Raw genomic sequence first — 57,671 nt, forward strand, 5'->3', positions numbered from 1 at the left:
CTTTAAGAAGTGGGGGGGGGGGGGGGGGGGGGGCGCGGGGGGGGGGGGGGGGGGGGGGTGGGCACGCGGGCAGGGGGGGGGGGCGGGGGGGGGGAGCGGCGCCGCGCCGGGCCGCGGGGGGGGGGCGGCGCCGCCCCCGGCCCCCCCCCCCCCGACAGATGTTCCGGATGTGTGGACCAACAGCTGACGTGCGGGTTCCGTCCTGAAGACCGGGCGACGCAGGCCGAGGGCCGGCTTGACGGCCCAGCGCAACCACGCGTCAAAAACTTTTTGCCATCAGCGAGCCGCGGAGCTCAGGCACCACGCCGCCGCAATTGGACACTCGAAAACCTTGGACAACCAAGGTGATGCAGACCAGCCACTCGTACCGGCTCAGGCGAACACCGCGCTCATCCCGCAAGACACGAGTCACATGAACGCTCCGGCAATCGCGAGGGAATCTCGCCTCGCTGGTCGCTACCCTTCCAAACATCACGGGTGTCATTCAAACGGACGAGGACAGGCACCTGGTGTCCCCCTAGCGTGCACTCGGGCGGCATGCGCTCAGAGGTGATGAAACCGGGCCATGGCAGCATGAGAGCCAATCGGCCATGTGCGCTTGGGAGAGGCAGATGAACCCGCACCTGGTCTGCGTAGGAGGCGAGGATCACGCCTTGAGAGTTCCCTTCCTCATCGCGCTGCGAGAGAAAGGCTTTCGCGTTACGGCGGTCTCGAGCGGTTCTCCCGTACCGTTTTTACGGCATGACATTTCGCATCACAGGTTCTCCTTCGACCGCTTTGCAAGCGGAGGCGGGGAATGGCGCACCCTCGGAACGATGCGCCGCTTGATGCAGGAGCTTCAGCCTGACATCATCCAGAGCTTCGACACCAAGCCAAATCTGTTAACGCCCCTTTCGGTACGGGGAACTGTTCCGGTCATTCGCACCATCAACGGACTGGGGTGGACGTTCTCATCGCTGGAGCCTCGAGCCCTGGCGTTGCGTCCGGTCTATTGCGCACTACAATGGCTTGCGTCTTCCTGGACGGCTGCGACCGTATTCCAAAATAGCGACGACCAACTGTTCTTCGAGCGCTTTCGGCTGATCGGTCGCGGAAGTTCGCGACTGATACGCAGTTCCGGAATCGATGTCGACGCGTTCGCAACGGTGCGCCATCTCGGGTCCTCAGCAACGAAGATGCGAAAGGACCTCGGCCTTCAGTCCGCCGAAGTGGTGATCTTCGTCGGCCGTTTGACGCGCCAGAAAGGCGTGGCGACCCTTCTCAATGCGATCCCTCGCATCCTGTCCGCAAGGCCCGCGGCACGGTTTGTGCTCGTCGGCCCACGAGAATCCGAAGGCTCATTCGCAATCGACAAGTCGGAGCTTGATCGGCATGCACCTCATGTGCTGGCCTTGGGTCCACGACGCGATGTCGCCGATCTCCTTGGCATGGCCGATGTATTCGCCTTTCCCACTCAGTATCGCGAGGGGGTTCCGCGTGTATTGCTCGAGGCGGGGCTGGCGGGACTGCCCATCGTGGCCTCAAGGATGCCAGGCTGCAGCGACGTCGTCGAAGACGGATGGAACGGCTACCTGGTTGCGCCGCATGATGCCGAAGCCCTCGCCTCGCGAACAATAGACTTGCTGTCCGACCGCGCGGCGGCCAAGGCGATGGGCGCCCGTTCTGTTGAACTTGTCCGGAGGCGATTTGCCCTGCCGCTGGTGGTCGACCAGTACTGCGACCTTTACGACAACACACTCCGCGCGGGGCACATGCGACCGCTCCCTGCCGTTGGGCTTGGAGGCGGCCTCGCAAATCACCGAGGCGGGGCACATCAATGATCCGGGACGCCTTGCTCGCCCTGGGGGTTGCTATGTCCTATGCGACGCAACTAGGCGTTCCGGGACTGCCGCTCGGCTATGGCGAATTGTTCATCGCGATCTGGATCGTGCTGGCGATTGGACGAATACTCGCTGGCGGTCGTCTCCAGCTCACACCCGCTTTTGTCCAACTGGCGAGCTTCTGGCTGCTCCTGTCGCTCGCTTTGGGGATCGGCACGATCGTCGGTTACCTGACCACCGTTCTTTATCTGACCGGGTTTGTACATGACGTTATGGCATATATGTTGCTGGCAAGCTTTACGTGCCTGGCCGCGGCGGAGCCGGACGCCGATCGGCATCTGCGCCGCAGCGCATGGTGCGTGGTCGCGTTTGCCAATGGGGCCTTTGTGATACAGCTTGGCTTGGCTTATGGTGCGATCCACCAATCCGGCGTCGATCCCTGGTATTGGGACCGGTTCCGTGGCTGGTCAGAGAACCCGAACCAACTTGCGCTCTATTGCGCGCTCTTTGGCCCGCTGGCTTTGCATCTTGCCACGACCACGCGCAACCCATGGGCTCGTTTGCTAGCATTCTCATGCCTGCTCCTGACGTTCTATGTCGGCCGACTGACGAAGAGCGACACCTATCTCTATACCAGCATCCTGAGCTGCCTCATCTTCATCGGGTTGCGGCTTCGTGCATGGATAGCAACGAGCGGCCGCGCCAGCATGCCCCGCCTGGCGGCAATTATGCTGTTGGCAGGCTCCTTCCCTCTAGCGCTTGCAATGACGCCGTACGCGCTCACCGAAGAGACCAGCGTCGCCAATTTTGCGAAGAGCCTTACCAAAGACGAAGGCGGGGAAGCGACCGTCGAAACGTTCGAACTCCGGCTTTATCTGTGGCAGGAGGCTGTGGAAAAAGGATTGAAATCCGGGTCCCTGGGACTGGGCCCTGGCCCCCACCTCGAGCGGCCTCCCGTGGCCGACCGTCAATTTTTACAGCGACCTTTCGAGGCGCATAACACCGTTCTCGACCTTTACCTGCAGGGCGGATTGCTTGCCGTGATGGCGTTGGTCTGGATCGTGGGCGCCGCCATGTCCTCCGCCTGGCGAGCGGGATTCGACGCCCTGCTGGTGCTCGGGGGATCGACGATAATCTTCAGCATGCCTCACCTGATCATCCGCCACCCGATCGTGTGGTTTTCGCTGGCTTTCTGCCTCGTTGCCGGAAATCCGACCGCACTTCGGCGACAGCTTGCTGAACCGAGGGTGGCCTAATGTGTGGGATCGCGGGAATTCTATTGGCTTCGGACGCTCTGGACATAAAGCCGCTTGGAGCGATCGGGCGGATGACTGCATCGCTGCGTCACCGGGGGCCGGATGGCGAGGGGCTCTGGATCGACCGCGAAGCTGGAATCGCACTGGGCCACAGGCGGTTGGCAATTGTCGACCTGTCAGCCGCCGGGCACCAGCCGATGCATTCCGCCAGCGGTCGGTACGTGATCACCTTCAACGGTGAGATATACAATTTTCGCGATTTGCGTAGCGAACTCGAGTGTGCGGGCCAAACCTTTCAAGGTGCTAGCGACACCGAAGTGATGCTCTGCGCAATCGAGCATTGGGGGCTTGAGGCCGCCCTCAATCGCTTTGCCGGTATGTTCGTCTTCGCATTGTGGGATCTCAAGACAAGAACCCTGCATCTGGCCCGCGACAGAATGGGCAAAAAGCCCCTCTATGTCGCATCGACCCGAGATGCGCTGGTTTTCGCCTCTGAGCTGAAGGCGATCAATTGCTTTCCGGGCTTTTCTCCCGACCTTGATCTTGATGCCGCCGCGGCAATGCTTTCGACGGGATGGGTGCCGGACCATCGCTGCATCTGGCGAAGCGTGTTCAAACTGCCGCCTGGTTCTGTCCTTTCCGTCACGGCGGCGAATTTTGCCGAAGACCGCAGCGCGGACCGTCTTTCCCGATGCGTTCACCGCTGGTGGTCGCTGGCTACCGTCGCTGCCGATGGGCGACGGAATCCCGCCATCGGCACCGACGAAGACCTCATTGACGAACTGGACAACCGGCTTCGGCTGGCTGTGCGGGAACGCATGATCGCCGACGTCCCTTTGGGCGGCTTCCTGTCGGGGGGCATCGACAGCTCAGCCGTGATCGCCTTGATGCAGGCCCAATCCTGCAAGCCGGTTCGCAGCTTCACGATCTCGTTCGCAGAGGGCGGCTTTGATGAAGCTCCATACGCAGCGGCCGTTGCCCGTCATCTGGGTACCGACCACTCCGAACTTCACCTCTCGCCAAGCGCCGCACGTGACGTCATTCCCGAGTTGCCCCAAGCCTGGGATGAACCCTTCGCCGATGAATCGCAAATACCGACCTTGCTTGTTGCCAGGCTCGCTCGTCAGCACGTCACCGTAGCGCTGTCGGGCGACGGCGGTGACGAATGCTTCGCAGGATACGGGCGCCACTTTATGGCGGAGCGGCTGAAACGGCACCTACGCCTGCCCCGACAACTGCGCCGAACCTTGGCGGCAGGAGCAGGTTTTTTCGCACGCGCCGGACGTGACGATGTCGTTGGCAAACTGCCGCTCTCTGCGAGCGCGAGGCATTTTATCCGGAGCGACCGAATGGAACGCCTCGCCCGGCTGCTCACGGCGTCGAATGAAGACGAATTGTTTCAGCGGCTGGCGCGGCCACAGGCTGAAAACCTGGGATATCAGCGGCCGACCGAACCAGCCTACGGCTACGGCGATCCGCCGCTTGACGATCTGCTCTCCCGTCTTCTCTACGATGACATGGCGGGCTACTTGCCTGGCGACATCTTGGTGAAGCTGGACCGTGCCACCATGGCCAACAGCCTTGAGGGTCGGTGTCCTCTCCTTGACCACCGCGTTGTCGAATTCTCCTGGCGGCTGCCATCCAACATGAAAGTTCGTGATGGCGCCGGCAAATGGATCCTTCGCCAATTGCTACGCCGCTATCTCCCGCAGCACCTGATCGAGCGTCCGAAACAAGGCTTCGATGTCCCTATTGCTGCATGGCTGCGGGGTCCGCTGCGCAACTGGGCCACCGATCTTCTCGCCGACATGCGAACCGAAAGCAGTGACGTATTGGACACCGCGAAGATCGACGCCTGCTGGCGCGATCACATTGATGGCCAGAACCGCTCCCGCGAATTGTGGTCCGCGTTGATGTTCCAGGCCTGGCGGAGCAAGGCCAATCGGCAAGCACAGCAAACCGGCCCAACTCATGAACTCGACCTGGCAGGAGTGTAAGATGGTAGGTTCCGCAATCAGCCCGATCCAGCTGCCACGGGTCAATCAACTGCCAGCACCGGTTCTCGAAGGCAGAGTGCACGTGCGGTCATTGCGTGAATATGTCGAGCCGCCCACCGCGTCGCGCCAACTCTTCGTGATTTTGGCAAGGAGAAAATGGTCTATTATTGCTTTCGCTGTGTTGGGCGGCTTGTTGGCGGGGTTGCTGGGAAGCCTTCGACCAGTTCTCTACGAGTCAACAACCCAGCTTATCGTCGACGCCCCCTCGCGCGGTTCACTGCCCGTCGGCGCCCCGTCTTCGCAGGACCTCGTTGATTCAAGCATAGATGACCACATCACGATGCTATCGTCGCAAGATCACCTGCGCCGCGTCATGGCGGCACTACGCAAGACAGGTGCGGCGGAAACCGGACAGGACAATTCCGCTAGCAGGAATTCCCGGCTTGAACCGTCTGCCACCCCTCCCCCAAGGACACGCTCACTTGCCGGCGGTCTACTGGACCGGCTGTGGCCAGGGGCGGACCAGGCAGCCAACGGTCCACAAGCCGAGGATGCCTCCGAGTTGAGAGCTTTGCGGCGAGGCATGCGGGTCGGGCAGGAGCTGCGATCGAGAGTGATCTCCGTCGCTTTCGCCGATGACAGCCCCGCCCGGGCGGCGCTCGTGGCCAACACATTCGCTCAAGTTTATGTCGACACCCTAACGAAGAAAAGGCAGGCATCCGACCAGCAAGAGCTCGATGCAATCACCGCCAGTCTGCCCGGGCTGCAAAATGATCTGCAGGCAGCGGCTGACCGCCTTGAGAAATATCGGCTGAGCCACGGAGCCATCGACCAAGGCTCGGCGGACAATGCAGCCAGGGAACGGGCCGACCTCAGCCAGCAATTGTCGATGTCAAAGGCGGATCTCGCCGCCGTGGAATCTCGGCTACGGTACGTCCAGCAGCTTCGAGAGCAAGGGGCCACTCTCATCACCCTGGCCGAAGCTATTGGCGCGCCTGAACTTGCCGACCTTGCGGCTCGACAGGCTCTCGCGCCGGCAGACCAGGAACTCAGAGCCACGACGCAAAGCAAGATCGAACAAGGCGTCGACAAGATTGCTGCCGATGCAAACATTTTCCGTGCACAGATCGCCGCTCTCGAAAGCCGAAAGAACATCCTGGATGCGGTCATGGCCGACACCGCCAGCCGGCTTTCCGGCTTGCGGGCTCTCGAGCCGCAGGTCAGCCTGCTGACCCAGCGATATAACGAACTCCTTGGTCGACAACAGGATTTGACGCGGCGTATCGGAGTTCCCTCGGCTGGAATTTCGATCCTGTCCGCGGCTTGGCCGCCGACTATCCCGCAGACATTGCCAGCCATCTTCCTTGTTCCCCCCGGGATGATCCTATTCGCTATCCTTGGGGCGATGTACGTCACGATGCGCAATCATTTTGACCGGACTTTCCGTGGCGAGGCCGAGGCGGAAGCGGTGCTCAAGGTTCCATGTATGGGGCAGATCCCCGAAGCATGCGGAATGCATGCCAAACAACTGCGAAACCTCGTGCTGGGGGAGCGCAGGTCCGCATATAGCCGCGCCGTGACGTCGTTGCTGATCGCGGCGGCACCAAATGCGCTAAGGGCTCGTTCGTCGTACACGGCGCTTGTCACCTCCAGCGTGCCGCAGGATGGCGGGACCGAGCTCGCGTGGAGCCTGGCGCTCGCCGGCACGCGACTGGGCGGTCGAGTCCTGTTGGTCGATCTTGAACGCAAGGGCGTTCAGCTCACGCTCGAGTTCCTGCACCAGTTCAGCGAGCGCAAGAACCGCCATTCCTTCGCTGACTATGTTTGCAATCGCTGCGACCTGGAAGGTGCCGTTGCCAGGCTGCATGAAATCGGGATCGACGTGATGACCGCCGCTCCGTCGGACGACCTGCTGGCGCTGCTATCATGCGAGGACGGAGGCAAAGTGATGGCGGATCTGCACGCGACCTATCGCATCGTGATCATAAACCTGCCGTCGGCGCTGGGGCGGCCGGAAGCCAAATTTCTGCCAGGATGGGCGGACGTGGTTCTTTTCGCCATCCGATGGAGGAAAACGCCACGCACCCTCGCTCGCGGGGTGCTGGAACTCCTTCAGGGCAACGGTTCTCTTGCGATACCTGTCGGCAGTGTCCTCACGCGCGTGAATCTGAAGAAACATGCCGGATATCGGCTCGAGGACAGCGCTGACCTCTTGCGCGAGCAAATAGCATGACGGCCACAGGCTCGTCCTTGGGCTACGAACGATCCGGGGGCGGTTCATCCAGGGAGCGGCCAGGACGATTCACGGTGCAGCCTGTCAGCAGAGCGCGTCATTCAGGTGAATGATGGCAAGGTCCGGTGTGCATCGTAGGCTCCGGCAATCCCCGATATTTGCCTCCCTCGGAAGCGCGAACCGATGGCACCAAGCGACCTTCTGAGACCCAAGACGGTTCCTGCGGCCGGCACAGCCATCATCGTTGTTCGGCCGAGCCCGATCGGCTCGATCATTCGTGCGGCAAGCGGAGTGTCGGCAATGGCGATTGTCGGCCAGCTCACCCTTCTTGCTGCAATCCCGGTTTTGGCGCGGCTCTATTCGCCGGCCGATTTCGGCGTCTTTACGATTTACCTGTCGATCGTGAATATACTCGCCGGGGTCGCGGCATTGCGCTTCGAGGCTTCGCTCTATGGGGTCAAGGGGAGCGCGCAGGCCTATGTGACGGTCAAGCTTATTCTCTTGGCTGTGTTCGTGACGACCGTCCTGGCCTTTTCGGCCGGACAGATGCTGTCGAACCTTGCTCCCGATCGCCTCGGCTCGCTCGCCTGGCTCATTCCGATTGGAATGGGAGGCGCAGGTCTGGTCGAAGCCATGAACTGCTGGAGTCTGCGTGCCGGGCTTTTGCGCGATTTTGCTCTCGGGCGCCTGATCCTGCCGGCGAGCATGGCTGCACTGCAATTGGCTTTCGGCATCGCCAACCTCGGCGGCGAAGCCATGATCCATGCGCATATTCTGAGCCAGTTCGTCTTCATCGGGCTGATCGGCTGTCGGGTGATGAGTTGGGAGGATTTGCGTGGCATCGCCTGGGCACCTTGGCGTGCGGTGCTGGAAAAGGCTCGGCGGGAATACAAATTTCCTCTGTTCGATATTCCCGCAACGCTCGCGAGCATAGCAATCAACAATCTTCCAGCAGTCCTTGTCGGCGGGCTGTTCGGCACCGCATTTGCCGGATATTTGGGCGTGGCCGCGCGGCTGGTCACCGGTCCGGTGACGCTGATCGCCACACCGCTCAGCAATGTTTTTGTCGCCGAAGCAAACCGGAACAGCAATCGTGGACACCTGCTTGGTGTGGCGCGCGGGCTTCTCCTGCTGGCCGCCGCCTTTACCGCGGTGCCGATCTTGCTGCTCGGCCTCGCCGCGCCTTATGTGGTCGTTCCGCTTCTGGGCGAGCCTTGGATGCCCACTGCGGAAATCATGACCGCACTGGCGCTGATGGGCGCGGCACAGGCGTTGTCGACTCCGCTCAGCGACGTTCCCGCTCTGTTACGGCGGCAAGGAACAAGACTGGTCATCGACCTCGCACGGGCGGTTCTCGTGTTTGGCCCGCTGCTCGCCGGCGCCCAGGCGGGCTGGCAGCCAGTCACCGTCATCTATTTCATGGCCGCCGGCGGCGCGTCGGGTTTCGCTCTGAAAATGGCAGCATCACTGTACCTGTTGACCCACGACCCTCAACCAGCAGGCGCTGCAACGTGCGTCCAACATGAATGTCTCGAGGAAAAAACACCATGAATTCGTCGTCGATTGACAACCTTCAAGCGGCAGTTGCGGTCACCCAGCATGACCGGGCCGATGTCTCATGGTCACGCCCTTTTATCTCGGTCGGGATACCAACCTTTCGTCGACCGGATACGATCCGCAGGGCGATCGACAGCGTCTTGGGCCAGGATTACTCCGATTGGGAGTTGGTCGTGAGCGACGACGAGGGACCGGAGGGCGAGACCTGGGCTATCGTGACCGACTACGCACGGAGCGAACCTCGCATCCGCATTATCGAAAACAGTCGAGGTCGCGGTCAGGTGGAGAACACCAACAACGCTATGCTGGCTTGCTCCGGACGATGGATCAAGTTGCTGCATGACGATGACTGGCTTGCGCCAGGTGCACTCAGGACATTCGCCGAAGTTGCCAAACAGTACCCCTCAGTCGCCTTCATGACGTCAGCGGCAAACATAATCGAGGACAAGCGAGTGCGATTTCGCCAAGTCCCCAAGGAGCAGGAACCGATCTCGCTTTATTCCAGCCAGCAGTGCCTGATGGACCTCTATCTGGTGCGTGCGACACGCTGCCTGGGGATTATTCCATCCACATTGTTGATCAACAGCGACGTCATTCGTGCCGGCTGCTTGATGCGCACGCACAAAGAGATTCCGGCCGGAGTGGATCAACTGTTCTTCGTCGATCTAGCCAGCCATGGGGACATGGTGGCGATAAGCGATCCGCTTACCTTTTACGATGCAACGAACCATCCAAGCATTACAACGTCAAAGAGTTTCCGCGAGGTCGACGAAGTGACCCTCGCCGTCAAACAGCTTAACTGGAATCTCATCAAGGACCGTAACCATCTCCCGCCTCCCGAGACATTGCTGCGGGCATTGCGGGTTGCTCGTATTCCCATGAGGTTCCACCAGCAGTCCTGGTTGACCACGTTCCTGGACGGGATTCAGATCTTCCGGCCTTCCGTCATGAAGGTGGCGGGCTGGCACGTGCTTAACCACGTGTTTGCAATCCGCCCAAGATTGGGCCGGGTGCGCACACGACGGCGGTAGGGTGAGTCTGGCGGACAAGCACGCCGGCAACAGATTGCGCGCGCACAAGCCTGTTGCGCGCGCGCATGGTACGGCCGTTACCTCACGGCAGGACGCATATGCGCCCAAGAAGAGCTACCAGTTCCGCCTGGCGCCGAGTTTCGGTCTTGGCGAACAGCGACGCCAGTTGTGACCTTATCGTGGTCCGGCTCAAGCGCCGCTTGCGGGCTATCTCCAAAGGGGCATCGCCCTGCGCCAAGCGCAGCGCGAGTTGCGTTTCGGCACTCGTCAGACCAAACATTCTTTGCAGCGTCTGGGGATTTGGCCCGGACCTGTTTTCACGATCCAGCAGCGCCACGATACTCGTCGCGTCAGGCGTTGCTATGCCCTTCTCGTTCAAAACCAAGGGCCTGTCGCCCATGCCGCGGATCACCACCCATGAAAGCGTGCCGGGAAGAAAATTCCCCGGCACGTTTGCGATCAGCCGCCTCAGAGCAACCGACACCTTGCCGGCCGTATCAGCTGCCTCGCCCTCGCGCTCCAAGGTGTTTTGAGCGGCTGAATTCCACTCCATGACCTTCCTGTCGCTGTTCAGGATCAGATAGCCACACCCGATGCGATCAAGCATTCCCACAACAGATGCAAGGCTGCTCTGCTTTGGCTCGACGGCCACGCCGTCGAACCTTTGTGGTGCTTGGTGCCAGGCGGAACCATGGCCACCCTGCGTTCTCAAGGCCGAGACGGGCTTTCCCCCGAAACCTCCATATTGGCGACCAAGAACTCCATCATCTTGCCTACCAACCAGTGCCATTTTCTTACCTCCCGCAAAACGGCAACGCCTCCCTGTCAAAAGGAGGTGCCTTCAACATGTCAGTCAGGTCGCTTGGAGAATTGCGGTCCGATCCGCCCCCGACATCGGACAAAATGCGCGCTACAATCCCAGGGAACAATCCTGCGGTCGGACTAGTCTGTACGCTTTTCGGTCTAATCTCGACGGACTAGTCAGAAGGTTATAGTTTGGCACATGCGTTTGCTTTCGCTCAATTTGCATCCGAACAGCTCAAGCAAGTTGCTGACCCACCTTGCCTCGATGTCGCTCCTGATCGCGACACTTGCGGTCGAGACGGCGCTGCCCGCCTCCATGGCATACGACATCGGCTTTTTTGAATTTGTTCCCACCATTATTGCCATCTCATATCTCGAAGATCGCCTGATTGCCCTTGCGGCAACGTTTGTGATGGTGGCCGTCGGCTTGTTGGCGCGGGATATCCTGAGCAACCCAATTAACGTCGAGGTTTGGATTAGGGCCATTCTGCTGCTGGTTGCAGGGGCGATGATCGCCCTGACTTTCCACCGGCAGAGGCAGGACTACCGCACCCTTTTGCAGGTTGCAGAGGCTAGACTCGTGGCCTTGGAGGCAACCGAAAACAGTTATCGCTGGGCATTCGAACGTGCCGCTATCGGCTTTGCCAACATGAGCGAGAACGGAGAGTTGCAACGGTCCAACAAACGTCTCTGTGAGATGACAGGGTATGTCGAGGAAGAGCTTTCGAGTCTACCGCTCAGGGCACTCGTCCACCCTGACGACAACCACACTTTGGCGGAAGCGTTGACTCGCCTCAAGGACACGACTTCTTTCGGCTCGGAGATCCGTCTCCTGAAAAAGGACGGCACGGTTTTGTGGACAAGATTGGCGCTGTCTTTGGCCGTGCCAGCCGATGCTCTCCCTCAAAGCATCTTTGTAATGGTGGACGATATATCTGGAGAGCGAACCGCCCGCGAGGCACTCCGGGCTCAGAAGGAATGGTTGGACCTGGCGCTGTCGTCCAGCCGGTTGGGAACGTGGCGTATAGATTTCGAGAGCGGATCCGTGAATGGCTCAGCCGCGTTCTGGGAAATGATGGGACTGGCACCCGCGCCGAGCCGTCCATTGCAGGAATTGGCCGCTGTCGTTCACCCGGCCGACTTGCCTAATCTGACGGCCCCGGGAGAGCTTGCATCAGGCGCCGACTATGATGCGGAGATCCGCATCAGGCGAGCTGGCGGGCATATCCGCTGGATCGCTCTTCGGGGCCGGGACGAATTGCGCGACGGTCGTGCACAGCGAATAGGAGTCGCCGCGGATCTCACCGATCGACGCATAACCATTCTGCTGCGGGCTGCGGCGAAGAAGCGAGAGCGGGCCATGCTTGAACAGCGCCATAGGCTCAACAATCTGTTTCCGGTGATCACGGCGCTTGTGAATATGGTCGGTGCCCCCGACAACGATATCGCCCGTTACAAGCAGACACTGATCGAAAAAATCGGCGCACTCCAGGCGACGCATCTGCTTCTTTCACGCGATGGCAGCCTGTCGGCTTCCCTCCGTGACCTCATTGCTCAGGAATTGCAGCCCTATATGGGGACGCACAACATTTCGATCAGTGGACCCGAAGTAAAAATGGCAGAGGGTTCGGCTGAGAGCTTCGCAATGATCGTTCACGAACTTACGACCAATTCCGTGAAGCATGGGGCTCTCGGCACTCCGGCAGGCCGGATCGAGGTCGTGTGGCAATTCGCAGCCCAAGAGCCCGGCGCCGACATAGTGTTTGAATGGTCGGAATCGGGAGAGCGCCGGGTCTCCACCTCGGCTCGGCGTGGCTTTGGGTCGTTGATTATTGGAGCTGACGGTGAACCTATCGTGGGCCACTCTTCCAAGCTTGAGATGCTGGATCACGGACTGAAATATTCGGTCCGGCTGCCGCCAAAAGCAATCGGCGCTAGTTGACGTCTCTGGCGGCCCATGTCTTCAGCAGAACCGCGGCCTCTGTCCGATTTCGTGCCCCAAGTTCGCGCAGGACGGCGGCGGCATGAATCTTCGTCGTCGCTTCTGCAATTTCAAGAGAGCGGGCAATCTCTTTGTTCGAGTAACCTTCGGCCATCAACCTGAGGACTTCCTTCTGTCTGGACGTAAGCCTGCCCAGATTGTTGACGCTGGTGGTCCTGTGGGGCATTTGCGTGGGAGCCACGGATGGAAGGCGTACCGACTCCTTGGGCCTTTGTGAAAGAAGTGCCGGAACGTAAATACGGCCGGCCAGGATTTCGTTCACCGCCAGGACCACCTCCTCGTCCGTTTGGGACTTTACGATATAGCCATGAAGCCCAATCGAAAGGGCAGTCAGAATCTCGGCGCGTGAATCGGTCCCCGAAACAATTGCAAACCGTGTGTCGGGATGAGCCGGTAAGACGTCGCGAAGATCATCCTGACCCGACAGTCCCGGCATGTTCAGGTCGAGGATGGCGAGATCGACGGGCGCCCGATCTTCAAGCAGGCTTATGACGGTCTCAAAACACGCCGCTTCGAATATTTCCAAGTCTGGCATGCCGGCCATCAATGCCAGTCGCAGCCCACGACGATACAAGCCGTGATCGTCGGCGATGATAATACGATACATGAACCACCCACTTTTTGGCAGCCCCGCATGTGTCCCTAGCTGCCGAAACCTCCGTCTGGATGGACCGTACGGTGACCCAACACAGATCAGCCGCCCGCTGATCCCCCGTATGTCGACGCTCGCCGCCGCCCATCCGCATATTTCAACTTTCTAATATAGCTTACACTCGCACGCATTTCAGGGCCAGATATTGAAGTGTTTTTTTCGTACGAACGGTGGCGATGCCTTTGCGAAAAGGTCGTTACCGACGCCGAAAATCTGCACAGGTAATTGCCATTCAAGCGGCTACAGCTCCCAGCCCTGATTGATCACCCTGCCGCGCCCATGCCCTTCCGGCTGGAATATTGAAATCAAAACGCCGGGAACGTGCCATTCAAATGCACGACGACGCCTTCTCGGGCGCCACTTACCATCGCTGCACTCCGGAGAGGTGACACCAACACTGGCGTACCTTCCGGCCGGGTGGGCTGGCCCCATCACACCGCGACAGTCGTATCAATAGGAGGACGAGATGAAAGCGGTCATTCAGTGCGGTGGAATGGGAACACGCCTTCGGCCTTTCACATCCATCTTGCCCAAGCCTCTCATGCCGATCGGTGCTCGACCGGTTCTTGAATTGCTTTTGAAGTGGCTGCGACGGAACGGCATTCAGGAAGTCTACGTCACAACCGGCTATCTGGGGCACTTGATCCGCACCGTATGCGGAGACGGATCACAGTGGAATCTAAGGATACGCTATACCCAGGAGTTGGAACCTCTCGGCACTATTGGCCCGCTCTCCCTGATCAGGGAGGAACTGGACGAGCCGTTCATTGTTCTCAATGGGGACGTACTTACCGATCTCAGTCTCAGCCGGTTTGTGGCGTCACACCGCACTCATACGGATCCAGTCACCATAGCCACAGCTTCCCGCATCATCAAGATGGACTTCGGCGTCATCGACGAGGTCGGGAACACTGTTAAAGTATTCCGCGAGAAACCGACACTGACTCATCTGGTAAGTATGGGAATATATTGCATGAATCCAGACGTTTTTCGTTTTATACCTGACGGCATCGCCTTTGGATTCGACGACCTCATGCTGCAGATGATGCAAAACGGCACGAATGTGCACGTCTACAAACATGACGGGCTTTGGCTGGATATCGGACGCGTTGAAGATTTTCAAAACGCACAAACCATCGCCTGGGAAGAGCAGTCCGCATCGATCGAGGTCTCGGCAGCGGCCGCTTGAGGGCTGAACGCCCTGCCGCGCCAACATGAGGAGGTCGTAATGCTCTTGGTCAGCGCTCCTATTCTTGGCTTTCCGGAAAAGGCAGCCCTGGCCAAAGTTGTCGACAGTGGGTGGCTGACGATGGGGGACCAGGTAAGAGCCTTTGAAGAGGCCTTCGCAGCCGTGCACGATGCGGTCGATTGCGTCGCCGTCAGCTCTTGCACCGCCGCCCTGCATCTCATTCTCCATGCACTTGGGATCGGCCCCGGAGACGAAGTGCTGGTTCCCTCGCTGACCTTCGTGGCGACCGCGAATGCAGTGCTCTACGTAGGAGCAACACCGGTATTCGTCGACATAGAGTCGGCCGAAGTGCCACTGATGTCCCTAAGCGACGCGGAGGCCAAGTGCACCGGACGCACCAAGGCTGTCATTCTCGTCCACTTTGCCGGCTATCTCGCCGACCGGGAAGAATGGCAGAGATTTGCCCGTGTGCGAGGACTGCATATCGTCGAGGATGCCGCGCATGCTCCCGGCCTTAAGGAGGTGGGGACTTACGGTGCGGCTGCGGCCTTCAGCTTCTACGGCAACAAGAACATGACCACCGCGGAAGGTGGGGCCGTTATTGCCCGGGATGCACAGCTCCGTGAAACGATCCGCCAGGCTCGCGGACATGGAATGACCAGTGGCACACATCAGCGGTTGAACAGCCGCACGCCGCAATACGACGTGACGATGCTCGGTTTCAATTATCGCATGGACGAATTGCGCGCCGCTATTGGCTTGGTCCAACTGCAGAATCTGCAGGAATGGAATGAAATCCGGCGCATATTGGTCGTCCTCTATCGGCGTCTGATCGCAGATTATTGCTCGGCTGTGACAGTCCCGTTCGGCAAACCGCGGACCTCGGCCTACCACATCATGCCTGTCCTCCTGCCGCATGACGTCGACCGGCAAACGGTGATCGACCATCTGCGAACGAAGGGGATACAGACTACAATCCACTACACGCCCGTGCACCAGATGACACTTTATCGCCAAATGTTCACAGAAATCCATCTGCCGAAGACCGAGGACTTCGCGCAGCGGGAATTGACGATTCCACTACACCCGCAAATTACGGCAAGTGCGATCGAGTCGGTGGTTGTTGCATTAGCCACCGCGATTGAAAGCAGCGGGCGTGCGGGAGCCGCGGCATGAACGCACTCGACGTGACGATGCATCGGCCCGCCGTAGCTGGCACCAGCCACGGAATTGCCAGACGCGCGATGGACATCATCCTCGCTGCAGCAGCGGGAATTGTACTCGCTCCACTGATGCTCCTGATTGCCGTTGCACTCTTTGTCGAAGGTGGTTGGCCGGTGTTTTTCGTACAGACGCGCCTGGGCGCCGGCGCAAAACCGTTTCGCATGTACAAGTTCCGCAAATTCAGGACAACAGCCGATCCTTTCGGCCTTGCGCTGACCATGAACGATGACAGCCGCATGACGCGGGTAGGCCGTTTTCTCGCGGCAACGAAACTTGATGAACTGCCCCAACTGTGGAACGTTTTCACGGGGGACATGGCAATTGTCGGGCCGCGGCCGGAAAGCCTTGCCTTCGCCGATTGTTTCCGCGGCGGCAATGAAGCTGTCCTACAGTGGAAGCCTGGCCTGCTCGGCCCAACCCAGGTTCTCTTCCGTCACGAAGCCTGTTTTTACCCGCCGTCCCTTGATCCGCTCCTGTTTTATCGAGAGGTCCTGTTCCCGGCCAAGGCAACGATCGACCTCGCCTACTATCCGCGGCGCACGATTGTATCGGACCTCGTCTGGATAATGCGGGGCTTTAGGGCGGTTTTCGGTGTGTCCCTGCCTCCCGCGGCAAGTGGGTAGAGTTGGCAAGCGAGGAGTTTGGCATGAATGGATTGTTGTTCGTTCGCCAGTTTGACGGCTCACACGATCGAAGGAGTGCACGGTCGTGAGCTATCGCGGCAGGAAGGTCCTGGTCACCGGTGCGGACGGATTTATCGGATCCCACCTCACGGAAGCGCTGGTGCACGAAGGTGCCGATGTCACGGCACTGGCCCTCTACAACTCGTTCGACAGCCATGGCTGGCTGGATGATTTGCCCGACCACGTTCGAAGCCAGTTGCAATGCATTCGTGGCGACGTTCGTGACAGCGCGTTCATCAACCGGATCGTGCGCGGCCAGGCGGTGGTGTTTCATCTGGCTGCGCTGATTGCGATTCCCTATTCCTACGCTGCTGCCCAATCCTATGTGGAGACCAATGTGCTGGGCACCGTGAATGTCCTCGAAGCGGCACGCCACTGGGAAACCGAGCGCATTGTGCATACGTCCACGAGCGAGGTTTATGGCACCGCTCTGACCATGCCGATCCACGAATCCCACCCGTTGCAGGGACAGTCCCCCTACTCCGCATCCAAGATTGGCGCGGACATGATGGCGGCGTCTTATGCCAGGTCCTTCGATGTGCCGGTGGTCATCCTGCGACCGTTCAATACATACGGGCCGCGCCAGAGCGAGCGGGCCATCGTGCCGACCATCATAAGGCAGGCTCTGGACGAGAACTGTCCGGCGATCATGGTCGGCGACACCAGCCCTATCCGCGACCTTACCTTTGTGGAAGACACTGCGGCGGCATTTGTGGCGGCAGGGGCCGCCAAGCTTGAATTTGGCCATGCCTACAATGCCGGCAGCCAGCGCGCCGTCAGTGTCTCGGACGTTTTGGAGTTGGTGCTCGAGTTGAGTGGCACCAGGAAACCGGTCCGTCGCGACGAAAGCCGGATGCGGCCGCAGAACTCCGAGGTTCGCGCGTTGCTCGCCGATTCCTCGAACCTTGAAAGTAAAGTCGGATGGCGGGCGCATACAAGCCTGCGTGACGGTCTGGAAAGAACCATCGAGTGGTGGCGTTCGCGCCTCAGCGAGGGCCGCGTCCGTCGCGAAATGAGCTATATGACATGACCTTTCCGCGGCTCATACCGGCTGTGCTGCTGATGGCCGCTCTGCTGGCGCTACACACAGCCGGAAACCGGCCGAGCGGTGCGGCAGGCACGGAGCCGGCAATGGATCTGCCCGCTTACCTGAAACCTGCAACCGATCCGGCGACAGGGATCAGCTTCACTCGGATCACCAAGCCCGGAGCTCTTGGCGGCGGAATTGTCTGCGGCAAAATATATTGCAGTCATCGGTACTCGAGCGCGCAAGCGTGGAATGCCGATCAGAGCCTCCTCGTCCTCATGAACGGCTGCAACGGCATGTGCTTCCTCGACGGGAAAAACTACGTTCCTTTGTTCCATCGCAACAAGCCGGGTGAGTGCGAATGGCACCCTCGGAACGCGGACCTGATGATTTGTGTCGATGATCAGAATATCTCGACCTGGGCGCCCCGCAGCAATCGTGAGGACATAGTTTTTGCCGCTGCGAAATATCGGGATCTTAAATTCGGCCCGTCCAAGGGAAATCCAAGTCGTGACGGCAGCCGCATTGCCGTACGCGCGACCCGCGATGATGGTGCTGCCGTCGTCTTCGCATATGACCTCGACCGGCGTCTGAAATACCCGGACATCGGTCTCGCCCAGGTTGCTGGAACGACCAGTTCCTGCACCATTTCTCCGCTTGGAGAAAACATCCTGTGTTTTCAAAACCTGGCCGACGGCACCGAGCAGCGAGCCATTTTCGCAATCGACGGCACCTTGCGCCAGACGTGGAAGGACCATCATCGGCCCGGCCATGGCGATATGACTCTCGACGCGGATGGTAGCGAAATTTACGTCGGAATCAGCAAATCCAGCCCCGACAAATATCAGGTGATCAAGCGTCGGCTGTCAGATGGAAAGGTCATGTCGCTCATGAAGTTCGGCGAGGCCGAGCATGCATCGCTGCGTGCTTTGGACAGGCCCGAATGGGCATTTATGAGTTACGGGGGCAATCCCGAGGAGGTTCGAAGCCAGCCGGACTGGGCTCCATACTCGCGCGAGGTGATCGCGCTGCGTGTCGACGGCAGTCGAGAGGTCCGACGGATCGTGCAGACGCGAAACGCTCCGTTCGACTATTGGAGCGAGACACACGCCTCCCCGTCCCCCGATGGGTCGCAAGTGATCTGGTCGAGCAATTGGGGGGTGCCGGGCGGGCCGGTCTACGAATTCGTCGCCCATCTCGATTGGCCGCAGCAGCCGGATCTGAAACAAGGGGAGATTGCCATCAATGGCCTTCATTAGCCGAATTTCCTTTGCAGCGCTTGCCGGGTGCCTGGCCTTGAGCAGCGCAACCGCGGCCGAAGCGCCGGTGGCTTACAAGCTCTCCCCCGGCGACACGGTGGAGATAGGAATTGCCTCCATAGCGGAACGAACGCAACGCGCGGTTGTCCAGATGGATGGCTCGATCGCGCTGCCCGAGTTCGGGATGATCCCGGTTGGCGGGTTGACGCCGGCCGAATTGCAGACGCGCATGGAAGCGGTGCTGCCAACCAAGATCGTCCACCAGCGTCTGCCTGATGGACGGGAGCAAATGATCGTCATCAAGCCGAGCGACGTCACGGCCGTGATCGCGGAGTACCGCCCGATCTACGTGACTGGCGATGTGCTGACGCCAGGGCAGCAGGCTTACCGGCCACTCATGACAGTCCGGCAGGCGATTGCGGTCGCCGGCGGTTTCAGCCTTCTGCGGTCGCGGGCAAGCCAAAGCGGACCTGATCCCGTTGATCTGCGACGCGACTACGAGTCGATCTGGGGGGATTACATCAGGGACTACTTTCATGGCGCCCGCATCCGCGCCGAACTTCAGAACCAGGCAGAATTTGACATGCAGCCGCCGCAGGGCTCGCCCCTGTCGAATGTATTGATATCGGCGGTCGCGCAGGCGGAAGCGGAGGGTCTCAGAATTTCGCTGAACAATTTTCAACAGGAGCAAAGCTATCTCGACAAGACAGCCAAGGATGCCGAGGCTGAGGTCGAGGTTCTGATCAAGCGCGAGCAGACGGAAGCGGCAGCGGTGAAACAGGATGAGGACGATCTGGCGCGGGTCACCAAATCGTTCGAATCGGGCAACCTGACCAACAGCAGGCTCGCCGACGTCAGACGTGCAGTGCTGATGTCGTCGAGCCGGGCGCTCGAGACCTCGGTCGAACTCATGAGAACGCGGCGCCAGCAGGAAGACTTCGTCAGGCAGCAGGAACGCAATGAAAATCAACGAAGGATCGGCCTTCTGAACGAGTTGAGGGACACCGACCTTCGCCTCGCCGAGACCACTGCAAGGCTCCACGCAGCCAGCCAGAAGCTTCAGCCATCAGGGGCGTCCGCTCTTCCGCTGCCGGTCGCCGGCGAAACCTTCCAGGCGCGGATCACAATAACCGGTGGAGCCGGCGACGCGTCGAGAGGTCGACCGGTCGACCAGGACACTGAGGTCGCGCCTGGAGACACGATCGAGGTGAGGTTCAGCAGCGACCTGCAGAGTGCGGCGATCCAGTAGCTACGCGGACGTGAACCGAGCCGGGAACGATGAGGCTGATGCCTCGCCTCACGGCATGAAGACCGGGCGTCGAGAAATCGGGCATGGGAAAATCAAGAAAGCGGGGTTGTCGTGATTGGTGAAATAGATGTCGCCAGCGCCTACATCACCGGCCGCATCGGCTTCATGGGGCTGAAGTTGGTTGTCGCGCCCGGCGTGCTCGTCCCTCGCCCGGAGACGGAATTGCTCGGCAGCACCGCCCTCAATGTGCTTCGTGAACTTAATCGGCCGGTCCCGCGTGTCGTGGACATGTGCTGCGGAGCGGGCAATCTCGCCTGCGCCATTGGATACAAGGTCCCCACCGCGCGCGTCTGGGCGAGCGATCTCACTGACAGCTGTGTCGAAACCACCTGCCGGAATGTCGCCCATCTTGGCCTGGCCGGGCGCATTTCGGTGCTGCAGGGCGACCTGTTCAATTCCTTCTCGGGTCTGGAGCTCGAAGGCACGATCGATCTGGTCGTTTGCAACCCGCCTTACATCTCCGAGAAGCGGCTCGAAAACGACCGCGCGCACCTGATGGAACTTGAACCACGTGAGGCATTCGCTGCCGGGCCTTACGGCCTGAGCATTCACATGCGGGTGATCAAGGAGGCGCGGCGCTATCTGCGGCAAGGTGGCATGCTGCTTTTCGAGGTCGGGCTTGGCCAGGACCGGCAGGTCATGAGTTTGGTTGAGCGTTCCAAAGCCTACGAGAGCATTCGCACGGTTGCAAACAAAGCCGGTGAAGCCAGGGTGGTTTGTGCACGGGCCAAAGCGCCAGCGTGAGCCGCGCCATGGGTTTGCGCGCTCGGTTGGGAAGACGCCCTTAAACCGTAGCCCGGCGATCAGTTTTCCTTGCTGAGGACGTAACGTGCAATTCCCTGGATGGAATCGAAATTCTCAGGCAGAAGTTCGCTGTCCTCGACAGTGATGCCGAATGTCTCCTCGACGAAGCCGATAACTTCAAGCACTCCAGTCGAGTCTATGATGCCCTGGTCGAGCAACGACGTTTCAACCTCCAGCGCACGCGGGTCGGCCACGTAGAAGTTTGACGCCAGAAAGGCGCGTATCTGATCGCTGTAGGTGTCAATTCTGTTGTTCGTGCTCAGCATTGAATTGGCCTCCGATCCAAATGATTTCCAGGTGTCGCTTTATGAAAGCGCTATTTTCTTGAGCTTGCCCGTGTCCGTCATCGGTAGACTGGACACAATCTGGATGGACTTCGGAATCATGAAGTTTTCCAGCCGCTTCTGACATTCCATCCGCAGCTGCTTTTCGCCCATGATCGTTCCTTGCTCCATGACGACAAACGCTTTCACTGCTTGCCCTAGCAGGTCGTCGGGAACTCCAACGACCGCGGCTTCCCGTACTCCCGGGATTTCCATCAGCACGTTTTCGACTTCCCTGGGCGCCACCTTTTCTCCCCGCGATTTTATGATCTCATCGCTGCGGCCGACAAAATAGAGGTAGCCTTCCTCGTCCATTCGGCAGTAGTCGCCGGTGTACAGAACCTGCTCGCCGGGCAAAGGGCCAGGCTTGAGCTTCCTCGCGGTAGCCTCCGGCTTACCCCAGTAGCCCTTCATGACCGTTGCCCCGCGAATGACCAGCTGGCCGACGACATTGGGACCGACCCTTCGGTCATCCTCATCGACAATCCACATTTCGGTGTTCGGGATGGCGATCCCCACGCTCAACGGTTTTCGCGCAAGATCTTCCGGCGGAAGATAGGTGCAGCGTTTGCATTCGGTCAGGCCGTACATCGAATAGATGCGAGCATCGGCAAACAGTTCCTGGAGCAGGCGAATGTGCTTGAGCGGCAGTGCCGCGGCAGTGTTCGTGACATACCTTATGCTTGCAAAATCATCTGCCTTCAGCGTCTTGAGATCCGACAGCGCGGCAAAGATGGTTGGCACGCCGGGAAAGCCTGTAACTCTCTCCCTTTCGATGATCGCAAGTATCTGTGCGGGGAAGGCAAACGAGCGCTCGAGGACCAAGCGCGCCCCGGTACGGAATGCCATTATCATCTGATAGAGGCCGTAGTCGAAGGCCAGGGGCAAGACATTGAGGATCACATCGTCTTCGCCAAGTTCGAGGTACGAGGCAATCGACGTGCAGGCTGCCATCATGTTCCTGTGCGTCAGCATCACGCCTTTGGGTTCGCCGGTCGAGCCCGACGTGTAGATGATGGCTGCGAGATCGATATCGATGCGGCGGCGGGCCGGCGCTTTGCCGTGGCCGGCAGCCGCCTCATCCCAGCGCACGGCATGCGGCAATCCCCGGAGGTCGGCGACGTCCATCGGACCGGAGACGATGAGCCGCCGCAGCGACGGACAGTTACGCGCCGGTTCAGTAAAGATTGCCTGCAAATGTTTGTCGGTGATCAATGCTGCCGGCAGGCAATCGTTGAGCAAATACCCCAGCTTGTCGCTCTTGGTGAGCGGATTGACGATGCACACAACGGCGCTCGCCTTGAGAACCGCCCAGAAGCTGACCACGGTCTCGACGGTGTTGTCGGCGAAGATCATGACGCGGTCACCGGGGGCGACCCCGGACGTGACGAGATGATGGGCGACCGCGTTGGAACGTGTCTCAAGCTCATCATAGGCGAGCCGGTGCCCGCCGCACACCAGCGCCACCTTGTCGCCGAGCCGGCCGGCCGAATGGCTGAGGTAGTCGTGCAGCAGAGGGACGGCGCCATGCATCATACCAGCACCTCTTCCCTGTGCAGGCGATCGACATCTATCCTGAGGTCGACCGCACGCCCGCTTGATGGACGGCTTGCGACAAACTGCTGATGGAGGAGCTGCGTCGACAGCACGCCGACCAACGCCATGTTGTCCGAGTTGGACAGATCGCCATCGCCGGTCTTGGCAGCGCATTTGTCCAGCAGGCGCGCGACCGAGTTCGGATCAAAGACATTCGCCGCGCGCAGGGCAGTCTCAGAGAGTGCTTCGCGGACATAGGCGGGTGCGCTATCGCCCATAAAGCAAAGTGCGTTGGGCGCCCGGTAGGGTTGCTTCTTGCGAGCCACGACTTCCTCGGGCACGATCGATTTCGCCACACGCTTCAGCACGTGTTTCTCATCCAGAATGCGCAGCTTGTAGTCGGCCGGAAGCGAATTCGCCAAGGCCACGAGCTTGTCGTCCAGGAACGGGAAACGCCCTTCGACGGAGTGAGCCATCAGCATCCTGTCACCCTGAGAGGAGAGCAGGTAGCCCGACATCAGCGTCCTGATCTCAAGATACTGGTCCTGCGCGAGAGGACCCCATCGTTGGAACTCTTCGGGCAGGCGGGCGAGCAGGTCCGCCACTGCGTTGTAGCGCGCCGCTTCGGCGTGCATGTCGGCCGAGAACAGCCGTTTGATGGCGCTGGTGGTGCGCCAGCGGGTATCATGCGCGAAGCCGGGCGCACTATATGCATGGAGACCGTGTCCGAAGAACTGGCGCGCCATCGCCTGCTGCTTGACCGGCGAGCGGCTCAGATAAGGATACAGGCGTTCCAGCAGTCGCGCGCGTCGGGCGGATGCGGGCTGCCGCCCCCAGAAGCGGCGGACCTTGCCTTCACGGAACAGGTCGTAGCCGGCGAACATCTCGTCGGCCCCCTCGCCGGTCAGCACGACCTTGATGCCATGTTCGCGCACCAGCCTCGAGAGAAGGAACAACGGCGCCGGCGCGGTCCTGAGAATCGGACGCTCGGCATGACGGATCACATCCGGGAAGATGTCGGCGATGTCACCGCGCGAAACCATCACCTCGTGGTGCTCGCCGCCGCTCGCACCGGCAACCAGCCGCTGGTAACGGGTTTCATCATATTCGGCGTCAGCAAAACGCAACGAGAAAGTCTGGAGCGGCGCGCCGGCGAAGCGCCTCCCGAGCATGGCGACAAGTGAGCTGTCGAGCCCGCCGGAAAGGTAGCAGCCGACCGGCACGTCCGCCTTGACCATTCTAAGCGCCGTCGCGGCCTGCAAGGCGCCGCGCACTTCGTCCACCGCATCCTCCAGCGAGCCCCTGAAGGTGCCATGGGCCAGGTCCTCGCTCTCGGGATAGCAAGGTTTCCAGAAAGCGTGCTCACGAACGCTGCCATTGTCGTAGATGCGGACATGGCCGGGGGTAAGTTCCTGTATCCCCTGAAATACGCCTTGCGGCGGTACGACCGTCCACAGCGTGAAAGTCTGGTCGACCCCCGCCGGATCGAAGGCCCGCGGTATCGCCGGGTCGGCTGCGAAGATGGCCTTAACTTCGCTGGCGAAATGCAGGCGGCCAGCGTGTTCGCACAAATGCAGCGGGCAGATGCCGAACCGATCGCGCGACAGGACGAGGCGGCCTGTCAGCGAGTCCCAAATGGCGAGTGCCCATTGCCCGTTCAGCCGCTCGAACGCGCCCACACCCCAGGCGCGGTAGGCATGCACGACGACCTCCGTATCGCTGCGGGTGCGGAAACGATGTCCCAGGACTATGAGTTGGTCACGCAGCTCGACGTAATTGAAGATCTCGCCGTTGAAGACGATCCAGGTGGTATTGCCTGTGTCGGCGAGAGGCTGCTGTCCGGTCGAGAGATCGATGACCGACAGGCGGGTATGCGCCAGCCCCGCTCGCCTGTCGCGGTAAAGGCCGCTTTCGTCCGGACCGCGATGGGAGAGCGCGGCTGCCATTCGTAGAAGCGCGGCTCGTGAAGGAGGCTCCGCAGCCGCGTTCAGCGCCACAATTCCGGCGATGCCGCACATGGGTCAATCCCTGTCCATCGCAGCGGGCAGCTGCGGCCGTGCGTGAAGATAGCGGGCGGCGCGGCGTTTGCTGACGATATCCTTATAGACCTTCTCGACTTGCGCGGCAGTGAGGCCGGCGGCGGCGGCAACCACGCCGGCCGAAATTCCGTGATTCATGCCGTAGAGGCACAAATCCATCAGCTGATAGGGCAAGGCGAAGTAGAACTCCTCCTGGGTTTGCGCCATGGAAAACGTGTCCGTGGTCGGCGGCCTTGTTCGCACCTCCTTGTCAATGCCGAGATATTCCGCCAGCTGGTAAACCTGGGTCTTGTAGAGATGGACGATAGGCATCACATCGGCGACGCCGTCGCCCTGTTTGACGAAGAAGCCCTGGTCATATTCGAGCCGGTTTGGCGTGCCTGCCACTGCATAGTTGAGGCGGTCCGCATGATAATACTCGGTCATCTTGCGAACCCGCTGCTTGTAGTTGGTGGCAGCGACGATCTGCAGGTAAGCCGCCGGCGACAGACGCACGGTGTCGATCTTTCCGTGCGGATCCTCGACCGTAAGGCGCGTGATATTGAGGCCGCTGCTCTCCAGCACCGACGTCATGACCAGCTTGCATCTCCAGCCTTCGCCATATCCAGGGACGGCAGTTCGGATGGCCTCGATCTGTCGGGCGTATGCGCCGATGCCTTCAAGCGCCGGCTCGATATCTTCAAGGATTGTGTCGATGCCAAGCTGCCCGGCGACGCTGCGGCCAAGCCTCAACGAGTCGCCTGACGAATGGCGCTCCGGCATGAACAGGCCGAGCACCTTGTCCTTCCCGAACGCCCGTGCGCAAAGCGTTGCGACGACCGAACTGTCGATGCCTCCGGAGAGCCCGACGACCACTCCGCGACGCCGTTGTGTGCCGAGAACCTGTTCGCGCAAAGTCTCGACGATGCGATCGATCTCCAGCCGGGCATCGAGCGCCAGCACATCGCTGCTGAATTCCCCGATCAGGTCGATGACACTGCCTCCTGTTGGCGTGACTCGACTGAAGAGTAGGTCTCGGTCACAGCGTTTTCGATGAGCGGGCGATTGATGGTCAGATGGGGCTCCACGACCATGTCGATGTGAGTGCCGGCGATCGGAATGACGTCCAGATGGACGAATGCCCGGTCCCACCCGAGTGCAAGCGGCATTCCGGGCCGCGCGCAACGGAACAAGGTGCCGGTGATCGGCAGTATCGGCCTGGGTTCTGCCAGCCATTGGAAGAAGGCGCGCGCCCGCAGAACCTCCTGCAGTTCCAGTTTGGTTCTGAAGCTCGTCGGGTTGAACTGACCCTCGGCATAGCGGTCGAGGAAGCTGGCAAGCCGGGATTCGCAGTGCATTTTGACCGCGACCTTGGCAAGCGCGCGGCACGCCACCCGACTAGCCGATATACGATTGGTTCGGATCCGGTGAAATGTCCGGGTAATGGTCTCCCAACGCTTGCTGCGCTCGCCAACCAGACTGGTATCCAGAATGCCCGTGAACGCTACCGCTCGCCCTTGATCAAGCAGACGCGCGGCAACCTCAAAAGCGACCGCTCCTCCGAGCGAGTGGCCAAGCAGGCGAACACAGCCGGTCGGCTGCACGCGGTTGATATGATCGATTGCAGCTTCGACCATTGCGGCGACAGTGTTCTGACCTTGCAGGATCGTGCCCAGGGCCGGATATCTGATGGGAGATACCCTGGCGACCTTGCTTATTGCCGATGCGAACGAAGCAAGGCTCGGACCATAGCCGACCGACCCGGGGAAAAGGAAAAGCAGCGGAGGCTCGTGTTTCCAGGCGGGCGCGTGCTCTCCGCCTCGTTGAGCGGAAATGACCGCTGCAACCATCTCATCGAAGCTCATTCCAACCGTGAAGGCTTCCAATCCGAGCTCCTGCCCGATCGCGCTTTCGATTTCCATCACGCAATGGAGCAGCTTAAGCGAATCTCCCCCCGCTTCATCCCAGCACCCCAAGGCGACCCGCGTCTTAAGGACCTTGGTCCAGGCACGCCGTACTATCTGATGAGCAGGAACTTCATTTCCCGCATGGGCGATTTGCGGTGGGGGCGTTGTTTCCCGAACCGAAAGGTCGATTGCAGCCAGCATTGCCATATCGATCTTTCCGCTGGCCAGTCGCGGTATCTCGGCGCTTGCATGGAGCCGCAGCGGGCAAAGCGCCGGCGGCAATTTTGTCCTGGCAAGTTGGCGCAGCTCGTCGCAAAAACTGGCTCCCGCCCCGCCGTGCGGGACGGCGAACGCAACCAGTTCATTCGCCGGGGTGACGATAACCACGGCATCCTTCACCGACGGCGCGCCACGCAGAACCCGTTCGAGTTCGGCCGGCTCAACGCGCCGCCCATTGACCTTTATCTGGCGCCCTTTGCGACCGATGATCCGCAACAGGCCATCACTCCCAATTTGCACAAGATCGCCCGTCGCAAAGATACGAAGCGTCTGGTCGTCGGGATCTATTTCAAACGGAACGACTGCCCCGTTTTCCCAATATCCGAGTGCGACATACGGGCTTCTGATCAACAGTTCTCCGATCTTGCCGGGCTGAACCGGGTAACCCTCTTCATCGACAATCGCGAAGCTGATACCCGGAAGCAGCCAACCGACGGGAGCTGAGGAATCGAATTCCGGCCAATCGTGCGGCAAGAACCACTGCGATCCAGTCGTTTCCGTCGATGAATAGCCGATCTGCACCAGGCAAGTTGGCGGGACAGCCTTGCGCACCAGGCGGATGTCGGCCGAGGACACCTTCTCGCCTCCAATTCGGGCAACCCTGAGTGAACCAAAGGCGTCCGCGGGCTCATCCGCCAGGAGAGCGCGAAGCAATGCCGGCACCAGATAGGTGATCGTCACGCCTTCCGATTGCATGCGGCCGCGAACCGCGCGCAGGCCGACGGCTTCGACCTCCACAAGCTGCAACGTAGCACCCGTAAGAAGAGCGGCAAGTATTTCCCGACAACCGGCGATGGTTGCCGGGCCGGTCAGGGGCAGGAAAACATCCTGCGCATTGATGTGGCACGCGTCGACATATTGCTGCACCCGGCACAGCAAGCTCCGCTGGCTGTTGACAATTCCCTTGGGGCGGCCCGTGCTGCCGGAGGTATAAAGCACGATTGCCGGTGCATCGACAGAAACGGTACGGTGTCCAGCTGGACGAAGCGTTGCCTGCAACGATTGCGCTATATCGATCCGGGCAACGTGCTGGGGCAGATCAAGGCCGTGGAGGCCTTTGTCGCCAATTATGGCGGAGAGCCTCGCGTCGGCGACGATTTCGTTGATGCGCGAGTCCGGATCTCGCACGTTAAGCGGCACCGACGGTCGACCGGATGCCATGCTGGCCAGCATGGCAACGGTGTACCAGACCGAGTTGGCCTGAAGTATTCCAACCGCATTTCCGTCGGGAACGACGGCTTCAATCCGGCTGGCCAAGGCCTCGACCGCCCGAAAAAGCTCGGAATAGGTCAGTCGGTTGGTGCCGTCGCTGGCGGCTAATTTCTCGGAATAACGCCCGGCGATTTCCCTCAGGTGATCAAAGACCGGAATATCGACGAAGCCAGTTCCCATCCGTTGATGCAGACGTAGAACGGGCCCGCCCTCGTCAAGAGCATGATCGGGAACTTTTGACCATCGACAAGAGACCACCGCTTGGTAGTCAGCCTGCACCGTTTGAATCGCCCTCGAAGATTCTAAATGCGCCAGAGACATAAGGGCCCCACGCTAGGATTGTTGCCGCTTATCGCCCCGCGGCATGATCTTTTCATCAATCATTCGGATGATGCGCGAGGCAGTCTTGATCGCTTAAATCGTTCGAAGTTGAGCATGCCAGCCTGCGCTCGCTCGGCTGTGCTACCTTACCGAAGTGTCGGGCTGTGCGCTGCGGTCCGCTCCGCCAGTGCCTGAAACGAAGCAGTATGCGAATACTTCCCCTCCAAGCTCATCCGTGACACGAACCCAGTTGTTTTCCCATGTCCGCAGGGTAACCTGGCGTCCTGTTGATATAGTCGCCGCCGTGAACGGGCTGGACGCATTGACATTACTCGCCGCAACCACGTCGTCCCCTTCCATTTGCTCTACCAGGTATGTTTGCATCACTGCTCCTGACTGCAGGGCATGGCCGGTTCAATTGCGTGTAGCTGGAGGCATGACCTTCCAACCGCAGGGAACGGATTTCGTTCCATGCAACAGGCAACCTGCCGCCGGCAGTCAGCGTTCAGTCGCCCCGCCGCCCCTGGCAGGACCATGGCCTAGCCGCTGAATGATTTGGTCAGGACTGAGCTATGCTTTGGCGGAGGTGGAGCCTCGCGCTGCGCCGCATGCTTCTGGAACAGTGCAATCTTGTCGGGATAGGTAATCCGGATCTCGCTGTGACAGCCCTCGCAGCGATATTTCGATGCAACCTGGAACCAGCGCCCGGGTTTCAGCAAAGCCAATCCGCAGCGCGGACATTTGAACGTCATTTCAAGAGGGCATAGATTCTGACACAGCGGCATTTCGCAACATCCATAAGGGATACCTAATGTTAGGCAACGACAGCCGGCCCAAATCGTTCCTAGACGCCGTTCTTTTCGTCAGGCCGATGACCAACCCCGGACGCCGGGAAACCATTTGGGGTTGTCCGCGATGCCAGATTCACTGGCGCAGGACTGAACTCAAGCGCACCCGATTTCTGGTGGCGTGCGCCTGAGCGCCGATCGAACGGTTGTCAGAAGGTTTTATGAGAACTTGTTTACCGGACCTCGGCACCGAGCGTGATCGCTCGGGGCGACGACGGGCCGCACGGTCGACGACACGACCCCTAATCCGGACGCTGAAACAACGCCGCGCGCCGGCACAGGCAGGACGAAAGCAGCGCAACCAGGCGGCAATCCCTGAGCATCTCGCCTATATCGGTGCGCTCGGGAGCCGCGATCCCGACCGAATTGATGGATATGGAAGCGCTGTTGAAGGGAACCGACGCATCCCTTGGCGAATGCGTCGGTTCCAGAAGCTTATGCGTGGCGGATTTCCGTTCCCAGCACCTTCAAACATTCGCGGATGAACGCAGCAAGCGCCGTCCAGCCTTTGGCCGAAACCATTGTCCCGTCCACATAGGCCTCGGTCGGCGACAGGTCGATATAGGTGCCACCCGCCAGTGTCACCTCAGGCTCGCAGGCGCCGAGTGCTGCGACCTTCTTGCCACGCACCACGCCGTCGACAGCGATCAGGATCTGCACACCGTGACAAATGGTGAAGATCGGCTTCTTGGCCTCGTGGAAATGACGCACGATCGCCTGCACGCGCTTGTCGGTGCGGATGTATTCCGGGCCGCGGCCGCCCGCGCAGTAGACGGCATGATATTGATCGAGCTGCCTCTCGGCTTCCGAGAAAGTCTTGTTGATCAGCGCATAGTGGCCGAGCTTTTCAGTGTAGGTCTGGTCGCCCTCGAAGTCGTGCAGCGAGGTCTTGATCAGATCTCCGGCGTTCTTGTCCGGGCATACCACGTGGATGGTGTGACCGACGGCTTCCATCGCCTGCTGATAGACAAAGATCTCGTATTCTTCGGTGAACTCACCGGTCAGCATCAGTATTTTTTTGCCTGGCATGGCTCTTCCTCTCTGTGTTTTGAGCAACGCAAGGCGCAGACCGCGCCCTGCCTTTCGGTGAAATCGGGTAGGGTCAGAATGGCGAGTCCGGGAAATAGTATTCCTTGGCGTTGGCCTGGGTGATCAACGGCGCGTCGAGCTTGACGGTGCCACGGACAGGTGCCTGGCCGATCAGGTTGGCGACGGTCATGTAGATCGCGGTCTTGATCATCGACGGCGGATATGGCGTCTCGACCGGCGTCATGGCGTCGCCGTCGATCACTTTCTTGACGATGTCCTTCATGCCGTTGCCACCGAGCGCCAGCTTGATATCGGTCCGGCCCGACTGCTTGACCGCCTCGAGCACGCCAAGCAGCATGTCGTCGTCATTGGCCCACACCGCATCGATATGGGGGTACTTGGCCAAATAGTCCTGCATCAGCTTGAAGGCTTCGTCGCTGTTCCAATGCGCGTACTGGATGTCGAGGACTTTCAGATCAGTGCCCTTGATCGTGTCTTGAAAGCCCTTGATGCGCTCGTCGTCGATGACGGTCGGAATGCCGCGCAGCACAACGACGTCGCCCTTGCCGCCGAGCTTGTCGATCATGAACTTGGCTGTGTTGGTGCCGACCGCGATATTGTCGCCGGCGAGGTAAAGATCCTGGACGGAGGCGTCCGTCAGACCGCGATCGACGACGGTGATGAACGTGCCCATGTCCTTGATAGCCTTGACCGGCTGGGTCAGCTCTTCCGAGCTGTAAGGCAGGATCACCAAAGCATCCAGCTTGCGGCTGGCCGACAGGTCCTCAAGCGCGCTGACCTGCTCCGCCGCGGACGGCGACGTCTTCACGACCACTTCGACGTTCGGGAACGCGGCGTTGATTTCCTTGGCCGCCGCTTGCGCGTGATAGACGATGCCCGCCGTCCAACCGTGGTCAGCTGCCGGTATCGACACCGCGATGACCTTCTTATCTTGCGCCATGGCCTGGCCGGCCAGCAGCAGCGCGCCCAGTGTCGCCGCCGCAATCCATTTTCTACTGAACATTGTCTTCTCCCTTGGACCTACAAGAACGTTAATCCGCGTGGTCCGGACGCGGCGCTATTTCGAATTCGAAAACCGCTGGATGAGCATGGCGATAATGATGATGACGCCCTGAACAGCGGCAACGAGGTATTCCGAGACGAAGTCCGACAGCACCATGAGGTTGGCGATGAGCTCCAGGATGACGGCGCCGGCGACTGTTCCCCACACATGGCCCTTGCCGCCGCGCAATGCGGTGCCGCCAATCACCACGGCTGTGATGACCTGCAGTTCCCAAAGCTGTCCGGTCGTCGGCGTTGCGGCGCCCAGGCGCGGCACGTAGCAGATCGCGGCAATCGCCACGCAGACACCCTGGACGATATAGGCGACGGTCCGTGTCCTGATCACCGAGATGCCGGAATAGCGGGCGACATCCTCATTGGCGCCGACCGCCGCGCATTTACGGCCGTATTTCATTTTGTACAGGATGAAGGATGCGACCGCGGCGACGGCGACGGATATGAGGATTGGAACCGGGATGCCGGCAACCGTGCCGAAATAGACAGGCCGGTAGGCCTCGCGCAGCGACCGGTCGATCGGTATCGTGCCGCCGTCGGTCAGATAGGTTATCAGCGCCCGGAAAATCCCCATCGTGCCCAGCGTGGCGATAAATGGTTCGATCCTGCCGACCGTGACGATGAGGCCGTTGGCAAGCCCGCACAGCAGTCCGACCAGGATCGCCACCGCCATACCGGCGGGAATAGCCCAGATGCCGGCATGCGGCGCCACCGCGTTCATGAACATGATGGTGATGCCGGTGATGAAGGCGGCCATCGAGCCGACGGAAAGATCGAGCCCCCCGGACGAGATCACAAAAGTCGCGCCGACCGCGATAATGGCGATGAAGGCGCTGCGGGTGATGACGTTGGCGAGGTTGGTGGCGGACAGGAAATCGGGGTTGATGAGGTAACCGACCACCAGCAGAGCTGCCAGCGCAAGAAAGGGCCCGATGTCGGTCCAACTGATGTTGAGATCGAGGGGGCGACGCCTGGGTGCGGATTCGGTCATGACAGCCATTCTGTGCCTCCCTTGGCTTTTGGCCCTGGCTTGGGGCCACTGGTCGCCAGTACCGCCACATTGCTTTCGGTCATTTCGGCGCCACTGACCTCGCCGGTGATGCGGCCTTCGCGCATCACCAGGATGCGGTCGCAGATGCCGATCAGTTCCTGCATCTCCGAAGAGATGACGATGCAGGCCTTGCCCTTGGCCACAAGCTCCTGGATGAAGGCATAGATCTGCGCCTTGTTGGCGATGTCGATGCCACGCGTGGGCTCGTCGATAATGACCACCGATGGATCGGTCAGCAGCACCTTCGCCAGCAGCAGCTTCTGCTGATTGCCCCCGGAAAGCTGGCCCGCTTTGGCGCCGAGGCTCTTCAGCCTGATGTCATATGCCTCCACGGCCTGTTCCAGGGCCTCCGCTTCGCGGCGCCGCCCCATCGAGAGGCCGGGATGGAACACACCGAGCGCCGACAGCGTCAGGTTAGGCGCCAGGCGCTCCTGCAGCAGCAGTCCCTTGCCCTTGCGATCCTCGGTCAGGTAACCGACGCCGGCGTCGATCGCCGCGCGCGGCGATTGGAAATGGATCGACTTGCCCTCAAGTTCGACCTTGGCGGCCGCCGGGCGCAGGCCGATAATGCCCTCGAAGAGTTCGGTTCGGCCAGCGCCGACCATGCCGGCGAACCCGAGGATCTCGCCTTTGTGAACCGTGAACGACACGTCCTCCGCATAGCCGGGAACGGAGGCGTTCCTCACGCTCAGCATCGGTACATCCGAAGGCGCTGCGGTCCTTTCAGGATAGAGTGCGGCTAGTTCGCGACCGACCATCAGCCGCGCCATATCCATCTGGCTCAGCGTCTTGCCGGGATAGGTGCCGACCATCTTGCCGTCGCGCAGAACGGTCACCTTGTCGGCCACCCGTTGCACCTCGTCCAACCGGTGGCTGATATACAGCACGGCGATGCCGTGAGCCTTCAGTCGCAGGACGATCTCCAGCAGGCGCTCGACCTCGCCACCGGTCAGAACGGCGGTCGGCTCGTCGAAGATAACCAATTTATAGTCGTCAAGCAGAGCGCGAGCGATCTGCACCATCTGCCGGTCTGCCAGCGAGACGTCGCGCACCAGTGCCCTTGGCGAGACCGCGCAGCCGATCTGCGCCAGTTTCTCGGCCGCCAGCCGGCGCATGGTGCGGTCATCCACGACAAGGCCACGCGAAAGCTCTCGCCCGAGAAACAGATTGTCGGTGACCGTGAGCCCCTCGGTGAGCAGGATCTCCTGGTAAACCAAAGCGATACCGGCATCCTGTGCCTGGCTGGGCTTGGCAAATTTCACCGCATGTCCGTTCATCGACAATGTGCCGTGGCTTGGCTCGACATAGCCGGACAGCAGCCGCATCAACGTCGACTTGCCGGCACCGTTCTCGCCAATGATGGCGTGGATCTCACCGGGCAGGACGTCTAGGGTGACGTCCGACAACACCGTCACCGGGCCGTATTGCTTGGACAATTGCTGGGCGCGCAGCACCGGTTCGAGCGAACCATGCGCATTGCTGGACAACGTGCTCCCGCCCTCCCCGGCGATATTCGCGGCAATGGACATCCGTTCCCTCAATCGAATGCCGGGAGCAGGCGATCGCGCGAGTGCTCTATATGGATGCGCATCGCCTTTGCGGCGGCATCGGGATCGGCAGAGCCGAACGCGGCAAGAATCGCCTCGTGTTCGTCAAGTGCCTCTTCGGTCACACGTGCATGAAACATCAGGCGGAAGATGTGGAAGTGCGTGTGCTGGTGGCTCAACGTCTCGCGGATGAGTTCGTTTTGAGAAAACTCCAAGATCTTGTCGTGGAAGATCGCATCCTGCCTGGCGAAGTTCGAATAGCGTACGCGATCATCCTTGCCTTCGCGGCGTGACATCACGCCGGCGGCTTCGAGCAACAGATTGAGCTTGGCCTCGTCCATCATTGCGGCGGCCTTTGCCGCGCCATGCGGTTCGAGCAGCAGACGCATCTCGTATAATTCGTCGAAACGGCGCCGGGTGATCTGGGGCGCGGCACGATAACCGATCAAATGCGTCTTGAGCACCAGACCTTCGCCTTCGAGCCGGCCAAGGGCTTCGCGGATCGGCGTGTGCGAGACGTTGAATTCCTTGACCAGGCTGTCGACTGTAATACGTGAGCCTGGCGGGATCTTCAGCGCCATCAACTGCGCGAAGATGGCTTCATATACATCTTCGACGAGACTGTTGGCGCGCTGGATGCGACCAACTCCAATGGTGGCGTCGCTTGGGTCGGGTAAGTTTGCGGTCTGCATATTTTGCCTCTTGACAGTGAGGACTGCTAACACGATGGTCTCGTCGATGCAATCCTATATCCTATACGATTTAAAGCGGATATTGTTTTGGGGCGAGAGACACGTTCTTAGACCGTCCGATCCCAAGCCCAGTTCAATGCCTCCGTTTCCAGTCAGCCGCCGTCAAAGGACCGATCATGACCCTCTTCGCCGCCCTGCGGTTGCCGCGTGAAATCCTGTTCGGGAAAGGGCAGCGCCATGTGCTGCCGACGGTCGCCGCCCGGTTCGGCCGACGTGCGCTGGTCTGCACCGATGAGCGCTTCGCGGGCACAGCGGTATTCGCCGACATCATCAAGTCCCTTCAGTCGGCTTCGATCGAAGTCCTTGTGCATGACCGCGTTCTGCCCGACGTGCCACGCGACACGGTCGGCATCTGTGTCGAGGAAGCGAAGGGGTTCAGACCGGACATGGTGATCGGCATCGGCGGCGGCAGCTGTCTCGATTTCGCCAAATGCACCACGCTGCTTCTCAGCCATGGCGGCAAGCTCCAGGACTATTACGGGGAGTTCAAGGTGCCGGGTCCGACACTGCCGCTGATCGCCGTGCCCACCACGGCCGGCACCGGCTCCGAGGTGACGCCGGTCGCGGTGATTTCCGACCCGGACCGGACGCTCAAGGTCGGCATATCGAGCCCTCACCTTATCGCCGCAGTCGCTCTGTGCGATCCCGAACTGACTATGACCTGCCCCCCTGGCCTGACCGCGATCGCCGGCGCTGACGCGCTGACCCATGCGATCGAGGCCTTCACCGCCATGCGGCGCGGTGAAGACCCCAATCTGCCGCAACAGCATGTCTTCATCGGCAAGACTGCGCTGACCGACCATTTCGCGTTGCTCGCGATAAAACTGCTTGGTCGGAGCCTGGAGAAAGCCTGCAGCGACGGCACCGATGCCGACGCGCGCGCCGATGTCATGATGGGCGCGCTGGCGGCGGGCTGCGCATTCGGCACCGCCGGCACGGCGGCGGCGCATGCCGTGCAATACCCGGCAGGCGCCCTCACCCACACCGCCCATGGTTTGGGCGTGGCGACAATGATGCCTTACGTGATGACCTATAACAGCCGCGTCGCCGCTCACGAGATGGCAGAGATCGGCGCGGCACTTGGCTTGGAGACCAAGGCCAGAACCGCCGCCGAGATGGCAGCCGCCACAATCGAGGAGATCAGGCGATTGTTCGCGGCGATCGGTATTACGCCGACACTGGCGGATTTGGGCCTCCCCGCCGACAAGCTTGACTGGACCGCCGAGCAAGCGCTCGGCATCGACCGCCTGATCAAGAACAATCCGCGTGCCTTCGATCTCGGCACGATGCGACGCCTCGTCCAGGCTGCCCATGACGGCGACCTCGCCGCCTGCGTTATGTGAAGAACGGAACAAAGCGATGAATTTGAAGGCTCAGCAACTCGACCAGGATGGCTATGACGTGCGCGGTTTTTCGCACGGACTTTACATCGACGGCACTTGGCGGCCGTCCTCCGACGGTCGGCTCATCGATGTCGTCGATCCCTCCTCCGGGGCGGTGATCGCGGCGGTTCCCGATGCGACGGTCGAGGACGCCACCGCCGCCGTCGCGGCCGCGGCCAAAGCAGCTAAGGGATGGCGGGAAACTGCGCCGCGCAAACGCTCGGAAATCCTTCGGCGCTGTTTTGAGCTCATGGTCGAACGCTCCGAAACGCTTGCCATGCTGATCTCCCTGGAGAATGGCAAGGCGCTGCGCGACGCGCGCGGCGAAGTGGCGTACGCCGCCGAGTTCTTCCGTTGGAATGCTGAGGAAGCGGTCCGCATCACCGGTGAGTTCGGCACCGCGCCCTCCGGCAGCAATCGCATCGTGGTCGATTATGAGCCGATCGGAATTTGCGTGCTGATCACACCGTGGAATTTTCCGGCCGCTATGGCGACCCGCAAGATCGCGCCGGCGCTGGCGGCAGGCTGCACTGTCGTCCTGAAGCCGGCAAGTGAAACACCGCTGACGGCCTATGCGCTGGCGGCACTCTACAGCGAAGCCGGCGTGCCTGCCGGCGTCGTCAACGTGCTGACCACGACCAGTCCCGGGCCGCTGACTTCGGCCATGCTCGCCGATCCACGCGTCAGGAAACTGTCCTTCACGGGGTCGACGGGTGTCGGCCGAACCTTGCTCGGCGAGGCTTCAAAGCATGTCATTTCGTGTTCGATGGAACTCGGCGGCAATGCCCCGTTTGTCGTCTTCGACGATGCCGAACTCGACGCCGCCCTCGACGGCGCGATGATCGCCAAGATGCGCAACGCCGGCGAAGCCTGCACCGCCGCCAATCGCCTCTATGTACAATCGGGAATTTATGATGCTTTTGCCGACGGGCTCCGCAAGCGCATGGCGGCACTTAAGGTGGGAGCGGGACCGAATGCAGACACAGAATGCGGGCCGATGATCACCAGAAAGGCTGTCGACAAGATCGACCGCCTGGTCAAGGACGCCGTGGGCCGGGGGGCCAAGGTGCTTTGCGGCGGGGCGATTTCGGAGGAAGAAGGGTTCTTCTATCCGCCCACAGTGCTGTCCGATGTGCCGCCCGATGCGGAGATGGCGCACGAGGAGATTTTCGGCCCGGTGGCACCCATCACACGCTTCGACACCGAGGCCGAGGCGATCGCACATGCTAACAACACGGAATATGGCCTGGCCGCTTATATATACACACGCGATATTGGACGCGGCATGCGGGTGGCGTCGGGGATCGAGGCCGGCATGATCGGTCTCAACCGAGGACTGATGTCGGATCCGGCCGCACCATTCGGAGGCGTCAAGCAGAGTGGCCTTGGCCGCGAAGGCGGCCAGCACCACGGCATCGCCGAGTTCATGGAGGCTAAATATATTGCCGTCACCTTCTGAACCGGCAGTCATGTCAAACGACCCTTTCCGCACGCGCGACCATGTGGCCGACTTTGACGATATCGTGGCCGACATAGTAAGCCGCAGCGCCGAAACCCGGGCTACCCTACCGATGTCGGCTGATATCGCCTATGGCGAGGGCAAGGCCGAAAGGTTGGACCTCTTCTTTCCGCCCGGCGAGCGCAGGGACCTTCCCGTGCACATCTTCATCCATGGTGGCTACTGGCGCATGTTCTCCAGGAGCGACTATTCGTATGTAGCGAACACAGTCACCAAAGCTGGGGCGATCGCCGTCATCGTCGACTATGCGCTGATGCCCGAATTCAGGATGGCGGCAATCGTCGCCCAGGTCCGGCGCGCCAAACAATGGGTGCTGGACAATATAGCCGCTCATGGCGGTGACCCGGCCCGGCTAAGCGTAAGTGGTCATTCGGCGGGCGCACACCTGGCCACATTCCTGTTCGAAAAGACGCCAATGCCATCGCGCATACGTGCGGCGCTGCTGCTAGGCGGCCTTTACGACCTCAAGCCCCTTCAGACGTCCTTCCTCCAGCCGCTAATCGGAATTACCGATGAGGAGGCAGCCGCCTTCACCCCAATGACGCGGTGGCATGACCCGGAGACGGCAGCGACCATTCTCGTCGGAGATCAGGAAACGTCACCTTTTCACCAGCAGGCCGCCGACTTCGGAAAGCGCTTGCGCGCGCAGGGGCACCTTGTCTGCGACCTCCGCCTGAATGACCGAAACCACATGAACAGCGTGCGTGATCTGGGCATCAGCGGCACACAATCTGGCGATTGCCTGATGGCGATGATCGAGGGAAACTGCCTATAGGACGGAACCTGGGGAAGCAGAGCCGCTTGACTGCCGGGCCAGACACTCCCGTCACTCAAGAAAGTACCGTCACGGGATCGCGGCACGCTACCGGCATCGGACTGAGCTTAGCGGCAGGTGAAATCCGGCAGAGGACACAACCGACGATTCCTCATCCTCTTTCTCCACACTGACGAACTGCACAGCGCATCAGAAAATCGAAATTGCCCCTGCCGCCCTGAGTCGCGATGGTCTTAACGCAAGCAGCCGGCTTAGGGCTGTGGAGGAAACGTCGTCGCGGCAAAGCCCCTGGGGCAAGGCCGCTTTGGCACGCCGCTGGTTCAAACCGGCAGCGAGGGAGGAACTGACTTGGCTGGTTCGGGCAAATCCGACACCGCGCGCTTGGGCATCAAAATGTCCCAGGAACTCGTCGTCGGCGCGATCTCGGCCGTCCTGTTCCTGGTGTTCTCGGCGACGCTCAACAATTTCCTGAGTCAAGGCAACATCCTTGCCATTCTCAAGAATGTCTCGATCCTCGGCACGCTGGCCGTCGGCATGGGGTTCATCGTCGTCGGGCGCGGCATCGACCTGACCATGGTGGCGGTGATGGTGGTCGGCGTCGCCTTCAGCATTTGGATCTCCACCTGGGGCGTCGACTTCACGCTGGCCATCATGTGCGGCGCCATCCTGGTCGCGGTCATCGGCCTGTTCACCGGCGTCATGGTGGCAGTGGCCGAAATTCCGCCGATCTTCGCCACCCTTGCCATCGCATCCTCGGTCTACGGCTCTGGCCGCATCGTCTTTGCGTCCGACGTGCTCTATGCCCCCTCCGATATTGGCTGGCTGAAATTCGTCGGCAACGGAACCATCTTCAGCATCCCGATGTCGGTGATCATCTTCGCGGCTGTGGCCGCGCTCATGGGTTTCTTCCTGAGGAAGACCCGCTTCGGCCGGCTGGTCTATGCCACTGGCGATAACCCGAACGCGGCCCGCACCACCGGGCTACCGACGCGCCCGATCATCGTGACGCAATATGTCATCAGCGCCCTCATTGCCTATACCGCCGGCATCATCATGCTGGGGCTGGTCACCGGCATCGACACCCGCCTCTACAATTCCAGCCTGATCTACGACGTGCTGCTGGTGGTCGTGTTGGGCGGCATCGGCCTCTCCGGTGGCCAGGGCGGCGTACGCAACGTCATCGTCGGCACCATTCTGGTCGGCATCCTGACCAACGGGATGACGATCCTGAACTTCAGCTACACCAGCCAGAACCTGATCAAGAGCGTGATCCTGCTGGGCGCGCTGGCGATCGACGCCATCATCAATCCGCGCGACGAGCAGACCTCGCAAAGCGGCGACATCTGAAACAAGAACCGAGACATAAATCTGGGAGGAGAAACATGAAATTGTTCAAGAACTGCCTGTTCGCGGGCATGACAGCGCTCGCGCTGCTGGGCGCGGCGAAAATCACCACGGCGCAGGAAACCGACCAGGTCGGCCGCTCCACGTATCTCGAGGCGCTCAAGGGCAAGAAGGTCATCTTCGTGCCGATCTCACAGGGCATGGACCTCAACCAGGCATGGGTGGTGGTGTGGCAGCGTCACGCGGCACGCTACGGCTTCAGCCTTGAAGTGCGCGATCCCTCCGGCGACACCAATGCCGGCATCCGCGCCATGCAGGGCGCCATCGCCGAGAAGCCGGACCTGATCATCGTGCAGAACCCCGATGTCCAGACCTACGCACGCCTGTTGAAACAGGCGCAGGCGGCCGGCATCAAGGTGCTGCAAGTCAACATGCAGTCGGCCACCCAGACCGACAGTTATGTAGGCAACGACTGGATCGAAATGGGCCGTCTCGAAATGGGCGAACTGGCCAAACACTGCACCGGCCCCAATGCCGTCTCGCACAAGGTGGTCTGGCTCGCCGGTGTCCAGACGGGCGCCGCCAACATCTACATGCGCACCGGCATCGACGAGGTGCTGAAGGCCAATCCCGAGCTGCAGCTCGTCTCCGACCAGCCGGCCGATTACATGAGCGAAAAGGCCCGCCAGATCACCGAGACGGTCCTCCAGCAGCATCCGGACCTGTGCGGCATCATGGGCATCTGGGACAATGCCGAGGTCGGCGCAGGCGCCGCCGTCGCGGCCGCCGGCAAACAGGACCAGGTGACGATCGTTACCAATGGCGCCGGCAGCGCCACGGGCTGCGAGAGCATCAAGAACGGGCTGCTCGACGTGATCTTCAACTTTAATGCCCCGATCCAGGCCGAGATCGCCGCACAGCAGATTTCCGAGCTGCTGCAGCAGCCCGAGCGGCAAGCGGGCAGCGAGAAGACCATCTTCTTCGGCCCGATCACCCGCGTCGACAAGGCCAATGCGACCGGCAGGAATTGCTGGAAGCTGGACGAGCTCAAGTAACGGACTTCCTTGATGAGCATGGCCGAAAGCCTTGTGCGCTGGCGCTACCGCCTGCTCCCCGACCACGTGGTCGGGGAGATCCTGACCAAGAAGTGGATCGACAGCGTCATCCCCTTCACGGCGCTGGTCATTTTGTGCGCGATCTTCGGCTCGATCGTGCCGGGCTTCTTCGATCTGGCGACGCTGACCAATCTCAGCGGCCAGACCGCCGAGCTTGGCCTGGTGGTGCTCGGCATGACCATCGTCATGGTATCGGGCGGCATCGATCTGTCTGTCGGGTCGACCTTCGCGCTCGCCGTGCTGGTCACGCTCTATGGCATGAATGTCGAGCAGTGGAGCTTTGGTACCGGCCTGTTGGCGTGCCTGGGCCTCGGCGTCGTCTGCGGCGCCATCAACGGCTTCCTGGTTGGCTTCCTGCGCATGCGGGCCTTTCTCACCACGCTGGTGACGCTCATCATCTACCGCTCGACCTTCGACATCGTCTTCCCGCAGGTCTCGACGCGGATCGTCACCAGCGGTTCGGATTCGCCGGCCTATGATTTCCTTGGTTTCGGCACGATCTGGGGCGTGCCGACATCCTTTGTGGTCTTCGTCGTCATCGCGCTGATCATCCATCTCGTGCTGTCGCGCGCCCGCTATGGCTGGCGGCTGTTCGCGGTCGGCGGCGCGCGGCGCTCTGCCTACAATGCCGGCATCAATGTGCGCTTCATCTTGTTCAGCGCCTATGTCTTGTGCTCGGTGCTGGTGGCGCTCTCCGGCTTCTTCTTCTCGGCCCGCATCGGCAGTGCTGCTTCCGACATCGGCACCGGGCTCGAACTGCAGGTGTTGACCGCGACCGTGCTCGGCGGCATCTCGCTCGGCGGCGGGCGCGGCTCGGTCGCCAAGGCGCTGATGGGCACCGTTTTCGTGCTTGTCCTGTCGAACAGCCTGCTTGCGCTGGCCGTGCCCGGCCCGGTCAATTTCCTGATCCTCGGCATCGTGCTGCTCTTGTCGGTGCTTCTCGACGTACGCTGGGTGAAGAACCGCCACAAGATCCTGCGCAGCGTCTACATCTCGCCGACCTTCGCCAAGATGCCGCAGGCGATCTCGACCGCGCCCGGCGCGCCGATGGCGGTGAACGACCGGTTGAAGGACGTCGGCGTCATCGGCCTCGGCTTTCTCGACGGCGCGGAAGATGTGATCTTCGACCGGCAGGACCGCCTCTACACCGGCAGCCGCCAAGGCGATATCCTGCGCTTCCAGCCGCCGCACTACACCGACAGCGAAGTGTTCGCACATATTGGCGGCTCGCCGCTCGGCATGGCTTTCGACCGCGACGACAACCTCGTCATCTGCGTCGCCGGCATGGGCCTCTACCAGGTCTCGCCGGCCGGGGATGTAAAACTGCTGACCGCCGAGACCAACCGCTCACTGACCTCGGTGGTCGACGACTCCACCATGAAGCTCGCCGACGACTGCGACATCCTGCCGGACGGCCGCATCGTCTTCTCGGAAGCGACAGTGCGCTTCGAGATGCATGACTGGTATGCCGACGCGCTGGAAAGCCGCGGCAACGGACGCATCATCGTCCATGATCCCAAATCCGGTTCGACACGCACACTGCTGTCGAACCTCGTCTTCCCCAATGGCATCTGCACGGCCTTCGACGGCCAGTCGGTGCTGTTCGCCGAAAGCTGGGCCTGCCGCATCAGCCGCTACTATTTCGATGGCCCGAAGAAGGGCCAGGTTGAGCGCGTCATCGAGGGCTTGCCCGGCTATCCCGACAACATCAACCGCGCCTCCGACGGCACCTACTGGCTGGCCCTGATGGGCATGCGCACGCCGGCATTGGATCTCTCGCTTGAAATGCCGGGCTTCCGCCGCCGCATGGCGCGGCGCGTATCGGAAGATGCGTGGCTGATGCCCAATCTCAACACCGGCTGCGTGCTGCGCTTCGACGAAAACGGCCAGATCCTCGAAAGCCTGTGGGACCAGGCCGGCGAGAAGCATCCGATGATCACCTCTATGCGCGAGCACAAGGGCATCCTCTATCTCTGCGGCATCTTCAACAACCGCATGGGCACTTTGCCCCTGAAAGGCGTCGATCCCGACTGGTTCAGCTCGGATTCCTACTGGGGCAAAAAGTCATGAGCGGTTTGAACCAGCTTCTTGACCGCTTTCTCGGCCGTGGCGAGTGGGCCGTGACCGTGCCGACGCTCGACGGGCCGTTGCTGCCCAACCAAGGACTGGAGGAAGCCGGCCAATTCGCCGGCCTCGCCGAGGCCGACAATCTCGTGCGCACCGAAAAGGGCCTCCTGGCAAGCAGCGCCAACCGGCTGATGCGCTTTAGCGCCGACGGCCATGCCGAAACCTTGCAGGAATTTCCGGGCGAGATCACAGCACTCGCCCATGCCCGCGGCATGACCGCGATGGCCATCGACGGCAAGGGCGTCGTCATCCGCGGCGGCCTGCATGACGGGCGCGAGGCGACGGGCGAGGAGGCTCGGCGCCTCTCCTGCATCACCGCTCTCACCTTCCTCGACAGCAACACCTTGCTGGTGGCCAACGGCTCGGCCTCAGTGCCGGCGAGCGGTTGGCGTCGCGACCTGATGCGGAAGAGCGTATCCGGTTCGGTCTGGCGGCTCGATCTGAAAAACGGCCGGCTGGAGCTGATCAGGGATGGCTTGGCCTGGCCGGCCGGCATCGCCACCACCGGCTCCAACCGCATCTACGTCTCGGAGGCCTGGCGCCACCGCGTGCTGGCGATCGACCTTGCCACCAAGGCGACGCTGCCCGTGCTGGAGCATCTGCCGGCCTACCCCGCGCGCATCGCTCCGGCCTTCAACGCCGGCTACTGGCTGACCTTCTATTCCGTGCGCAACCAGTTGGTGGAGTTCATCCTGCGCGAGGAGACCTACCGCACCCGCATGCTGGCGGAAGTCCCGGAGGCCTACTGGATGGCGCCGTCGCTCGGCTCATGGCGCGACTATCGCGAGCCCATGCAAGGCAGCCAGTTGAAGCAGATGAACGTGCTGAAGCCATATGCGGTGACAAGGTCCTACGGGCTGGTGGTCCTTTGCGACCAGAACATGAAGCCGCTGTCGAGTTTCCATTCGCGCGCCGACGGCAAGGTGCACGGGACGCTGAGCGCCTGCGAGCTGGGCGATGACCTTCTGGTCGCCTCGCGCGGCGGATCGCGGATCGTGCGCGTGGCGAGCGCCGCCAGTGGCAAGCGAGGCTAAGCGATGTCGGACGCCAACATCATTGAACTCAGGGGCGCCGCCAAGGCGTTCGCGCGCATTCCGGCCTTCAAGAATGTCAATTTCGACCTGCGCAAGGGCGAAATCCACGCGCTGCTCGGGGAAAACGGCGCCGGCAAGTCGACGCTGACCAAGGTCATGGCCGGTGTCTTCAAGCTGACCGAGGGCAAGATGACCTTCGACGGCAAGGATGTGTCCTTCGCCACGCCCGCCGAAGCGCTGCGCGCTGGCATCGCCATGGTGTTCCAGGAAACCAACCTGGTGCCGGCCATGACGGTGGCGCAGAATCTCTATCTCGGCGAAGAGAAGATGTTCAACCGGTTGCGCGGCCTCTACATTCAGGCGCGGCAGTTCCTCGCCGGCATGGGCTTCCAGGTCGACCCGTCCGCGCAGGTCAGCACGCTGGGCGCGGCGCACAAGCAGATGGTGGAGATCGCGCGCGCCGTCCACCACAAGGCCCGCGTCATCATCTTCGACGAGCCGACCGCGACGCTGACGCCCGAAGAGAAAAGCCACTTCTTCAAACTTTTGCAGCGGCTGGTGAAGGAGGGCATCGCCGTCATCTTCATCACCCATGCGCTGGAAGAGGCGCTTGCTGTCGCTAACCGCATCACGGTCATGCGCGATGGCGAGATCGTCGCGTCCGGCGAAGCCAAGGGCTTCACCCGCGCTTCGATCGTGCAGGCCATGGTCGGCCGCACGCTCACCGAAACGCTGCATGGCGACGTCAAGCGCACGGCGCGGCCTTATGGCGACAAGGTGCTTTCGGTCGAGAACCTGTCCTGCGCCGGCCTGGTGCGCAACTCTTCCTTCTCGGTGTTTTCGGGCCAGGTCACCGGCATGTTCGGCCTTGTCGGCGCCGGCCGGACCGAAATGGCCAAGGTCGTCGCCGGACTGTTGAAGCGCAACATCTTCCACGGCGGCGAGATCCGCCTGCTCGGCAAGTCGGTGCGCTATCGGGTGCCTAGGCCTGCGGTGCGCGACGGCATCGTCTATGTCACCGAGGATCGCAAGGTCGACGGCTTCTTCGAAACCATGACCGCGGGCGAGAACCTTCAAGTGGGTGAACTGACCGAGGGCGCCAATCCCGTCTCCATGGTGTCGCTGGCGCGGGCCAGGCAACTGGCCCGCGAATGGGGCGAACGTCTGAGCCTGCGGCAGACCAGCGACCGAGCCCGGATGATCGAGCTCTCCGGCGGTAACCAGCAAAAGGTCGTGATCGCCAAATCGCTGATCCAGAAGCCTAGGCTGGTGATCTTCGACGAGCCGACACGCGGTGTCGACGTCGGCGCCATCGTCGAGATCCACCAGCTCATCAGCGATCTCGCCGAGCAAGGCATGGCCGTCGTTGTCATCTCGTCCTATCTGCCTGAAATTCTCGCCGTTTCGGATCGCATTCTGGTGGTCAAGCGCGGCCGCGTGGTCGAGGAGATGATGCTGTCGGAGGCCACCGAAGAACGCGTCATGTTCGCCGCTGTTCATTGAGCGGCCCGACAAGGAAGACACTTTTGCCGGTCAAGCCAGGACCAATGTCTGGCCGGCCCTATTGCCTTGCAATCGGTTCCGCGTCTGAATAGGTCAAAGGGCCAGATCACCCTGCCCGAGCGGATATGCCCAGCATTAACCTCAAACTTCTGCAGACGTTCCTGCTTGCCGCCGAAAACGGCAGCTTCCGTCGTGCTGCCGAGGAGAGCAATCGTTCGCCGTCGGCGGTCTCGATGCAGATTCGCGACCTTGAGGAGCAGATCGGCATCTCGCTGTTTATCCGCACCGCACAGCGTGCAAGCCTGACGCCGGAAGGCCAGATCCTGTTCGAGGAGATCGCCAATGTGATGTCACAGGTGCAGACCAGCCTCGACCGGCTGACGGAGGTCGCCGCTCGGCGCAAGGGCAAGGTGCAGATCGCCTGCGCCCCGACGCTCGCGGCAAGCCGGCTGGGCGATATCCTGGCGACATTCAAGTTGCGCTATCCCCGCAGCATCGTCGAGGTCATCGAGAGCCCGCCGCAGGCCGCGCTTGGCCTTTTGCAACAGCAGGAGGTCGAGTTCTACATCGGCCCCGAACTGCCAAACCTGACGGACTTCCAGTTCGAGTCTATCCTCGACGATCCGCTGATGGCCTGCATTCCCACGGAAATATACGGCGGCGAAAAGAAGCTGCTGCTCTCCGACCTGCTGCGCTATCCGCTCATCCTGCTCAACCGCAAAACCGCCGTGCGCGGCCTTGTCGATCGGCTGACGGCGGCGGAAGGCATCGAGCTCAAGCCGCAATACGAGGTCGAAAGCGCACAGACGGCGGTGGCGCTGGTGTGTTCGGGACTTGGCGTCTGCGTGGTGCCCGGCATCGCCATTTCGCGCAATGACGAGCGCATGCGAGTGGTACCGATCGACCATCGCGACGCCCACCGCTCCGTCGGCATCATCACCGCGCGGGGCTATGTGCACCACTCCTTCTCCGAACAGCTGATGAACCTCATCCGCACCAATTTGCGCGAACTGGCAAACTGAGCATCGCGCCTTCGGACAGGCACCTTGCACGAGCGCCGAGAATAGTGCGGGAACGCCGTCATTCGCAGCCCGGCCTCACCTGAATATCAGCGCACCCTCAGTCGGTCTGGATCCAGACCGATTTGGTCTCCAGATATTCATGCAGATGTTCGATGCCGCCCTCGCGGCCGTAGCCGGACATCTTCATGCCGCCGAACGGCACCGCCGGGTCGATGGCGTGGTACATGTTGACCCACACCGAGCCGGCCTTGATGCGGCGGGCGAGCTTGTGCGCGGTGCCCAGATGGGTGGTGAAAATGCCGGCTGCCAAGCCATAGGGCGTCGCATTGGCCCGCGCCACGGCTTCGTCGAGCGTGTCGAACGGCATCGCCGAAATCACCGGACCGAAGATTTCTTCACGCGCGATGGTCATCTTGTCCGACACCGCGCCGAAGACGGTCGGCGCGATGAAATTGCCGCCGTCGTAGGGCTCGCCGGTCAGTCGCGCCCCGCCCGCTATCAGTTCCGCGCCTTCGTCGCGGCCGGCCTTGATATAGCCCACCACCTTGCCGGCCTGCCTGGCATTGATGAGCGGGCCGATTTCGGTTTCCGCCTCGATGCCATGGCCGATGCGAAGCCTGCCGGCAAACTCGGCGACCCGGCGCACGAATTCGTCATGGATTTCGCGCGCCACGAACAGCCGCGATCCGGCGATGCAGATCTGGCCCGAATGCACGAACACCGCCATCGCGGCGACAGGAACCGCCTTGTCGATGTCGGCATCCCGGCAGACGATGATCGGCGATTTGCCGCCGAGTTCCAGGGAAACGCGCTTGAGGTTGGTCACGCCCGCCCGCGCGATGGCCTGCCCGGTCAGCGTCGAGCCGGTGAAGACGATCTTGTTGACGTCGGGATGTTCAGCGAGCCGCGCACCGGCCTCCGCCCCGGTGCCGGTGACGACGTTGACGACGCCGTCGGGAACGCCGGCTTCCTGCATCAGCCTGGCGATCAGCAGCGGCGTCAACGAGGCGTCCTCCGAGGGCTTCAGCACGATGGTGCAGCCGGTGGCGAGCGCCGGCGCGATCTTCCAGATCGACGCGGCGGTCGGAGCGTTCCAGGGGATGATCGCGCCGACAACGCCCACCGGTTCGCGCCTTGTGAAGCTGACGATCTCGCCGGGGATCGAATTGTCTATGGATTCGCCATGCAGCGCGGTCGCCATGCCCGCATAGAAGCGCAGCATGCCGATGACGCGCCGCCGGTTGGCGAGCGTGCGCGTGATCGGCAGTCCCATGTCGAGAGTGTCGGAAACGCTGAGCTCTTCCCAATGAGTCTCGAAGAGATCGGCGATGCGCAGAAGCACGCACTGCCGCTCATAGGGCGAGAATTTTGACCACGGCCCTTCGAAAGCCGTGCGCGCAGCGGCCACCGCCGCATCGATGTCGGCGGCCGAGCCACGCGGGACGGTGGCCAGCACTTCGCCAGTCGCCGGGTTGAGCGCCTGCATCTCCTGGCCGGATTGTGCCGGAACCCACCTGCCGCCGACGAACATCGGCCGGAATTCGCCGTGGTAGAGCGCCGTGGCCTTCGCCCGCGGGTCGAAATTCAGCGTCATCCCTTCCTCCTCACAATTCCGTGGCGACTATGCCTCCCACGCCGGTCGACCTCAAACAAGGAAAGCTAAAAGGGCGTTCAGATAATCGGACTGTGCAATGTACGCGACTTCCCCGATGGTGCCGGCAACGGAGGAACAGATATGAGACTTGCTGGCAAGGTCGCCATCGTCACTGGCGGCGGTTCAGGATTTGGCGAAGGCATCGTCAGGAAATTCGTCACCGAAGGTGCGCGGGTCGTGTTGATGGACCGTGATGAGGCCGCCGCGGCCCGCGTTGCTGCCGAAGTCGGCAAAAATGTGCGGCCAATCACTGGCGACGTCTCGACACTCGCAAGCTTCGAAGCGGCGGCAGACCTGGCCCGCTCGGCCTTTGGCGGTCTCGACATACTGGTCAACAATGCCGGCGTGGCCCAGCCGCCCCTGGCGCTCGAGACGATGGACGAAGAGATGTTCGACCGGATCGCCAACGTCAACATGCGATCCATCTACAATGGCGCCCGTGCGGTCGTTGCGCATTTCAAATCCATCAAATCGGGCGCCATCCTCAACGTCGCCTCCACCGGCGGCGTCTCGCCGCGCCCGAATTTGACTTGGTACAATGCTTCCAAAGGCTGGGCGATTGCCGCCACCCGGGCCATGGCCGTGGAACTCGCCCCCTTCGGCATCCGCGTCAACGCCATCAACCCGGTTGCCGGCGACACGCCGCTTCTGTCCACCTTCATCGGCTCCGGCGAGGAAAACCGCGCCCGCGTCGTCGCCACCATTCCGATCGGCAGGCTGTCTACGCCGGCGGACATGGGCAACGCCGCGGCATTCCTGTGCTCCGACGAGGCCAGCATGATCACCGGCGTCGACCTCAATGTCGACGGCGGCAAGTGCATCTGAGCGTTAGACCATTTGGGAGTTGGCGATGAAGCCTGTCTACGAAATCGCCGTGGTGCATGGCGACGGCATCGGCCCGGAAGTCTGCGCCGCAGCGGTTCAAGTGGTGAAAGCAGCGCTTGGTCCCGGCAACCCCTTGCACTTCAGCGAATACCCGGCCGGAGCCGAGCATTTCCTGAAGACCGGCCAGAGCTTTCCCGAGCCGACCTTCCAGGCCTGCCGCGCGGCGGACGCCATCCTGCATGGTGCGGGCGGCTTGCCGGGCGTCGTCCATCCCGATGGAACCGAAGCAGGCCTGGATTTCACGCTGAGACTGCGCTTCGAACTCGATCTCTATGCCAACGTCCGCCCCATCAGGCTCTTCGAGGGCGTGCCTAGCCCGTTGAGCGGAGTGAAGGCCGGCGATATCGACTACATCATCTTGCGCGAGAACAGCGAAGGGCTTTACGCCGCGCGGGGATCGGGCGCCCTGTTGCGCGGCGAAGTGGCGGTCGACACGCTGGTGCAGACCCGCTCCGGCATCGTGCGCATCGTGCGCAAGGCCTTCGAACTGGCGCGCCAGTCGGGCGGCGCGCCCCGTGACGGCGTGCGCCGGGTCACCTGCTGCGACAAGGCCAACGTGCTGCGCAGCTATGCCTTCTTCCGCTCCGTCTTCGACGAAGTGGCGAAGGACTATCCCGATATCGCGACCGAGCACGCGCTGGTCGACGCCATGGCGATGCATCTCGTGCTGAAACCGGGCCATTTCAACGTCGTCGTCAGCGAGAACATGTTCGGCGACATCCTGTCCGACCTCGCCGCTGCGACGGTGGGCGGGATGGGCATGGCGCCTTCAGCCGAGATCGGCGCGGCCAACGGCTTCTTCCAGGCCGCGCACGGCTCGGCGCCCGACATTGCCGGTCAAGGTATCGCCAATCCGTATGGGACGATCCTGTCGGCAGCCTCGATGCTCGACTGGCTCGGCCACAAGCATGGCGACGAGAGGCTCAACCAGGCCGCGGCGCGCATCCGTCGCGTGACCGAGGACTGCCTGGCCAACGGGCTCCTGAGCGCCGACCTGAAAGGCAGGGCGTCGACCAGCGAGATAACCCGCTCGATCTGCGACCGGTTCGCGGCAGCGGCGTGACTGATGATCAAGGTGAAGATAGATCTTGTTGGACCTCGCAAGGTCGGCCAGACGCTCATGCGCCGGATATTCATTGCCGACCGGCACGAGGGCGAGGCTTGAGATGGGCGCTCTCGATCGCCAGGTTTCGGTCGAGGATTTTCGCAGGCTTGCCCGTCGTCGCCTGCCGAAATCCATCTTCGAATTCATCGATGGCGGGGCGGGGCAGGAACTCACCCTTAACGCCAACCGAAGCGATTTCGAAAAGATCAGACTTTTGCCGCGCGTGCTTACCGATGTTTCGCATCCGAACGTTTCCACGACGCTCTGGTCCGAGACCTTGCCGACACCGCTCGTGATCAGCCCGATGGGTTCCTGCGCGCTGGTCAGGCCCGGAGCCGACATTGCCATCGCGAGGGCGGCAACCGCTCGCGGCATCCCCTACACACTCTCCACCATGGCCACGGCCAGCATCGAAGGCATGGCGCGAGCCGTACAGGGGCCGCTGTGGTTCCAGCTTTATGTGCTCAAGGATTTCGACTTCAATCGCCAACTGGTGAGGCGAGCGGAAGAATTTGGCTATTCGACGCTGGTGGTGACCGTTGATCTGCAAGCCGGGGGCAAGCGCGAAAAGGATCTTAGGAACGGCATATCCATCCCACTGCGGCCTTCGGCCCGGCATCTCTGGGAAGGCATGCTTCATCCTGGCTGGTCGCTGCGCCTGCTGCGCGGTCGTCTGCCCCAGTTCGAGAACGTCCGCGGCTATCTCGGTGACAACAGCGCCGGCCTGACGATCGCCGCGCGTGTTGGCGGCAGCCTCCATGCAGGTTTCGACTGGGACGATTTCCGCCAGATCCGCGACTGGTGGAAAGGCCGGCTGCTGGTCAAGGGCGTCCTGCACCCGGGCGACGCGTCGCGACTGGTGGCGGCTGGTGCCGATGGCATCTGGGTGTCCAACCATGGAGGCCGTCAGCTCGATGGTGCTGTATCGAGCATCGATGCCCTGCCCGCCATCCGTCAGGCACTTGGCGCCCAAGTCCCGATCCTCATCGATTCCGGTATCCGCACGGGCACGGACATCATCAAGGCCAAGGCACGCGGCGCCACCGTCGCGGCGATCGGGCGGGCCGCACTGTTCGGCGCCGTGGCTGGCGAGGCCGGTGTGGCCAAGGCACTCGATATCCTCCTGGACGAAGTGGTGACTTGCCTCAGGCTCTGCGGGATCCCCCGTTTTCAGGAAGCGGGATCAGAAATCATAGCATAGCGCCAAGACGTGTGCTCACGCTTGGTCGCAAAGTTTCAGCACCAATTGCAGCCCTCGCACGCCGCTCTTCCCAGGCCCAAAAGCCGCCGTCCATCCAGACGACGGCAGCCTATTCAGAAAGCGTTTGTTTGATGCACACGGGCTGGCGGCAGTCGTTATGAATTCGAAAGGCTGCGCAGTCGGATAGGCGGACTAAACTCGGCCGCCCGGTGCTGGTTTCGGTTCCATCCACCCGTTCTTCAGGACGTCGCGAAGCACGTTCCGTGTGTCTTCGCCCGCTGCCGTTGCGCCGCTCGCCCAAGCGATCGCCAGTGCTCCGAAAAAGATGTCGCGCCCGGTCATCGTCCGTCGTGCAAGCCCTTCGTCCTGTGCAGCCTTCAGGATTCGCTCCGTCGTCGCGATGACAGCATGGCAGGTCGGCGTCAGCGGGGATTCTACTCGGCAAGCGGCCCGTAACGGTTCAGGCAAGCCCTCATAAGCCAGCATCCAGTCGCCGAGAGCTTCAACCCAGAGTTCGAGTGCGCGGCCTGCATCGCTCTCCCCGGCTTCGATTTCAACGCGACGATGGTCGAGGCTTTCATAGTGAAGAATTAGCAGCGCAGCCAGGAGGGCGTCTTTGTTTGGAAAATGGCGGTAGAGCGTCCCTGCCCCCACGCCCGCCAGCTTCGCGATAGCATCCATCGAGACGTCAACACTGTCGTTGCCGAACGCTTGTCGCGCCACCTCGAGAATGTGCGCCCGATTGTGTTGCGCGTCCCTGCGGAGGGCTGACGCGATCGACGATTGAGACATGACTGACCTTTGAACCCTTGAAGATCGGAGACACTCTCCGTATCTAAAGTCGAAGCGGAGATAGTCTCCATATAGCCCGTGGTCGACTGTTCTAACAGGTCGGCATGAGCCGGCGAAACGAGGACGATGATCAGGCAGATGATACCGGCATGCATCTGGGCAACGGTACGGCAACCTGCCTGGGGCCTGGCGCGCGCGGTCAGTAGATGCCGCGAGCGAGCTATACGAAGTTCGAGGCGGGCTGTTCCATCGGGGGTTATGGCGGCACCACCCTGCGCGACCATCTGGATGTCCCGCTCAACACGGGATCGATCCGCGCATCATGCGCTGAACTCATAATCACAATTATCTGGAAGGAAATCGACATGAACATCGGCATTATCGGCGCGGGAAATATCGGCACCACCATCGCACGAAAGCTGACAGCGGCCGGACACGCGGTGAAGCTGGCGGGCTCGAAGGGGCCTGATGATATCCGCGAGAAGGCGATGAAGGTTGGTGCGCTCCCGGTTGCCGCGCACGAAGCAGCCAGGGATGTCGAGGCGATCGTTCTATCGATCCCGTTTGCGAAGATTCCCGATGTCGCCAACATCTTTGCCGATGTACCAGCCGACGTGGTCGTGATCGACACCTCCAATTATTATCCTATGCGCGACGGGAACATCGCGGAGGTTGACGATGGCAAGCCGGAAAGCGTCTGGTCCAGCGAACAACTCGGCCGGCCGGTGGTCAAGACGTTCAATGCGGTCCTCGCCCAAACGCTCGCCGAAGGTGGCGCAGCGGCCGGAACGGCCGAACGGATCGCGATCCCCGTCGCAGGTGATGATGCGCATGCCAAAGCGATCGCACGCGAACTGGTGAACGAGACCGGTTTCGACGCACTTGATGCCGGCGATCTCGCGAGTTCCTGGCGCCAGCAACCGGGCACGCCAGCCTACTGCACGGAACTGACGTTGCCTGATCTTCAGCATGCGCTGTCCACGGCGGAAAAGGCGCGCGCACCCGGAGCTCGCGACGCACTGATCAAGGGCTTCATGGAGGCGACGCCCCCCCTCCGCCACGAGCAGATCGTAGCCCGCAACCGTGAAGTCACCGCCCTCCGATGAGAGACTTTTCCGGTTCCGGCCCGAGGTGGTGACCAAGAAAACTCTCCAAGAGTTCCTTCTGTTTGTCGGGAACAACCTGCCAGCGACGATGACGAGGCCGGCGTGAACCGGCTCTTTAGAGTTTTGTGAAGCCCTTGGCGTTATTTGCGACAAAGGTGAAATCCCCCTTGATGATGCGAGGCATCAACTCCCACGCTCCGCTACCCATCCAGCGAGCCTGAGCCATAGCGCCTGCCTGACGGCAGGCGGTTAGCCGCCGCCGCCCATGGTCACGGACATGAAGGCCCGGAAGGCCGCCGCTGCCGGTTCGATTGATCTGTCACGCGACCAGGCCAGGCCGACATCCATAGTGGGGATGGGCTCGACAAGCCCGCGCACTTCGATGCGCTGCCCCTCCAAGGACCAGGGGCGGTAAACCATGTCGGACAGGACAGTGACCCCCATGCCGGCAGCCACGAGCGACCGCACGGCCTCGACCGAACTGGTGGTAAGGACGGCGCGAAGCGAAAGCCCCGCGGCATCCCAGTAACGGGCGGCCGTCGTACGTGCCTCGTCCACCGTCAGCATGACATAATCTTCCGCCGCCACATCGGCGAGGCTGATTTCCTGCCGCGCGAGCAGATGATGATCAGCCGAGAGCCAGAGCCGGCGGTTCGACCGCATCAAGACCTCCTGCGCCAACTCCTTGGTGTGCTCCAGGTTCGACACCAGCATCACGGCCATGTCGATGTCCCCGCACATCAACCCGCTTTCGAGAGCGTCTCGGGGCAGTTCCAGCACCTCGACCTCGATCTCGGGATAGGTCTTTCGAAACCGCGCGTAGTGGCGCGACATGTAGTAGCCGACGACCGTGTAGGTCATGCCAAGCCGCAGCTTGCCCGCCAGGCCTTTCCTATCGCGCAACGGGCTTCGGACGGCGGCAGCGACGGCCCCGGTGATAACACGCGCATGTTCAAGAAACCGCGCGCCCTCCATAGTCAGTCTTACGCCAGCGTGGTTACGCTCCAAAAGCCGTACGCCCAGGTCAGCCTCAAGCGTCTTTATCGCCGCAGTGACGGCCGATTGCGAGATGTTGAGTTCCACCGCAGCATGACTGACCTGTCCGCTCTCGGCGGTCGCGATAAAATAATCAAGCTGTTTCAAGGTGATGGTCATGGTGCGCTCCGGCCCAGAACCATTATCTGTTTTTTTGATATGACAATCAATAAACTACTATTTCACAAACGCCCTCGCATGCGCAAAAAATGCTGCAACGCCGCAAAGACGGCAGCTTCGAGGGGTAACAATGCGATGGCGGTGACGCTAAACTGCGACATGGGCGAAAGCTTTGGCCTCTACAAGGTTGGCGATGATATGGGCATGATGCCCATCATCGACGTTGCCAATGTCGCCTGTGGTTTTCACGCTTCCGATCCGGATCACATGCACGCCGCCGTCCGCAGCGCCAAGGCGAGTGGCGTAAGGATCGGCGCCCATCCAGGCTTGCCCGACATTCAGGGTTTCGGCCGGCGCGAGATGCGGATGACCCGCGAAGAAGTCAGGAACACCATCATTTACCAGGTGGGAGCGCTTGCCGGCTTCCTCAGGGCCGAGGGTGTGGAACTCCACCACATCAAGCCGCATGGCAGCCTCTACTTCATGGCCATGCAGCAGGAGGCAATCGCCCATGGCGTGTGCGACGCGGCAGAGATTTTCGGCGTACCCCTCTTCGGCATGACGGGCACCCTGCATGAGAAGATCTATCAAGAGCGCGGTATCCCATTCGTCGCCGAGTTCTATGCCGATCTCGACTACGATGCCTCCGGCAAGCTGATCTTGACACGCGTTCATGACGCCAAGGACCCCGCAGAGATGGCCGAGCGGTGCGTACGCGCCATCAAGGAGGGCGAGGGCACGGCAGAGGACGGCAGTTTCTTCCCCGTACGCTGCGAAACCATCTGCGTGCATTCCGATACGCCGAACGCCATCGAAATAGCCAGGGCCGTGCGCACCGCAATCGCCCCCTGGCACTGAACTCGACCGAACCCGCCCGCGCAGGCGGTTCCAAATTAGTCTGTCTGCAGTTTTCCGGAGCTTTTTATGGCCCAGATTCTTTCGCCTCTTCCCGGCACCTTTTATCGGAGCGCTTCGCCAGACCAGCCGCCCTACAAGGCGGATGGCGACGCGGTTTCCGCCGGAGACGTAATCGGTCTCATCGAAGTGATGAAGTCGTTCCACGAAGTGAGGGCCGAGACGGCCGGTACGAACATCCGCTTCATTGCCGACAATGAGGACCCCATCATGGCCGGCGCACCTATCGCGGATCTCGACTGATGCTGAAAAAGCTTCTGGTTGCCAACCGGGGCGAGATAGCGGTCAGGATCATCCGGGCCGCGCAAGATTTGGGGATCGCCACCGTGGCGGTGTATTCGGCCGCAGACGCCGAGTCGCTCCACGTCCAGCTTGCGGACGAAGCGGTCAACATCGGCCCACCAGCAGCAAAGAAGTCCTATCTCAATGTCGAAGCAATTCTGAAGGCTGCCAGCGATACCGGTTGCGACAGCGTTCATCCTGGCTATGGGTTCCTTGCCGAGAATGCCGCGTTTTCCGACGCGGTCACAGGCGCTGGATTGGTCTTCGTCGGCCCGTCGGGAGATGCGATCCGGATGATGGGAGACAAGGTCTCGGCGCGATCGGCCGCCGCCGCTGCAGGTGTCCCTGTGGTGCCTGGCTCGGCTGGCCGGGTCGAGGGCCTCAAGGCTGGCCACGAGGTGCTGACCGCAACCGGTTTTCCGGTGATGATCAAGGCGGCGGCAGGCGGCGGCGGGCGGGGCATCCGCATCGCCAACTCGCTCGCCGAGTTCGAACAAGCCTTTCCTCAGGCCGAAGCAGAAGCCCTCGCCGCCTTTGGCGACGGTGGCCTCTACATGGAAAAAGTGATCGGCAAGGCCCGCCATATCGAGGTGCAGGTGCTGGCGGACGGAAGCGATGCCATTCACTGCTACGAGCGGGAGTGCTCACTGCAGCGGCGACGCCAGAAGGTTTGGGAGGAGGCGCCGTCTCGCGCACTTTCAGACAGGCTGCGCGAGGATCTCTGCGCTTCGGCGGTCGCTTTGGCCAAGGCGGTCAAATACTCTGGTGCCGGCACGGTAGAGTATCTTTATGACGATGAAGCAGATCGCTTTTACTTCATCGAGATGAACACCCGTATCCAGGTCGAGCACCCGGTCACCGAAGCGATCACCGGCATCGACCTCGTTGCGGAGATGCTTCGCATCGCCGGCGGCGAGAAGCTGAGGTTCAGGCAGAGCGATGTCTCCGTCAAGGGGCATGCGATCGAAGTCCGGCTCAATGCCGAAGACCCGGCGAAGGAGTTCGCTCCATTCCCCGGGCAGGTGGCCGAGCTTCGCATTCCCGGCGGTCCGGGCGTACGCTTCGATTCGATGCTCTATCAAGGCTATCAGGTGCCGCCCTTCTATGACTCGCTGCTTGCCAAGCTGATCGTGCATGCAGAGACGCGCGAGGCGGCGATAGTGCGCCTGATCCGCGCGCTCAACGAGTTGAAGATCGGCGGGCTCAAGACCACCAAGCCGCTGTTTCTTGCGCTGGCCGCCGATCCGGCGGTACGGGCGGGAGACGTGCATACCCGCTGGCTGGAAGGCTGGCTCATCGAAAACGCCGCAGCATTGGCGGGTTAAGGAGGACCGATGTCGATACGATTCAACTTCGGCGGTGACGAACATATCTTCGGCGAGGTGTCCGAAGAAATGTCGCTCACCTCCTTCTTTACCGGCCTTTCGATGACGAACGCGGTGCGTACGGCAGGCATCCGAGGTGTCACCGAGATCTGCCCAGCCAACGCCAGCTTCCAGATTCGCTTCAACCCCGACATCGTCAAGCCGCAGGATTTGCTCAGCGAACTGAAGTCGATGGAAGAGGCGGCCTCGAAGGCGGACCCGGTGCTGAAGACCCGGATCATCGAACTGCCGGTTTATTTCCAGGATCCATGGACGCGTGAAACCTGCCTGCGCTTCCGCGAGCGCCATCAGGACCCCTCCTCCACCGATCTTGAATATTCGGCACGCATCAACGGCTACGCCACGGTGGAAGAGTTTATCACGGCCTATTCCGGCCAGCCCTGGTTCGTGTCCATGGTCGGCTTCGTCGCCGGCCTCCCCTTCCTGTACCAGATGGTTGAGCGCAAGAAACAGATTCAGGCGCCGAAATACTTGCGTCCACGCACCGACACTCCCAAGCTCACCATTGGCCATGGCGGCTGCTTTGCAGCGATCTATTCGGTGCGCGGCGCTGGCGGCTACCAGATGTATGGCATAACCCCGGCTCCGATCTACGACCCGACCAGGAAGGTGCGCTACCTCTC

General features: G+C 61.3%; 46 protein-coding genes (1 of these 46 running past the window's edge). 31 read left to right on the forward strand and 15 right to left on the reverse strand.

What is annotated here, in order from left to right; all coding sequences use genetic code 11:
* The first annotated feature begins 611 nt into the window (after nt 1–611).
* The 6 genes from NKJ67_RS11295 (at nt 612) to NKJ67_RS11320 (ending at nt 9,894) form a co-directional block, all read left to right on the forward strand.
* Nucleotides 612–1,820: a glycosyltransferase family 4 protein gene (locus NKJ67_RS11295; RefSeq protein ID WP_023808941.1), complete on the forward strand. Its 1,209-nt coding sequence runs from the start codon at nt 612–614 to the stop codon at nt 1,818–1,820.
* A complete protein-coding gene (locus tag NKJ67_RS11300) occupies nt 1,817–3,076 on the forward strand; it encodes an O-antigen ligase family protein (RefSeq protein WP_352581367.1) in 1,260 nt (419 codons plus the stop codon). Before NKJ67_RS11295 ends, NKJ67_RS11300 begins: the two co-directional genes overlap by 4 nt.
* Nucleotides 3,076–5,073, forward strand: coding sequence for an asparagine synthase (glutamine-hydrolyzing) (gene asnB / locus NKJ67_RS11305; protein WP_352581368.1), 1,998 nt, complete (start codon nt 3,076–3,078; stop codon nt 5,071–5,073). Before NKJ67_RS11300 ends, asnB (NKJ67_RS11305) begins: the two co-directional genes overlap by 1 nt.
* A 1-nt stretch (nt 5,074) precedes the next feature.
* Nucleotides 5,075–7,306, forward strand: coding sequence for a GumC family protein (locus NKJ67_RS11310; RefSeq protein WP_352581369.1), 2,232 nt, complete (start codon nt 5,075–5,077; stop codon nt 7,304–7,306).
* 183 nt (nt 7,307–7,489) lie between these two features.
* Nucleotides 7,490–8,857 carry a lipopolysaccharide biosynthesis protein gene (locus NKJ67_RS11315; RefSeq protein ID WP_127267493.1) on the forward strand — a complete coding sequence of 456 codons (1,368 nt, stop codon included), beginning with the start codon at nt 7,490–7,492 and terminating at the stop codon, nt 8,855–8,857.
* Complete coding sequence (locus tag NKJ67_RS11320) at nt 8,854–9,894, forward strand: glycosyltransferase family 2 protein (protein WP_127267494.1); 1,041 nt, start codon at nt 8,854–8,856, stop codon at nt 9,892–9,894. The genes NKJ67_RS11315 and NKJ67_RS11320 overlap by 4 nt, the downstream gene beginning before the upstream one ends.
* Before the next feature lie 82 nt (nt 9,895–9,976).
* Here the strand turns inward: NKJ67_RS11320 and NKJ67_RS11325 are convergent, their stop codons facing one another.
* Nucleotides 9,977–10,684 (reverse strand): helix-turn-helix transcriptional regulator, encoded by a 708-nt coding sequence (locus NKJ67_RS11325; RefSeq protein WP_127267495.1) that lies wholly within the window; start codon nt 10,682–10,684, stop codon nt 9,977–9,979.
* A 213-nt stretch (nt 10,685–10,897) separates the two neighbouring features.
* Here NKJ67_RS11325 and NKJ67_RS11330 point away from each other — a divergent pair, with 213 nt between their 5' ends.
* Entirely contained in the window at nt 10,898–12,640 is a 1,743-nt protein-coding gene (locus NKJ67_RS11330; RefSeq protein WP_352581370.1) for a PAS domain-containing protein, read from the forward strand.
* Here the strand turns inward: NKJ67_RS11330 and NKJ67_RS11335 are convergent.
* The gene (locus tag NKJ67_RS11335; protein WP_127326937.1) at nt 12,633–13,307 is read right to left on the reverse strand and encodes a LuxR C-terminal-related transcriptional regulator; all 675 of its coding nucleotides are present in this window, start codon (nt 13,305–13,307) and stop codon (nt 12,633–12,635) included. The two genes, NKJ67_RS11330 and NKJ67_RS11335, sit on opposite strands and share 8 nt — an antisense overlap.
* Before the next feature lie 511 nt (nt 13,308–13,818).
* Between NKJ67_RS11335 and NKJ67_RS11340 the strand changes: the two genes are divergently transcribed.
* The 7 genes from NKJ67_RS11340 (at nt 13,819) to NKJ67_RS11370 (ending at nt 20,787) form a co-directional block, all read left to right on the forward strand.
* Nucleotides 13,819–14,541, forward strand: coding sequence for a nucleotidyltransferase family protein (locus tag NKJ67_RS11340; RefSeq protein WP_128302539.1), 723 nt, complete (start codon nt 13,819–13,821; stop codon nt 14,539–14,541).
* A 39-nt stretch (nt 14,542–14,580) separates the two neighbouring features.
* The gene (locus NKJ67_RS11345) at nt 14,581–15,717 is read left to right on the forward strand and encodes a DegT/DnrJ/EryC1/StrS family aminotransferase (RefSeq protein ID WP_352581371.1); all 1,137 of its coding nucleotides are present in this window, start codon (nt 14,581–14,583) and stop codon (nt 15,715–15,717) included.
* Nucleotides 15,714–16,388 (forward strand): sugar transferase, encoded by a 675-nt coding sequence (locus tag NKJ67_RS11350; protein WP_256747171.1) that lies wholly within the window; start codon nt 15,714–15,716, stop codon nt 16,386–16,388. The genes NKJ67_RS11345 and NKJ67_RS11350 overlap by 4 nt, the downstream gene beginning before the upstream one ends.
* A gap of 85 nt (nt 16,389–16,473) precedes the next feature.
* Nucleotides 16,474–17,478 (forward strand): SDR family NAD(P)-dependent oxidoreductase, encoded by a 1,005-nt coding sequence (locus NKJ67_RS11355; RefSeq protein ID WP_256747170.1) that lies wholly within the window; start codon nt 16,474–16,476, stop codon nt 17,476–17,478.
* Nucleotides 17,475–18,734: a hypothetical protein gene (locus NKJ67_RS11360; protein ID WP_352581372.1), complete on the forward strand. Its 1,260-nt coding sequence runs from the start codon at nt 17,475–17,477 to the stop codon at nt 18,732–18,734. The genes NKJ67_RS11355 and NKJ67_RS11360 overlap by 4 nt, the downstream gene beginning before the upstream one ends.
* Before the next feature lie 37 nt (nt 18,735–18,771).
* Complete coding sequence (locus NKJ67_RS11365; protein WP_352581373.1) at nt 18,772–19,983, forward strand: polysaccharide biosynthesis/export family protein; 1,212 nt, start codon at nt 18,772–18,774, stop codon at nt 19,981–19,983.
* Between the two features lie 111 nt (nt 19,984–20,094).
* A complete protein-coding gene (locus NKJ67_RS11370) occupies nt 20,095–20,787 on the forward strand; it encodes a N5-glutamine methyltransferase family protein (RefSeq protein WP_127326932.1) in 693 nt (230 codons plus the stop codon).
* Between the two features lie 59 nt (nt 20,788–20,846).
* Here NKJ67_RS11370 and NKJ67_RS11375 read toward each other — a convergent pair whose 3' ends face one another.
* The 10 genes from NKJ67_RS11375 to NKJ67_RS11420 all read right to left on the reverse strand — a co-directional run bounded on the left by NKJ67_RS11375 (nt 20,847) and on the right by NKJ67_RS11420 (nt 34,687).
* Nucleotides 20,847–21,113 carry an acyl carrier protein gene (locus tag NKJ67_RS11375; protein ID WP_027036262.1) on the reverse strand — a complete coding sequence of 89 codons (267 nt, stop codon included), beginning with the start codon at nt 21,111–21,113 and terminating at the stop codon, nt 20,847–20,849.
* Nucleotides 21,114–21,152: 39 nt separating this feature from the next.
* Nucleotides 21,153–22,706, reverse strand: a complete 1,554-nt coding sequence (locus NKJ67_RS11380) for a class I adenylate-forming enzyme family protein (protein ID WP_352581374.1) — start codon at nt 22,704–22,706, stop codon at nt 21,153–21,155.
* Nucleotides 22,703–24,724 carry an asparagine synthase (glutamine-hydrolyzing) gene (asnB, locus tag NKJ67_RS11385; protein ID WP_352581375.1) on the reverse strand — a complete coding sequence of 674 codons (2,022 nt, stop codon included), beginning with the start codon at nt 24,722–24,724 and terminating at the stop codon, nt 22,703–22,705. Before asnB (NKJ67_RS11385) ends, NKJ67_RS11380 begins: the two co-directional genes overlap by 4 nt.
* A gap of 3 nt (nt 24,725–24,727) precedes the next feature.
* A complete protein-coding gene (gene nadE / locus NKJ67_RS11390) occupies nt 24,728–25,711 on the reverse strand; it encodes an NAD(+) synthase (RefSeq protein WP_281057943.1) in 984 nt (327 codons plus the stop codon).
* The gene (locus NKJ67_RS11395) at nt 25,708–28,302 is read right to left on the reverse strand and encodes an AMP-binding protein (protein ID WP_352581376.1); all 2,595 of its coding nucleotides are present in this window, start codon (nt 28,300–28,302) and stop codon (nt 25,708–25,710) included. Before NKJ67_RS11395 ends, nadE begins: the two co-directional genes overlap by 4 nt.
* A gap of 1,424 nt (nt 28,303–29,726) precedes the next feature.
* Complete coding sequence (locus NKJ67_RS11400) at nt 29,727–30,320, reverse strand: DJ-1/PfpI family protein (protein WP_013533129.1); 594 nt, start codon at nt 30,318–30,320, stop codon at nt 29,727–29,729.
* 73 nt (nt 30,321–30,393) lie between these two features.
* Entirely contained in the window at nt 30,394–31,344 is a 951-nt protein-coding gene (locus tag NKJ67_RS11405) for a substrate-binding domain-containing protein (protein ID WP_013533130.1), read from the reverse strand.
* Nucleotides 31,345–31,398: 54 nt separating this feature from the next.
* Nucleotides 31,399–32,397 (reverse strand): ABC transporter permease, encoded by a 999-nt coding sequence (locus NKJ67_RS11410; protein WP_502905199.1) that lies wholly within the window; start codon nt 32,395–32,397, stop codon nt 31,399–31,401.
* Complete coding sequence (locus NKJ67_RS11415) at nt 32,385–33,977, reverse strand: sugar ABC transporter ATP-binding protein (RefSeq protein ID WP_352581377.1); 1,593 nt, start codon at nt 33,975–33,977, stop codon at nt 32,385–32,387. The genes NKJ67_RS11410 and NKJ67_RS11415 overlap by 13 nt, the downstream gene beginning before the upstream one ends.
* Before the next feature lie 8 nt (nt 33,978–33,985).
* Nucleotides 33,986–34,687, reverse strand: coding sequence for a GntR family transcriptional regulator (locus tag NKJ67_RS11420; RefSeq protein WP_352581378.1), 702 nt, complete (start codon nt 34,685–34,687; stop codon nt 33,986–33,988).
* 176 nt (nt 34,688–34,863) lie between these two features.
* Between NKJ67_RS11420 and NKJ67_RS11425 the strand changes: the two genes are divergently transcribed.
* From NKJ67_RS11425 to NKJ67_RS11465, 9 genes are all read left to right on the forward strand, one after another.
* A complete protein-coding gene (locus NKJ67_RS11425) occupies nt 34,864–36,090 on the forward strand; it encodes an iron-containing alcohol dehydrogenase (RefSeq protein WP_127811197.1) in 1,227 nt (408 codons plus the stop codon).
* Nucleotides 36,091–36,106: 16 nt separating this feature from the next.
* Nucleotides 36,107–37,588, forward strand: coding sequence for an NAD-dependent succinate-semialdehyde dehydrogenase (locus tag NKJ67_RS11430; RefSeq protein ID WP_256747165.1), 1,482 nt, complete (start codon nt 36,107–36,109; stop codon nt 37,586–37,588).
* Nucleotides 37,589–37,598: 10 nt separating this feature from the next.
* The gene (locus NKJ67_RS11435) at nt 37,599–38,423 is read left to right on the forward strand and encodes an alpha/beta hydrolase (RefSeq protein WP_352581488.1); all 825 of its coding nucleotides are present in this window, start codon (nt 37,599–37,601) and stop codon (nt 38,421–38,423) included.
* A gap of 393 nt (nt 38,424–38,816) precedes the next feature.
* Complete coding sequence (locus NKJ67_RS11440; RefSeq protein WP_245491240.1) at nt 38,817–39,770, forward strand: ABC transporter permease; 954 nt, start codon at nt 38,817–38,819, stop codon at nt 39,768–39,770.
* A gap of 35 nt (nt 39,771–39,805) precedes the next feature.
* Nucleotides 39,806–40,822, forward strand: coding sequence for a sugar ABC transporter substrate-binding protein (locus NKJ67_RS11445; RefSeq protein WP_127320431.1), 1,017 nt, complete (start codon nt 39,806–39,808; stop codon nt 40,820–40,822).
* 12 nt (nt 40,823–40,834) lie between these two features.
* A complete protein-coding gene (locus NKJ67_RS11450; protein WP_127326922.1) occupies nt 40,835–42,952 on the forward strand; it encodes an ABC transporter permease in 2,118 nt (705 codons plus the stop codon).
* On the forward strand, nt 42,949–44,043 hold the full coding sequence (locus NKJ67_RS11455) for a strictosidine synthase (protein WP_352581379.1): 1,095 nt from the start codon (nt 42,949–42,951) through the stop codon (nt 44,041–44,043). The genes NKJ67_RS11450 and NKJ67_RS11455 overlap by 4 nt, the downstream gene beginning before the upstream one ends.
* A 3-nt stretch (nt 44,044–44,046) precedes the next feature.
* Entirely contained in the window at nt 44,047–45,546 is a 1,500-nt protein-coding gene (locus NKJ67_RS11460) for a sugar ABC transporter ATP-binding protein (RefSeq protein ID WP_352581380.1), read from the forward strand.
* A 125-nt stretch (nt 45,547–45,671) separates the two neighbouring features.
* Nucleotides 45,672–46,568, forward strand: a complete 897-nt coding sequence (locus tag NKJ67_RS11465; RefSeq protein ID WP_027036279.1) for a LysR family transcriptional regulator — start codon at nt 45,672–45,674, stop codon at nt 46,566–46,568.
* A 97-nt stretch (nt 46,569–46,665) separates the two neighbouring features.
* On the opposite strand, the gene NKJ67_RS11470 is transcribed toward NKJ67_RS11465, so the two are convergent.
* Nucleotides 46,666–48,162 (reverse strand): aldehyde dehydrogenase family protein, encoded by a 1,497-nt coding sequence (locus NKJ67_RS11470; protein ID WP_352581381.1) that lies wholly within the window; start codon nt 48,160–48,162, stop codon nt 46,666–46,668.
* A 141-nt stretch (nt 48,163–48,303) separates the two neighbouring features.
* On the opposite strand from NKJ67_RS11470, the gene NKJ67_RS11475 reads away from it, so the two are divergent.
* The 3 genes from NKJ67_RS11475 to NKJ67_RS11485 all read left to right on the forward strand — a co-directional run bounded on the left by NKJ67_RS11475 (nt 48,304) and on the right by NKJ67_RS11485 (nt 51,413).
* Nucleotides 48,304–49,047: a glucose 1-dehydrogenase gene (locus tag NKJ67_RS11475; RefSeq protein ID WP_023808968.1), complete on the forward strand. Its 744-nt coding sequence runs from the start codon at nt 48,304–48,306 to the stop codon at nt 49,045–49,047.
* Between the two features lie 25 nt (nt 49,048–49,072).
* Entirely contained in the window at nt 49,073–50,170 is a 1,098-nt protein-coding gene (locus tag NKJ67_RS11480; RefSeq protein ID WP_127326917.1) for an isocitrate/isopropylmalate dehydrogenase family protein, read from the forward strand.
* A gap of 103 nt (nt 50,171–50,273) precedes the next feature.
* Nucleotides 50,274–51,413 carry an alpha-hydroxy acid oxidase gene (locus tag NKJ67_RS11485; protein ID WP_352581382.1) on the forward strand — a complete coding sequence of 380 codons (1,140 nt, stop codon included), beginning with the start codon at nt 50,274–50,276 and terminating at the stop codon, nt 51,411–51,413.
* A gap of 192 nt (nt 51,414–51,605) precedes the next feature.
* Here the strand turns inward: NKJ67_RS11485 and NKJ67_RS11490 are convergent, their stop codons facing one another.
* Complete coding sequence (locus tag NKJ67_RS11490) at nt 51,606–52,205, reverse strand: TetR/AcrR family transcriptional regulator (protein WP_352581383.1); 600 nt, start codon at nt 52,203–52,205, stop codon at nt 51,606–51,608.
* 365 nt (nt 52,206–52,570) lie between these two features.
* Between NKJ67_RS11490 and NKJ67_RS11495 the strand changes: the two genes are divergently transcribed.
* Entirely contained in the window at nt 52,571–53,311 is a 741-nt protein-coding gene (locus NKJ67_RS11495) for an NADPH-dependent F420 reductase (RefSeq protein ID WP_256747157.1), read from the forward strand.
* A gap of 249 nt (nt 53,312–53,560) precedes the next feature.
* Here the strand turns inward: NKJ67_RS11495 and NKJ67_RS11500 are convergent, their stop codons facing one another.
* Nucleotides 53,561–54,466, reverse strand: coding sequence for a LysR family transcriptional regulator (locus NKJ67_RS11500; RefSeq protein ID WP_013533150.1), 906 nt, complete (start codon nt 54,464–54,466; stop codon nt 53,561–53,563).
* Between the two features lie 135 nt (nt 54,467–54,601).
* Between NKJ67_RS11500 and pxpA the strand changes: the two genes are divergently transcribed.
* The 4 genes from pxpA to NKJ67_RS11520 form a co-directional block, all read left to right on the forward strand.
* Nucleotides 54,602–55,324 (forward strand): 5-oxoprolinase subunit PxpA, encoded by a 723-nt coding sequence (gene pxpA, locus NKJ67_RS11505; protein WP_352581384.1) that lies wholly within the window; start codon nt 54,602–54,604, stop codon nt 55,322–55,324.
* 66 nt (nt 55,325–55,390) lie between these two features.
* Entirely contained in the window at nt 55,391–55,624 is a 234-nt protein-coding gene (locus tag NKJ67_RS11510) for an acetyl-CoA carboxylase (RefSeq protein WP_013533152.1), read from the forward strand.
* On the forward strand, nt 55,624–56,988 hold the full coding sequence (locus tag NKJ67_RS11515; RefSeq protein WP_352581385.1) for an acetyl-CoA carboxylase biotin carboxylase subunit: 1,365 nt from the start codon (nt 55,624–55,626) through the stop codon (nt 56,986–56,988). Before NKJ67_RS11510 ends, NKJ67_RS11515 begins: the two co-directional genes overlap by 1 nt.
* 9 nt (nt 56,989–56,997) lie before the next feature.
* Nucleotides 56,998–57,671: the 5' portion of a 5-oxoprolinase subunit B family protein gene (locus tag NKJ67_RS11520; RefSeq protein ID WP_127326913.1), read on the forward strand. Its footprint extends 202 nt past the window's final position; the window shows 674 of its 876 coding nt (coding positions 1–674); the start codon lies at nt 56,998–57,000; its stop codon lies off the right edge, out of view.

Source organism: Mesorhizobium sp. M0088, from assembly GCF_040322895.1.
In the GTDB taxonomy this organism is placed as follows: domain Bacteria; phylum Pseudomonadota; class Alphaproteobacteria; order Rhizobiales; family Rhizobiaceae; genus Mesorhizobium.

Excerpts from the sequence above, each read along its gene's own strand:
- NKJ67_RS11440 (WP_245491240.1), top strand. The coding sequence starts at position 38,817 with ATGTCCCAGGAACTCGTCGTCGGCGCGATCTCGGCCGTCCTGTTCCTG.
- asnB (WP_352581368.1), top strand. The coding sequence starts at position 3,076 with ATGTGTGGGATCGCGGGAATTCTATTGGCTTCGGACGCTCTGGACATA.
- NKJ67_RS11490 (WP_352581383.1), bottom strand. The coding sequence starts at position 52,205 with ATGTCTCAATCGTCGATCGCGTCAGCCCTCCGCAGGGACGCGCAACAC.
- NKJ67_RS11395 (WP_352581376.1), bottom strand. The coding sequence starts at position 28,302 with ATGGGAACTGGCTTCGTCGATATTCCGGTCTTTGATCACCTGAGGGAA.
- NKJ67_RS11470 (WP_352581381.1), bottom strand. The coding sequence starts at position 48,162 with ATGACGCTGAATTTCGACCCGCGGGCGAAGGCCACGGCGCTCTACCAC.
- NKJ67_RS11320 (WP_127267494.1), top strand. The coding sequence starts at position 8,854 with ATGAATTCGTCGTCGATTGACAACCTTCAAGCGGCAGTTGCGGTCACC.
- NKJ67_RS11410 (WP_502905199.1), bottom strand. The coding sequence starts at position 32,397 with ATGGCTGTCATGACCGAATCCGCACCCAGGCGTCGCCCCCTCGATCTC.
- NKJ67_RS11435 (WP_352581488.1), top strand. The coding sequence starts at position 37,599 with ATGTCAAACGACCCTTTCCGCACGCGCGACCATGTGGCCGACTTTGAC.
- NKJ67_RS11430 (WP_256747165.1), top strand. The coding sequence starts at position 36,107 with ATGAATTTGAAGGCTCAGCAACTCGACCAGGATGGCTATGACGTGCGC.
- NKJ67_RS11475 (WP_023808968.1), top strand. The coding sequence starts at position 48,304 with ATGAGACTTGCTGGCAAGGTCGCCATCGTCACTGGCGGCGGTTCAGGA.
- NKJ67_RS11315 (WP_127267493.1), top strand. The coding sequence starts at position 7,490 with ATGGCACCAAGCGACCTTCTGAGACCCAAGACGGTTCCTGCGGCCGGC.
- NKJ67_RS11480 (WP_127326917.1), top strand. The coding sequence starts at position 49,073 with ATGAAGCCTGTCTACGAAATCGCCGTGGTGCATGGCGACGGCATCGGC.
- NKJ67_RS11415 (WP_352581377.1), bottom strand. The coding sequence starts at position 33,977 with ATGTCCATTGCCGCGAATATCGCCGGGGAGGGCGGGAGCACGTTGTCC.
- NKJ67_RS11335 (WP_127326937.1), bottom strand. The coding sequence starts at position 13,307 with ATGTATCGTATTATCATCGCCGACGATCACGGCTTGTATCGTCGTGGG.
- asnB (WP_352581375.1), bottom strand. The coding sequence starts at position 24,724 with ATGTGCGGCATCGCCGGAATTGTGGCGCTGAACGCGGCTGCGGAGCCT.
- NKJ67_RS11495 (WP_256747157.1), top strand. The coding sequence starts at position 52,571 with ATGAACATCGGCATTATCGGCGCGGGAAATATCGGCACCACCATCGCA.
- NKJ67_RS11345 (WP_352581371.1), top strand. The coding sequence starts at position 14,581 with ATGCTCTTGGTCAGCGCTCCTATTCTTGGCTTTCCGGAAAAGGCAGCC.
- NKJ67_RS11295 (WP_023808941.1), top strand. The coding sequence starts at position 612 with ATGAACCCGCACCTGGTCTGCGTAGGAGGCGAGGATCACGCCTTGAGA.
- NKJ67_RS11455 (WP_352581379.1), top strand. The coding sequence starts at position 42,949 with ATGAGCGGTTTGAACCAGCTTCTTGACCGCTTTCTCGGCCGTGGCGAG.
- NKJ67_RS11515 (WP_352581385.1), top strand. The coding sequence starts at position 55,624 with ATGCTGAAAAAGCTTCTGGTTGCCAACCGGGGCGAGATAGCGGTCAGG.
- NKJ67_RS11350 (WP_256747171.1), top strand. The coding sequence starts at position 15,714 with ATGAACGCACTCGACGTGACGATGCATCGGCCCGCCGTAGCTGGCACC.
- NKJ67_RS11380 (WP_352581374.1), bottom strand. The coding sequence starts at position 22,706 with ATGATGCATGGCGCCGTCCCTCTGCTGCACGACTACCTCAGCCATTCG.
- NKJ67_RS11325 (WP_127267495.1), bottom strand. The coding sequence starts at position 10,684 with ATGGCACTGGTTGGTAGGCAAGATGATGGAGTTCTTGGTCGCCAATAT.
- NKJ67_RS11445 (WP_127320431.1), top strand. The coding sequence starts at position 39,806 with ATGAAATTGTTCAAGAACTGCCTGTTCGCGGGCATGACAGCGCTCGCG.
- NKJ67_RS11500 (WP_013533150.1), bottom strand. The coding sequence starts at position 54,466 with ATGACCATCACCTTGAAACAGCTTGATTATTTTATCGCGACCGCCGAG.
- NKJ67_RS11400 (WP_013533129.1), bottom strand. The coding sequence starts at position 30,320 with ATGCCAGGCAAAAAAATACTGATGCTGACCGGTGAGTTCACCGAAGAA.
- NKJ67_RS11360 (WP_352581372.1), top strand. The coding sequence starts at position 17,475 with ATGACCTTTCCGCGGCTCATACCGGCTGTGCTGCTGATGGCCGCTCTG.
- NKJ67_RS11460 (WP_352581380.1), top strand. The coding sequence starts at position 44,047 with ATGTCGGACGCCAACATCATTGAACTCAGGGGCGCCGCCAAGGCGTTC.
- NKJ67_RS11485 (WP_352581382.1), top strand. The coding sequence starts at position 50,274 with ATGGGCGCTCTCGATCGCCAGGTTTCGGTCGAGGATTTTCGCAGGCTT.
- NKJ67_RS11340 (WP_128302539.1), top strand. The coding sequence starts at position 13,819 with ATGAAAGCGGTCATTCAGTGCGGTGGAATGGGAACACGCCTTCGGCCT.
- NKJ67_RS11465 (WP_027036279.1), top strand. The coding sequence starts at position 45,672 with ATGCCCAGCATTAACCTCAAACTTCTGCAGACGTTCCTGCTTGCCGCC.
- pxpA (WP_352581384.1), top strand. The coding sequence starts at position 54,602 with ATGGCGGTGACGCTAAACTGCGACATGGGCGAAAGCTTTGGCCTCTAC.
- NKJ67_RS11450 (WP_127326922.1), top strand. The coding sequence starts at position 40,835 with ATGAGCATGGCCGAAAGCCTTGTGCGCTGGCGCTACCGCCTGCTCCCC.
- NKJ67_RS11425 (WP_127811197.1), top strand. The coding sequence starts at position 34,864 with ATGACCCTCTTCGCCGCCCTGCGGTTGCCGCGTGAAATCCTGTTCGGG.
- NKJ67_RS11300 (WP_352581367.1), top strand. The coding sequence starts at position 1,817 with ATGATCCGGGACGCCTTGCTCGCCCTGGGGGTTGCTATGTCCTATGCG.
- NKJ67_RS11330 (WP_352581370.1), top strand. The coding sequence starts at position 10,898 with ATGCGTTTGCTTTCGCTCAATTTGCATCCGAACAGCTCAAGCAAGTTG.
- NKJ67_RS11510 (WP_013533152.1), top strand. The coding sequence starts at position 55,391 with ATGGCCCAGATTCTTTCGCCTCTTCCCGGCACCTTTTATCGGAGCGCT.
- NKJ67_RS11310 (WP_352581369.1), top strand. The coding sequence starts at position 5,075 with ATGGTAGGTTCCGCAATCAGCCCGATCCAGCTGCCACGGGTCAATCAA.
- NKJ67_RS11420 (WP_352581378.1), bottom strand. The coding sequence starts at position 34,687 with ATGCAGACCGCAAACTTACCCGACCCAAGCGACGCCACCATTGGAGTT.
- NKJ67_RS11375 (WP_027036262.1), bottom strand. The coding sequence starts at position 21,113 with ATGCTGAGCACGAACAACAGAATTGACACCTACAGCGATCAGATACGC.
- NKJ67_RS11405 (WP_013533130.1), bottom strand. The coding sequence starts at position 31,344 with ATGTTCAGTAGAAAATGGATTGCGGCGGCGACACTGGGCGCGCTGCTG.